54 protein-coding genes, 3 tRNA genes, 2 rRNA genes and 1 riboswitch are annotated in these 50,649 nt (G+C 39.7%); of the genes, 37 read left to right on the plus strand and 22 right to left on the minus strand.

The genetic code is table 11. The annotated features are described in order from the left end of the window. Window positions 1-130: 130 nt before the first annotated feature. A complete protein-coding gene (locus HF078_RS01615; protein WP_169289576.1) occupies window positions 131-1,300 on the minus strand; it encodes a MalY/PatB family protein in 1,170 nt (389 codons plus the stop codon). Between the two features lie 105 nt (window positions 1,301-1,405). Here HF078_RS01615 and HF078_RS01620 point away from each other — a divergent pair, with 105 nt between their 5' ends. Further along, window positions 1,406-1,669: a DUF1871 family protein gene (locus tag HF078_RS01620; RefSeq protein WP_169289577.1), complete on the plus strand. Its 264-nt coding sequence runs from the start codon at window positions 1,406-1,408 to the stop codon at window positions 1,667-1,669. Window positions 1,670-1,748: 79 nt separating this feature from the next. On the opposite strand, the gene HF078_RS01625 is transcribed toward HF078_RS01620, so the two are convergent. Continuing rightward, the gene (locus tag HF078_RS01625) at window positions 1,749-2,588 is read right to left on the minus strand and encodes an alpha/beta fold hydrolase (RefSeq protein ID WP_169289578.1); all 840 of its coding nucleotides are present in this window, start codon (window positions 2,586-2,588) and stop codon (window positions 1,749-1,751) included. Between the two features lie 164 nt (window positions 2,589-2,752). On the opposite strand from HF078_RS01625, the gene HF078_RS01630 reads away from it, so the two are divergent. Together HF078_RS01630 and HF078_RS01635 are read left to right on the plus strand one after the other, a co-directional pair. Continuing rightward, the gene (locus tag HF078_RS01630; protein WP_169289579.1) at window positions 2,753-3,253 is read left to right on the plus strand and encodes an Lrp/AsnC family transcriptional regulator; all 501 of its coding nucleotides are present in this window, start codon (window positions 2,753-2,755) and stop codon (window positions 3,251-3,253) included. Beyond that, entirely contained in the window at window positions 3,250-4,410 is a 1,161-nt protein-coding gene (locus tag HF078_RS01635; protein ID WP_169289580.1) for an aminotransferase, read from the plus strand. Before HF078_RS01630 ends, HF078_RS01635 begins: the two co-directional genes overlap by 4 nt. Before the next feature lie 123 nt (window positions 4,411-4,533). Here HF078_RS01635 and HF078_RS01640 read toward each other — a convergent pair whose 3' ends face one another. Further along, entirely contained in the window at window positions 4,534-4,896 is a 363-nt protein-coding gene (locus HF078_RS01640; protein ID WP_169289581.1) for a helix-turn-helix domain-containing protein, read from the minus strand. A gap of 287 nt (window positions 4,897-5,183) precedes the next feature. Here HF078_RS01640 and yugI point away from each other — a divergent pair, with 287 nt between their 5' ends. Then, window positions 5,184-5,591, plus strand: coding sequence for a S1 domain-containing post-transcriptional regulator GSP13 (gene yugI, locus HF078_RS01645; protein ID WP_060665565.1), 408 nt, complete (start codon window positions 5,184-5,186; stop codon window positions 5,589-5,591). A 618-nt stretch (window positions 5,592-6,209) separates the two neighbouring features. Here the strand turns inward: yugI and HF078_RS01650 are convergent. Beyond that, window positions 6,210-6,443 (minus strand): DUF378 domain-containing protein, encoded by a 234-nt coding sequence (locus HF078_RS01650; RefSeq protein ID WP_064098762.1) that lies wholly within the window; start codon window positions 6,441-6,443, stop codon window positions 6,210-6,212. Window positions 6,444-6,626: 183 nt separating this feature from the next. Between HF078_RS01650 and HF078_RS01655 the strand changes: the two genes are divergently transcribed. Beyond that, window positions 6,627-7,790: an iron-containing alcohol dehydrogenase gene (locus tag HF078_RS01655; protein WP_169289582.1), complete on the plus strand. Its 1,164-nt coding sequence runs from the start codon at window positions 6,627-6,629 to the stop codon at window positions 7,788-7,790. A 44-nt stretch (window positions 7,791-7,834) separates the two neighbouring features. On the opposite strand, the gene mnhG is transcribed toward HF078_RS01655, so the two are convergent. Genes mnhG through HF078_RS01690 form a run of 7 tightly spaced genes read right to left on the minus strand, consistent with a single transcriptional unit; the run spans window position 7,835 to window position 13,626 of the window. Then, a complete protein-coding gene (gene mnhG, locus HF078_RS01660; protein ID WP_169289583.1) occupies window positions 7,835-8,227 on the minus strand; it encodes a monovalent cation/H(+) antiporter subunit G in 393 nt (130 codons plus the stop codon). After that, window positions 8,211-8,507, minus strand: a complete 297-nt coding sequence (locus tag HF078_RS01665) for a Na(+)/H(+) antiporter subunit F1 (protein WP_169289584.1) — start codon at window positions 8,505-8,507, stop codon at window positions 8,211-8,213. Before HF078_RS01665 ends, mnhG begins: the two co-directional genes overlap by 17 nt. Next, window positions 8,508-8,984, minus strand: a complete 477-nt coding sequence (locus HF078_RS01670) for a Na+/H+ antiporter subunit E (protein WP_169289585.1) — start codon at window positions 8,982-8,984, stop codon at window positions 8,508-8,510. It lies immediately after the preceding gene. Window positions 8,985-8,990: 6 nt separating this feature from the next. Then, window positions 8,991-10,472 carry a Na+/H+ antiporter subunit D gene (locus tag HF078_RS01675; protein ID WP_169289586.1) on the minus strand — a complete coding sequence of 494 codons (1,482 nt, stop codon included), beginning with the start codon at window positions 10,470-10,472 and terminating at the stop codon, window positions 8,991-8,993. After that, complete coding sequence (locus tag HF078_RS01680) at window positions 10,465-10,806, minus strand: Na(+)/H(+) antiporter subunit C (protein WP_169289587.1); 342 nt, start codon at window positions 10,804-10,806, stop codon at window positions 10,465-10,467. Before HF078_RS01680 ends, HF078_RS01675 begins: the two co-directional genes overlap by 8 nt. Beyond that, window positions 10,806-11,228 (minus strand): Na(+)/H(+) antiporter subunit B, encoded by a 423-nt coding sequence (locus HF078_RS01685; RefSeq protein WP_169289588.1) that lies wholly within the window; start codon window positions 11,226-11,228, stop codon window positions 10,806-10,808. The genes HF078_RS01680 and HF078_RS01685 overlap by 1 nt, the downstream gene beginning before the upstream one ends. Beyond that, the gene (locus tag HF078_RS01690; protein WP_169289589.1) at window positions 11,215-13,626 is read right to left on the minus strand and encodes a Na+/H+ antiporter subunit A; all 2,412 of its coding nucleotides are present in this window, start codon (window positions 13,624-13,626) and stop codon (window positions 11,215-11,217) included. Before HF078_RS01690 ends, HF078_RS01685 begins: the two co-directional genes overlap by 14 nt. 340 nt (window positions 13,627-13,966) lie before the next feature. On the opposite strand from HF078_RS01690, the gene HF078_RS01695 reads away from it, so the two are divergent. The 3 genes from HF078_RS01695 (at window position 13,967) to HF078_RS01705 (ending at window position 16,455) form a co-directional block, all read left to right on the plus strand. Further along, window positions 13,967-14,215: a hypothetical protein gene (locus tag HF078_RS01695; RefSeq protein WP_148989285.1), complete on the plus strand. Its 249-nt coding sequence runs from the start codon at window positions 13,967-13,969 to the stop codon at window positions 14,213-14,215. Window positions 14,216-14,404: 189 nt separating this feature from the next. After that, the gene (locus HF078_RS01700) at window positions 14,405-15,754 is read left to right on the plus strand and encodes a glucose-6-phosphate isomerase (protein ID WP_060665576.1); all 1,350 of its coding nucleotides are present in this window, start codon (window positions 14,405-14,407) and stop codon (window positions 15,752-15,754) included. 293 nt (window positions 15,755-16,047) lie between these two features. Continuing rightward, the gene (locus tag HF078_RS01705) at window positions 16,048-16,455 is read left to right on the plus strand and encodes a YugN-like family protein (RefSeq protein WP_168864208.1); all 408 of its coding nucleotides are present in this window, start codon (window positions 16,048-16,050) and stop codon (window positions 16,453-16,455) included. Here the strand turns inward: HF078_RS01705 and HF078_RS01710 are convergent. Continuing rightward, window positions 16,452-17,462, minus strand: a complete 1,011-nt coding sequence (locus HF078_RS01710; protein ID WP_169289590.1) for a potassium channel family protein — start codon at window positions 17,460-17,462, stop codon at window positions 16,452-16,454. The genes HF078_RS01705 and HF078_RS01710 overlap by 4 nt on opposite strands. Next, the gene (locus HF078_RS01715) at window positions 17,463-17,711 is read right to left on the minus strand and encodes an atypical membrane-integrating protein (Mistic protein) (protein WP_169289591.1); all 249 of its coding nucleotides are present in this window, start codon (window positions 17,709-17,711) and stop codon (window positions 17,463-17,465) included. It lies immediately after the preceding gene. A gap of 131 nt (window positions 17,712-17,842) precedes the next feature. Here HF078_RS01715 and HF078_RS01720 point away from each other — a divergent pair, with 131 nt between their 5' ends. Together HF078_RS01720 and HF078_RS01725 are read left to right on the plus strand one after the other, a co-directional pair. Continuing rightward, entirely contained in the window at window positions 17,843-18,028 is a 186-nt protein-coding gene (locus tag HF078_RS01720) for an H-type small acid-soluble spore protein (protein ID WP_169289592.1), read from the plus strand. A 402-nt stretch (window positions 18,029-18,430) separates the two neighbouring features. After that, a complete protein-coding gene (locus HF078_RS01725) occupies window positions 18,431-18,616 on the plus strand; it encodes a hypothetical protein (protein WP_148989291.1) in 186 nt (61 codons plus the stop codon). A 56-nt stretch (window positions 18,617-18,672) separates the two neighbouring features. Here the strand turns inward: HF078_RS01725 and HF078_RS01730 are convergent, their stop codons facing one another. Beyond that, entirely contained in the window at window positions 18,673-19,833 is a 1,161-nt protein-coding gene (locus tag HF078_RS01730; RefSeq protein WP_169289593.1) for a dicarboxylate/amino acid:cation symporter, read from the minus strand. Between the two features lie 465 nt (window positions 19,834-20,298). Between HF078_RS01730 and HF078_RS01735 the strand changes: the two genes are divergently transcribed. The 12 genes from HF078_RS01735 to HF078_RS01790 all read left to right on the plus strand — a co-directional run bounded on the left by HF078_RS01735 (window position 20,299) and on the right by HF078_RS01790 (window position 31,329). Next, window positions 20,299-20,496 (plus strand): cold-shock protein, encoded by a 198-nt coding sequence (locus HF078_RS01735; protein ID WP_060665583.1) that lies wholly within the window; start codon window positions 20,299-20,301, stop codon window positions 20,494-20,496. A 524-nt stretch (window positions 20,497-21,020) separates the two neighbouring features. Further along, on the plus strand, window positions 21,021-21,797 hold the full coding sequence (locus HF078_RS01740) for an SDR family oxidoreductase (protein ID WP_169289594.1): 777 nt from the start codon (window positions 21,021-21,023) through the stop codon (window positions 21,795-21,797). Window positions 21,798-21,828: 31 nt separating this feature from the next. Further along, window positions 21,829-22,272: a hypothetical protein gene (locus HF078_RS01745; RefSeq protein ID WP_169289595.1), complete on the plus strand. Its 444-nt coding sequence runs from the start codon at window positions 21,829-21,831 to the stop codon at window positions 22,270-22,272. Then, window positions 22,262-23,299, plus strand: coding sequence for an alpha/beta fold hydrolase (locus HF078_RS01750; RefSeq protein WP_240951655.1), 1,038 nt, complete (start codon window positions 22,262-22,264; stop codon window positions 23,297-23,299). The genes HF078_RS01745 and HF078_RS01750 overlap by 11 nt, the downstream gene beginning before the upstream one ends. Before the next feature lie 595 nt (window positions 23,300-23,894). Further along, window positions 23,895-25,562, plus strand: a complete 1,668-nt coding sequence (locus tag HF078_RS01755; protein ID WP_205831496.1) for a GAF domain-containing sensor histidine kinase — start codon at window positions 23,895-23,897, stop codon at window positions 25,560-25,562. A 28-nt stretch (window positions 25,563-25,590) separates the two neighbouring features. Then, entirely contained in the window at window positions 25,591-26,328 is a 738-nt protein-coding gene (locus tag HF078_RS01760; protein ID WP_169289596.1) for a LytR/AlgR family response regulator transcription factor, read from the plus strand. 393 nt (window positions 26,329-26,721) lie between these two features. After that, window positions 26,722-26,859 (plus strand): sporulation histidine kinase inhibitor Sda, encoded by a 138-nt coding sequence (gene sda / locus HF078_RS01765; protein WP_169289597.1) that lies wholly within the window; start codon window positions 26,722-26,724, stop codon window positions 26,857-26,859. Between the two features lie 98 nt (window positions 26,860-26,957). Further along, the gene (locus HF078_RS01770) at window positions 26,958-27,263 is read left to right on the plus strand and encodes an antibiotic biosynthesis monooxygenase family protein (RefSeq protein ID WP_168864218.1); all 306 of its coding nucleotides are present in this window, start codon (window positions 26,958-26,960) and stop codon (window positions 27,261-27,263) included. Further along, window positions 27,260-27,688: a hypothetical protein gene (locus HF078_RS01775; RefSeq protein ID WP_205831497.1), complete on the plus strand. Its 429-nt coding sequence runs from the start codon at window positions 27,260-27,262 to the stop codon at window positions 27,686-27,688. Before HF078_RS01770 ends, HF078_RS01775 begins: the two co-directional genes overlap by 4 nt. A gap of 127 nt (window positions 27,689-27,815) precedes the next feature. Then, window positions 27,816-28,115, plus strand: a complete 300-nt coding sequence (locus HF078_RS01780) for a DUF3817 domain-containing protein (protein ID WP_169289598.1) — start codon at window positions 27,816-27,818, stop codon at window positions 28,113-28,115. A 697-nt stretch (window positions 28,116-28,812) separates the two neighbouring features. After that, window positions 28,813-29,883 carry a metallophosphoesterase gene (locus HF078_RS01785; protein WP_169289618.1) on the plus strand — a complete coding sequence of 357 codons (1,071 nt, stop codon included), beginning with the start codon at window positions 28,813-28,815 and terminating at the stop codon, window positions 29,881-29,883. Between the two features lie 3 nt (window positions 29,884-29,886). After that, window positions 29,887-31,329, plus strand: a complete 1,443-nt coding sequence (locus HF078_RS01790) for a DEAD/DEAH box helicase (protein ID WP_169289599.1) — start codon at window positions 29,887-29,889, stop codon at window positions 31,327-31,329. Window positions 31,330-31,610: 281 nt separating this feature from the next. On the opposite strand, the gene HF078_RS01795 is transcribed toward HF078_RS01790, so the two are convergent. Further along, window positions 31,611-33,005 (minus strand): YjiH family protein, encoded by a 1,395-nt coding sequence (locus HF078_RS01795; RefSeq protein ID WP_205831498.1) that lies wholly within the window; start codon window positions 33,003-33,005, stop codon window positions 31,611-31,613. A gap of 169 nt (window positions 33,006-33,174) precedes the next feature. Here HF078_RS01795 and HF078_RS01800 point away from each other — a divergent pair, with 169 nt between their 5' ends. Together HF078_RS01800 and HF078_RS01805 are read left to right on the plus strand one after the other, a co-directional pair. Next, window positions 33,175-34,734 carry a multicopper oxidase family protein gene (locus HF078_RS01800; protein ID WP_169289600.1) on the plus strand — a complete coding sequence of 520 codons (1,560 nt, stop codon included), beginning with the start codon at window positions 33,175-33,177 and terminating at the stop codon, window positions 34,732-34,734. A gap of 24 nt (window positions 34,735-34,758) precedes the next feature. Then, window positions 34,759-35,307: a DUF6944 family repetitive protein gene (locus HF078_RS01805; protein ID WP_169289601.1), complete on the plus strand. Its 549-nt coding sequence runs from the start codon at window positions 34,759-34,761 to the stop codon at window positions 35,305-35,307. Between the two features lie 37 nt (window positions 35,308-35,344). On the opposite strand, the gene HF078_RS01810 is transcribed toward HF078_RS01805, so the two are convergent. Then, the gene (locus tag HF078_RS01810; protein WP_169289602.1) at window positions 35,345-36,319 is read right to left on the minus strand and encodes a S8 family peptidase; all 975 of its coding nucleotides are present in this window, start codon (window positions 36,317-36,319) and stop codon (window positions 35,345-35,347) included. A 243-nt stretch (window positions 36,320-36,562) separates the two neighbouring features. Between HF078_RS01810 and HF078_RS21010 the strand changes: the two genes are divergently transcribed. The 8 genes from HF078_RS21010 to HF078_RS01850 all read left to right on the plus strand — a co-directional run bounded on the left by HF078_RS21010 (window position 36,563) and on the right by HF078_RS01850 (window position 43,160). Then, the gene (locus HF078_RS21010; RefSeq protein ID WP_169289603.1) at window positions 36,563-37,420 is read left to right on the plus strand and encodes an exosporium glycoprotein BclB-related protein; all 858 of its coding nucleotides are present in this window, start codon (window positions 36,563-36,565) and stop codon (window positions 37,418-37,420) included. Window positions 37,421-37,576: 156 nt separating this feature from the next. Continuing rightward, window positions 37,577-37,924 carry a lmo0954 family membrane protein gene (locus HF078_RS01820; protein ID WP_169289604.1) on the plus strand — a complete coding sequence of 116 codons (348 nt, stop codon included), beginning with the start codon at window positions 37,577-37,579 and terminating at the stop codon, window positions 37,922-37,924. Between the two features lie 22 nt (window positions 37,925-37,946). Next, complete coding sequence (locus HF078_RS01825) at window positions 37,947-38,600, plus strand: PspA/IM30 family protein (protein ID WP_169289605.1); 654 nt, start codon at window positions 37,947-37,949, stop codon at window positions 38,598-38,600. A gap of 252 nt (window positions 38,601-38,852) precedes the next feature. Continuing rightward, window positions 38,853-39,578, plus strand: coding sequence for a cell wall-active antibiotics response protein LiaF (gene liaF, locus HF078_RS01830; protein ID WP_169289606.1), 726 nt, complete (start codon window positions 38,853-38,855; stop codon window positions 39,576-39,578). Further along, window positions 39,575-40,618 (plus strand): sensor histidine kinase, encoded by a 1,044-nt coding sequence (locus HF078_RS01835; protein WP_169289607.1) that lies wholly within the window; start codon window positions 39,575-39,577, stop codon window positions 40,616-40,618. Before liaF ends, HF078_RS01835 begins: the two co-directional genes overlap by 4 nt. A gap of 5 nt (window positions 40,619-40,623) precedes the next feature. Further along, on the plus strand, window positions 40,624-41,256 hold the full coding sequence (locus HF078_RS01840) for a response regulator transcription factor (protein ID WP_169289608.1): 633 nt from the start codon (window positions 40,624-40,626) through the stop codon (window positions 41,254-41,256). Between the two features lie 686 nt (window positions 41,257-41,942). Further along, window positions 41,943-42,182: a glutaredoxin family protein gene (locus tag HF078_RS01845; protein ID WP_060665603.1), complete on the plus strand. Its 240-nt coding sequence runs from the start codon at window positions 41,943-41,945 to the stop codon at window positions 42,180-42,182. A gap of 27 nt (window positions 42,183-42,209) precedes the next feature. Beyond that, window positions 42,210-43,160: a TRM11 family SAM-dependent methyltransferase gene (locus tag HF078_RS01850; protein WP_169289609.1), complete on the plus strand. Its 951-nt coding sequence runs from the start codon at window positions 42,210-42,212 to the stop codon at window positions 43,158-43,160. 43 nt (window positions 43,161-43,203) lie between these two features. On the opposite strand, the gene HF078_RS01855 is transcribed toward HF078_RS01850, so the two are convergent. The 4 genes from HF078_RS01855 to HF078_RS01870 all read right to left on the minus strand — a co-directional run bounded on the left by HF078_RS01855 (window position 43,204) and on the right by HF078_RS01870 (window position 45,806). Next, complete coding sequence (locus tag HF078_RS01855) at window positions 43,204-43,899, minus strand: N-acetylmuramoyl-L-alanine amidase (protein ID WP_169289610.1); 696 nt, start codon at window positions 43,897-43,899, stop codon at window positions 43,204-43,206. Between the two features lie 23 nt (window positions 43,900-43,922). Next, window positions 43,923-44,861 (minus strand): DMT family transporter, encoded by a 939-nt coding sequence (locus tag HF078_RS01860; RefSeq protein ID WP_169289611.1) that lies wholly within the window; start codon window positions 44,859-44,861, stop codon window positions 43,923-43,925. A 111-nt stretch (window positions 44,862-44,972) separates the two neighbouring features. Beyond that, a tRNA-Ala gene (locus tag HF078_RS01865) sits at window positions 44,973-45,044 on the minus strand. Between the two features lie 60 nt (window positions 45,045-45,104). Beyond that, complete coding sequence (locus HF078_RS01870) at window positions 45,105-45,806, minus strand: MgtC/SapB family protein (protein ID WP_169289612.1); 702 nt, start codon at window positions 45,804-45,806, stop codon at window positions 45,105-45,107. Window positions 45,807-45,932: 126 nt separating this feature from the next. Here HF078_RS01870 and HF078_RS01875 point away from each other — a divergent pair, with 126 nt between their 5' ends. After that, entirely contained in the window at window positions 45,933-46,856 is a 924-nt protein-coding gene (locus tag HF078_RS01875) for a DMT family transporter (RefSeq protein WP_169289613.1), read from the plus strand. Window positions 46,857-46,964: 108 nt separating this feature from the next. On the opposite strand, the gene HF078_RS01880 is transcribed toward HF078_RS01875, so the two are convergent. Next, window positions 46,965-47,147 carry a hypothetical protein gene (locus tag HF078_RS01880; RefSeq protein WP_148989329.1) on the minus strand — a complete coding sequence of 61 codons (183 nt, stop codon included), beginning with the start codon at window positions 47,145-47,147 and terminating at the stop codon, window positions 46,965-46,967. Window positions 47,148-47,246: 99 nt separating this feature from the next. Continuing rightward, window positions 47,247-47,834, minus strand: coding sequence for an energy-coupled thiamine transporter ThiT (gene thiT / locus HF078_RS01885; RefSeq protein WP_169289614.1), 588 nt, complete (start codon window positions 47,832-47,834; stop codon window positions 47,247-47,249). Window positions 47,835-47,897: 63 nt separating this feature from the next. Next, window positions 47,898-47,999: riboswitch (TPP riboswitch) on the minus strand. Window positions 48,000-48,414: 415 nt separating this feature from the next. Here thiT and HF078_RS01890 point away from each other — a divergent pair. The 4 genes from HF078_RS01890 to HF078_RS01905 form a co-directional block, all read left to right on the plus strand. Beyond that, window positions 48,415-49,966: ribosomal RNA gene (locus HF078_RS01890) — 16S ribosomal RNA — on the plus strand. Window positions 49,967-50,026: 60 nt separating this feature from the next. Beyond that, window positions 50,027-50,103 (plus strand) — tRNA-Ile (locus tag HF078_RS01895). A gap of 22 nt (window positions 50,104-50,125) precedes the next feature. Beyond that, a tRNA-Ala gene (locus tag HF078_RS01900) sits at window positions 50,126-50,201 on the plus strand. Window positions 50,202-50,373: 172 nt separating this feature from the next. Beyond that, a 23S ribosomal RNA gene (locus HF078_RS01905) occupies window positions 50,374-50,649 on the plus strand; the annotation flags it as partial.

The following is a 50,649-nucleotide window of genomic DNA, read 5'->3' on the forward strand; positions in this document are numbered from 1 at the left end:
GGCTTCGCTTTCCTAGGGGCACTGCTGGAGCCTCCTCGGCTACGCCTGCGGGGTCTCCACCTAGCGCTATCTCCCTCAGGAGTCTTCGCCTTTTGCTCCAATCATCTGCTAACTATCTATTCATATCCTCTTAATTCAGGGCAGTTTTTAGTCTTAGGAGGCCTTCTTGCAAGGTTGCTCTTGTGCATGCGACATTCATGCGCAGAAAGCCGTTTCCTTCTTTGCCGAACTTGCTTCCGGACTCAAGGGCAAGCTTTCCTTTATGAAGCAGGCGGTGCTTTAGTTCTTCCTCTTCTAAACCTAGCTTCCTGCAATCGATCCAGAGCAGGTAAGTCCCTTCCGGCTTGCTTGCGTTTAAATCAGGAATCTCTTTGTGAATATACTCCACAGCATAATCCATGTTGTCTTCTATATATTGCAATACTTCGTCAAGCCACGGACCCCCATGCCTGTAAGCTGCTACCATTGCAGAGACACCTAGCATGTTCAACAAGAAATGGCCCTGCTTTTTTAAGTAAAAGTCCAATTTTTCACGGAGCGTTTGGTTTGAAGTGATCATTGCGGCAGCCTGTAATCCAGCAATGTTAAAGGTTTTGGTCGGAGCAATACAAGTAACAGTCTGCATAGCAATGTCTTCAGAAATAGATGCAATGGGATAATACGTGTGATTATTAAATGCTAGATCAGCATGTATGTCATCGGAAACGATGATTACATTGTGCTTTACACAAAGATTCCCAAGCTTCTCTAATTCCTCCCGAGACCAAACTGTGCCACCTGGGTTATGAGGATTGCATAATAAGAGAAGCTTTACCTCTCCATCTAGTTGTTCTTCAAAGTGATGAAGGTCCATATGATACCGGCCATCTCTATATTCCATAGGACTAGTAATTAATTTCCGGTCATTATATGTAACCATGTCATAAAAAGGATAATAGACAGGAGAAAAAACTATAACCTTGTCTCCTGCGTTTGAAAAGGTTTGGATGGTCGCGCTCAATGCTGGAACTACACCCGAAATATAGGTGAGCCATTCTTGTTTAAGCTTCCAGTTGTGTTGTTTTTGAAACCAGCTTACAACGGCATCGTTCACAGATGAAGAAATGGAAGTGTAACCGTAAATTCCATGTTGCGCCTTCTCCATAATTGCTTGGGTTACCTCAATTGGCGCCTGAAAGTCCATGTCAGCCACCCACATTGGCAATACATCACTACTTCCGAAAACCCGAACTGTTTCATCCCATTTGACACTGGAAGTATTTTTTCTGTTGATGTGTTTATTGAAATCATAGGTTTTCATAAATGTTCATCGCCTCCAATCAATTCGACTTGAGTCTACTAAACAATTTCCAAAAAACAAGGTATAATATGCAGTAAATGTTGTTGAAAGCAAGGTGGAAATATCATGATAAAAGCAAGTGTGAATGTTCGATTAATGGAAAACTTACTGCAATGGGATCCACTAGGCTATGGTGTTGATGCCTACGATACAGAATGTGTGGATGTTGTTCAAGCAGTGCATGAACTTGATGATACAGAAATATTAGCAAAAAAAATCCAAGATATTTATGAATTTTCTTTTGAGGAATTTATTCCCTTATCCAAATGCAAAGAAAAGGCGATAGAGCTATTGGTCATTAAAAACGAAGAGGATTCTTGTTCTATATAATAAGCCTTTGTTTGTTAATTGTCATGAAAATAAGCTCCTCATAAAAAGGAGAAAAGCCGGTTAGAGCTTTTCTCCTTTTTTATGGAGAGGTTTGCAGAAAGTCCAAAATATTATCATGCACATCTTGCGGCTTTTCCTCAGGGAGTAGGTGACCGGTTTTTTTATAGGTGATTAACCGGGAGTTTGGCAAGTCTTTATGAAGTCTCTTTCCGACCTCAAGAGGAACTACTTTATCCTCTTCCCCCCAAATCAATAGGCTTGGTGTTTCGATCTTTCTTAATATTTCGGCAGCAAGGTCGCCTTCCCGATCGCGGATCATCCTCGTTAATGCTACAAAAATTTGGTCATCATAAAAAGGTTCTGTATATCCTGCAATCATCTCGTCATCAATTAATGAATGATCATACACCACGTTCAATAAGTTTTGGATAGGGCCTTGTCTTGCTAGCCAATATTTTAACCATACATAGAAGTATGGAATGCGTGATGAATAAACAATGGATCTGCGCATTCTTTTTAAATAACCTGAGCTACACAACAGGACCACTTTTTCAACGAGTTCAGGTTTCTGATTACTGATGTTTAAGGATATCTGTCCACCCATTGAATGTCCAATTAACACAGTACGATTAATCCCTAGCTTTTCAAGAAGGGATATCACGACTTTTGCCATGTTTTCATAGGAATACACGAATTCTTTGGATTTTCCGCTTTTTCCAAATGGTGGTAAATCAATAGCGAGAACCGTGTATTCTTTTGTCAGCAATGGGATTAAGCGGCGAAAGCTGAAGGATGACGAAAGAAACCCATGGATAAGGACAAGTGTTGGTTTATTGATAAAGGGGGAGTTAGAGTCATAGTGAAATTCATAAAACACATTGATCCCCCCAATATTGGTTGTGAATTGATTGGTGTTCATCTTTGTCACTCCTGGTTTGAATTGTTATAGGTATTTTATCCTCTCCTTGCTATTTCAAACCTTTGTATTTTCTTGAATATGTTCTGTAAAATAATCGTAATACATTTAGGCGGAATATTTGCTATAATGAGTCAATGTTTATATGAAGGAGATGGGATGAGCGTATGCAATTAACAGAAAAAGAATTGGAATTGCTTCAAATCATTGAAGAAAACGGAAGGATCCATATAGATGTTCTATCCAAAATGGTGGAACTAACAGAAGAAGAAACAGATAGTATGTTAAAAAGGTTGGAAGAAAAACGAGTCATCGTGGAATATGGGGCAGTGATTGATTGGCGCAAGGTTGACAATTTTGAAGGTGTGACGGCGATGATTGACGTGAAAGTGACACCAAAGCGTGAGGTAGGTTTCGATGAAATTGCAAAAAATATATACCGGTTTCCAGAAGTCAAATCAGTTTATTTAATGTCGGGAGCATATGATTTATCAGTCGTAATTGAAGGAAAGTCACTTTCTCAGGTTGCAAATTTTGTTTCTGAAAAACTCTCTACCTTAGACTCGGTTATTTCGACGACTACCCATTTTATCTTAAAAAAATATAAACATGATGGAACGATTTTTGATCAGGGAGAAGATGATCGTCGAATTGTGGTGTCACCATGAGAAACAGAGTTGCAAAACATGTTCAAAACCTTCAGCCTTCTGGGATTCGTCGATTTTTCGATTTAGCTGCGAATATGGAAGGTGTTATCTCCTTAGGAGTGGGTGAACCAGACTTCGTAACATCGTGGGGCGTGAGGGAAGCCTGCATTGCTTCTTTACATAATGGACATACGTCCTATACAGCAAATGCAGGATTGCTGGAATTAAGAAAAGAAATCAGCCGTTATTTAGTCGAACAATTTGAAGTAGAGTACAGAGCTGAAACCGACGTAATTGTCACAGTGGGAGCAAGTCAAGCGTTGGATTTATCGATACGCGCAATTGTTGACCCTGGTGATGAAGTGATTGTGATTGAGCCGTGTTTCGTTTCATACGCCCCCCTCATTGAATTAGTTGGAGGCACTGCGGTTAGAGTAGGAGCAGATGCAGAGAGAGGATTCAGTATCGACTTTCATGAATTAGAACAGGCAATTACTGACAGAACGAAGGCAATACTTCTTTGTTTTCCAAACAATCCCACTGGTACAATGCTTTCAAAAGAAGAACTCATGGAAGTAAGTAAACTTGTTGAAAAACATGATTTGCTTGTTTTATCAGATGAAATTTATGCCGAGCTTAGTTTTGACGAAAAGTTTACCAGTTTCGCTACTCTTCCTGGAATGAAGGAACGCACCATCCTAATATCAGGTTTCTCAAAAGGCTTTGCAATGACCGGTTGGCGATTAGGATTTGTAGCTGGTCCCACCGACATTATTGAAGCCATGCTCAAAATCCATCAGTATGCAATGATGTGTGCTTCTACTATGGCACAATATGGCGCCATCGAAGCGTTAAGAAATGGTCGTCAGGATATTGAAGCAATGAAAAAGAGTTATCGTAGACGGCGCAATTATTTTGTGTCTTCTCTAAATGAGATTGGACTTGATTGTCACAATCCTGGGGGTGCATTTTATGCCTTCCCATCTGTAAAGCTTACTGGACTCAGCTCTCAGGAATTTGCAGAAAGATTATTGTTAGAGGAAAAAGTGGCAGTGGTACCAGGAAATGTTTTTGGAAAAAGCGGAGAAGGATATGTGAGATGCTCATACGCATCGTCTTTGGAACAGCTACAAGAAGCGATTAAAAGGATGGAGCGATTTTTAAAAAAGTATCGCTAGTACAAAAAAGGGACCAAGTCCAACGTGGACTTGGTCCTAACAAAAGGGGGAATACTAGAAAGCCTTGATGGTATAAGTATTCCCATCTAAATTATTTTTAAAACCTGATTTTTAGAAAATTCTTTATTGAGTGCTATATTTTTTTTCGTACAATACTTGCATTACATTTAAGAAGTCTTCATCCGAATAATCTTTGGCTTTTCTGAGAATCAACTTGGCTCTTTTAACCCCTACCTCTTTGATTAGTTCCTCTAGTTCTGGATCTAGACCTGTAGAATTTTTGGAAGTAAAGGATTCTAGTAGTTCAGAAGCAGGTACATCTAAAACCGTAGAAATTTTTAGGATGGTTTGCATGTCCGGTGTTTGTAGGCCAGCTTCATACTTTTCAATGGTTCCGGTCCCCACGCGAATTTTTAGTGCAAGCTCGGCAGCGGTCATTTTTGCATCTTCCCGATAAAAACGAATGTTTTCCCCAATATTTCTCATTCCGATTACCTCCAATGTAAGCAATTTCTTACTTTTATCATACCATGATTAATCTAAAGAAAGTTTGAACATATTTTTACTCTTTCATCATTAGCTTATAAATTTTTTACGGAATTTATGAACATATGGTTATTTTCTTCATTCAAAGGATATTAGTGACCAAATGCACAAATAATACGGAGGACTCCAACTATCAAAAAAAGTATTTTTGATTAAGTATCGAATTTGTGGTATAATCTTTTATTGCGTTCAATGTGTATAAAAATAAATTATTTAGGAGTGTTTTCATGTCTGATAAATTCGAAATTGGAAGTGTATTAACTGGTAAAGTAACGGGTATTCAACCTTACGGAGCGTTCGTTGCGCTTGACGAAGAAACTCAAGGTCTTGTTCATATTTCTGAAATTACGCACGGTTATGTGAAAGATGTAAACGAACATTTGAAAATGGGCGATGAGGTTCAAGTAAAGGTTCTTTCTGTTGACGAAAAGTCTAACAAAATCAGCTTGTCTATCAAAGCTACTCAAGAAGCGCCTGCTGAAGCTCCAGCAGCTGCACAAAGAAAGCCTAAGAAGCGTCAAGCTACTGTAGTGAAAAACCACACTGAAGAGGCTCCTGGTGGTTTCAACACGCTTAAAGACAAATTAGAAGAGTGGATTGAGCAATCCAACCGTAACGATCTAATCAAGAAGTAATTTTGATTAAGTAAGAGAGACATCCTGTGAGGGGTGTCTTTTTTTAATGATGATTATATGTAGAAGTAATACGGTTGTTTTTCGTTCCATGCGCTTCGCTTGCGTGCGGGCGGTCCGCGAGCTCCTAAGGCTTCTCATTCCGGGGTCTCACCATTCCCTTCTTCCACGGTCGGCTACGCGCCTTCCACTACAATCAACAATCAACTGACCGAGATAACTGAATAAGCATTACATATGGTCTACGTAAATTTCAGCTGTGGATTGGAGCAAATGGCGGAGACTCCAGCGGGGGAATAACGGTAGGTTGAGACCCATGAAGCGTTGTGAGGAGGCTCAAGCACCGTCCCGCGGAAAGCGAAGCCATTTGCGGAAAGGAACAGCGGTGAATAACCAAACAACTAAGAATTCTATCTAATTATCTCGCATACCGAATTATCACAATAACCCATAAAAAGTCACAATATCCACGAAAAAAGTTAGAATCAACCTCCGAATAGTTACAATACCCTCGAAATTAGTTAGAATCAACCTCCGAAAAGTTACAATACTCTCCCATGTGCCACAACTTTGCTAAAAAAATGAAAACCGCCACTGTGAGGGAGGCGGTTTTTAAGGTTATTATCGAGTTGTTCTTGGTTCAACTTCTCTTTCATGCTGCTCAGATGGCACGAAAAGAAGTCCTAGGTTGATCAGTCCGGCAATTCCCACTAGACCGTATATGATTCGGGACAAGGCTGCGCTTTGACCGCCAAAGATTGCTGCTACTAGATCAAATTGGAAGAATCCGATCAAACCCCAGTTAATAGCTCCAACAATAGTCAATACTAGTGCAATACGTTGAATAGTACTCATAACATTCCCTCCTTGAGAATATAAGTGCTTTCCCTCATATATTTTGTAACTGAACAGAAATTATTCATTGATAAAATTTTTTTGTTGAAGCATGATAACGGTGGGCAATCACGGTCTTGAAGCTAAATCTTTGCAAGCAATCAAAAAATCATCCATAATCATGGCAAAAGGGAGGTAATAGTAATGGAGAATTTTACTTTTTATAATCCAACAAAGCTACTATTCGGGAAAGGGCAACTTGAAACATTGCCACAAGAAATGGAGGCATACGGCAAGAATGTTCTCCTTGTTTATGGTGGAGGAAGCATTAAAAGAAGCGGGCTTTATGATAATGTGATAAGTACTTTACATAAAGCAGGTGCAACCATAACGGAGCTTGCAGGTGTGGAACCTAACCCTAGATTATCCACAGTCAGAAAAGGTATTGAGCTTTGTAAAGAAAATCAAATTGATTTCCTTCTAGCAGTCGGTGGAGGCAGTGTAATCGATTGTACGAAAGCAATCGCTGCAGGTGCCAAGTATGATGGCGATGTATGGGATATTGTACTAAGAAAACATATTGCTACAGAAGCTCTGCCTTTTGGAACAGTATTGACTCTCGCTGCAACTGGCTCTGAGATGAATGCAGGCTCGGTTATTACAAATTGGGAAACGAATGAGAAATATGGTTGGGGAAGTCCTGTGACATTCCCGAAGTTTTCTATTCTAGACCCAGTTAATACATTTACTGTTCCAAAAGATCACACTGTTTATGGTATTGTTGACATGATGTCACATGTGTTAGAGCAGTATTTTCATCAGACAACCAATACACCACTGCAAGATCGTATGTGTGAAGCGGTTCTAACTACCGTGATGGAAAAGGCTCCCAAGCTTTTAGAAGATCTGGAAAGCTATGAACACCGCGAAACAATACTGTTTAATGGAACTATCGCGCTTAATGGTATGCTGCAGATGGGCTATCGTGGGGATTGGGCGACTCATGGCATTGAGCATGCTGTTTCTGCAATCTATGATATTCCGCATGCAGGTGGATTGGCTATTCTGTTCCCAAATTGGATGGAGCATGTAATGGATGCAAATCTTGGCCGATTTAAGCAGTTGGCTGTAAGAGTGTTTGGCGTGCAGGACAATGGCTCATCTGACAAGGAAATAGCTTTAGAGGGCATCCGCAGACTACGCGAATTCTGGTCAAGCCTTGGAGCTCCAACAAGATTAGCCGATTATGATATTGATGGTAAGAACATTAACAAAATGGCTGAGCATGTTATGTCACGAGGTGCAGTGGGGAACTTTAAATCACTTTCACATGAAGATGTCACTTCTATCTTGAAAGCATCTCTATAAAATAAAACTGGCCGAACCTGATACGGTTCGGCCAGTTTTTTTGTTTATGCTTCAGTATGGACTTTTTGTCTTTTTTCTACTTCTTTCTTCGGTTCATGTCGCGCTTTAGTCTTTAAATCATCCTTGACCGACTTTTCCCATAGCGGGACGTCTGTATAATAGGCCGCTCTTGAAATGAGATGACCTGCAACAGGGGCTGTAATAAAGACAAACACTATTCCTAGTACCAATCGAGCACTAAAGTAATTATCTGCAATCCAGAAATACAATAAGGCAGCAACAAGAATCAACAAGACACCGAGTGTGGCGCTTTTAGAGGCTGCGTGACTGCGGGTATAAACATCTGGTAGTCTGATTAAGCCAATGGTCGTTACTAAGCTTAGAAGAGAACCTAGCAGTACGACAACTCCAATGAATATGCTAATTGTCTCTGTCATACTCGATTATCTCTCCTTTTTGAAGAAATTTAGAAAACGCAACCGTTCCTACAAAAGCAATCACACCTATTAGAAGAATTACTTCTAAAAATGCATCAGTTTTTAACATGATGGACGTGATGGCTGTTATGGCAATCAGATTGATACCAATGGAATCTAATGCCATGACACGGTCCGGAACAGAAGGGCCCTTCACAACCCGATATACGAGGCCTAAAGTTGCGATGGAAATGATAATTAAGCTGATAGATAGCAATAGATCCAATGTGCTTTCAATCATTTAACGGGTCACCTCCATGATAGCTTTTTCAAAGGTGTTTTTTATTTCTGCAATTGCCTGATTTGTATCCGGAATATTCATGGCATGGATATAAAGAATCTTATTGTCATCAGACACATCCATTACCAAAGTACCTGGAGTTAAGGTGATCAACAGGGAAAGTAACGTAATTTCCCAATCGCTTTTAAGCTCTGTCGGCATTGCGAAAATCCCGGGTTCAATTTTTAATTTAGGTCGTAGGATATCCCGTATTACTTGAACGTTTGCAAGAACAAGTTCCTTTAAAAACAGGAAAAATAGTCGTCCGGCTGCCAGCACTCGTTCAAAATAAAACCTGCCAGGAAGAAATTTTCTCATTAAAAATAAGATAACAAGCCCCCAAAAGAATCCAATGATGAAGTCGGGGAAGGTCCATTGATTTTTAAGAAACATCCAACTGAATGCAATAACTACATTGATTAAAATTTGAAAAGCCATGTGAAACTACTCCTTTAAAACTGCTTGGATATAGATGGATGGATCCATCAATGTTTCTGCCGCCTCAAAAACGTATGGATATACAAATTCTGCCCCAAGACCAAGGAAAGCAGAGAGTGCAATTAAAATGACTGAAGGATAGACAAGGCCTCTGGTTGAACCTTTTTCTTCTTTTGAACTTAACACTTCTTCCCTAAAGAAACAGTTCATGAATATCTTCATAACGGAATACAATACCAGCAAACTACTGAAAAGCATGACTCCTACGAAAATATAATGTTCCTGTTCTAGACCGCCTTGAACTAGTAGAATTTTCCCGACGAAACCACTTAGTGGGGGAATGCCGGCAAGTGCAAGACATGCTGTGAAGAACATCCATCCTAACAGGGGATGACGTTTAATCAATCCACCCATTTTCTTAATATTATCTGTTCCTGTGATGGTAAACATTGCTCCCGCTAGTAAGAACAGAGCACCTTTGATCACCATATCGTGAACAAGGTAATAAATGCCACCTGCATAACCTGTTTCTGTAGCGATGGAGATCCCATAAATGATTACACCAACCGCTGTTACAATATTGTAAATCAGTATTTTCTTAACGTCCCAGTATGCTATTGCGCCGATAGCACCTATAAGAATGGTGATAATGGCTAATGCTGCAATAATTTGATGGGTAATTTGAGGCTCATGGTAAAAAATCAACGTGAATATTCGATAAATGGAATATACCCCGACTTTTGTTAACAAAGCACCAAATATTGCAGTTATCGCGTATGGGGGTGCTTGATAGGAGCCTGGTAGCCAAAAGTATAATGGAAAGATGCCGCCTTTTAATCCAAAAACGATTAAGAAAAGGATAGCCACTACTGTCACGATGTCTGTTTGCCCTGACTGTGCAATTTTATCCGAAACATCTGCCATATTCAGTGTGCCGACTAATCCGTATAGATATGCTAGTGCTATAACGAATAAGGCGGAAGAAATAATGTTTACCAATAGATATTTGATAGACTCTCTAAGCTGTATTCGAGTTCCTCCTAATACTATCAATGCATAGGAAGACATGAGCATGACCTCAAAGAATACAAACAAGTTGAACAGGTCGCCCGTAAGAAAAGCCCCCATGACACCTGTAATTAAAAACTGGGTAAAGGAATAAAAGAAAAAGTTCTCTCTGCCCTTGCCGATATTACGAAAGGAAAAGAGGACGCAAGTGAAACTTACAATCACTCCAGTTAGTACGAGAAGAGCGGCAAACATGTCCGCAACGAGCACAATACCAAATGGTGGTTTCCAACTTCCTATTTCTAATGTTTGAATGCCATCGCGATATACAGTATGGACAAGAACCATCGCTGCAATCGTTGTAAATGTTAACGAAATGACACTGATCACTTTTTGAAGCTTAACGTTTTTAGGTATGAGCAATAATAGTGTTGCTGTTATTAAAGGGATCAGTATCGGTAATATAACTAAGTTATTCATTATTTTCATTTCCCCTTAATTGATCCATATCATCGGTTTTTAGTTCCTGATAAGCTCTATAAGCAAGAACTAATAAGAAGGAAGTGACACCAAATGCAATAACGATTGCCGTTAGAATTAATGCTTGTGGCAACGGATCTGTATAAGCATCTGCTTCTTGGCCAAGTAAAGGTGCAGCTCCTCTTTTTAATCCCCCCATGGTCAATAACAACAAATGGGCTCCGTGGGATAATAGTGCTGTTCCAATAATAATTCTTAAAATACTTCGGGATAACATTAGGTAAGTAGCGGTTGCAATTAAAACACCCGCTACAATAGTCATAATAATCTCCATTATTCACTCTCCCCTATCGTTTGAATAATGGTCATTGCAACACCTACTACTACTAAATAAACACCCAAATCAAACGGTAGAGTAGAAGTTAACGCAGTTTTCCCTAGCAATGGTAGCTCTACATATCCAAAGGTATGCGTTAAAAAAGGTACATCAAAGAAAAGAGCAATGACCCCTGTGATGATGGATATCATCAAACCCGCTGCTGCAACAGAAAGATAGTTGAATGGGAGCGCATTTTGTACTGTTTTTTTATCAAAAGCAAGTAAAAGCAGCACTAGAGCAGCTGATGTCATCAATCCTCCTATAAATCCTCCGCCTGGAGTGTAATGTCCGGCAAAAAATAGATAGACAGAGAAGATTACGATGATAAACGTTAAAAGGGTAGTAGTGGTTTGTAAAATCAAATCATTTACTTTCACCCTTTACTCCTCCCTTCTTATCTGTAAGTCTTAGCTTGATCATGGCGTAAATACCAAAAGCAGCTATAGTAAGTACAGCAATTTCAAATAAAGTATCAAAGCCACGGAAATCAACGAGTATTACGTTTACCATGTTCTTTCCACCAGCCTCTTTATAGGAAGCAGCCTCAAAATAACTAGAAATGGATTCAAAAAGCTTCGAGCTATTAACGGAAAGACCGATAAAGATGACCACAAGACCAACACCTAAAGAAATAATGAAATTTGTCACTTTAAAGCGAAGTTTGTCCATTTTCTTTGATAGCTCGGGAAGGTGATAGAAACATAATAAGAACAGTGCTACCGAAACTGTTTCGACTATTAACTGCGTTAATGCCAAATCCGGTGCTCTAAACAAAACGAAAAACAGGGAAATGGAATATCCCACTGCACCGAGCGCAATGATAGCCGCTAGTCTGGATTTTACAAATAGTATGGTAACAGCTGAAATGACCATCACAAGAGCTAAAATCACTTCGTAAATACCAGCAGGTGCTACGTTCGTTAGATTCACATTAAATGCATCGGTGGAAAATAGAAGAACTCCTAATAACACAATCATGAAAGCGAAAATCATTACAAGGTAGTCACGGATAAAACCGGTCATGTGCGACTTAGTAAATGCAGAAGCACCCCTATCTAATGCTACTAACCCACCGTCATACAATTTGTTAAGTGTAAGTCTTTGGGGAAACCACTCGTAGATTTTCCCCCACTTCGCAACGGTAAGGTAGAGAAGAACCCCTACCAAAATGACTCCAATCGTCATAAACAGTTCTGTATTAAAGCCATGCCAATGATATATTTTCACTTCCACCGATAAAACATTTGATGGAAGAATAGAATATAGTGCAGGTTCGATAACCCCTTTTAACAACATTGGGAAGAAACCGAAGATAACAACTAAAGAAGCCAAGATGATCGGCGGAATAAGCATGCCAATCGGTGCTTCATGCGGTTTTTTGTCCAGCTTTTCAGGCTGGTATTTTCCTGTAAAAGTTTTGAAAACTAAGATCATGCTATAGATAAATGTGAATACACTTGCAATCCAAGCAAGTACCGGAAAAATCATACCGAGCGTTTCCATATTCCAAGCACTGATCTCCGATGCCTGCAACATGCCCGTAAAGAACATCTCTTTACTCAAGAACCCGTTGAAAGGAGGTAAACCAGCCATAGAGAATGCTCCAATTATAGCCAGAGTAAAAGTAATTGGCATCAGGTTCATCAGACCGCCGAGCTTTCTAATATCTCTAGTGCCCGTTTCGTGATCGACAATTCCCACAACCATGAAAAGGCTTCCTTTAAAGGTTGCATGGTTAATCAAGTGGAACACCGCTGCAAGGGTGGCAATTGTATAAGCATTTTCCCCAATGTAGTCATAATATGCTGCTGCACTTCCTACTCCAAGTAAGGACATAATCAATCCTAATTGACTGACAGTGGAGAAAGCTAATATTGCTTTCAAGTCAGTTTGCTTGACTGCTGAGAATGAACCCCAGAATAATGTGGCTATACCGAATCCAGATACAAGCCAAAACCATTCTGGTGCACCAGCAAAGACAGGACTCATACGTGCTACAAGATAAATCCCTGCCTTAACCATGGTAGCAGAATGAAGATATGCACTCACAGGTGTTGGTGCTTCCATTGCGTCCGGTAACCAAATATGGAATGGAAATTGTGCTGATTTCGTGAAGGCACCAAGCAAGAACAAAAGAAGTGCCGGTACAAATAGTTCATGACTAGTGATAAGGTCTACATTCGCGATGTTTTCTCGAATGCTGAACGTACCAGTCATTAAGTATAAGAGGATGATTCCAGCGAGCATAGCTAGTCCACCAAACACTGTGATCAACATCGATTTCTGTGCCCCATAGCGAGACTTCTCGCGATGGTACCAGTAACTGATTAACAGGAAGGAAGATATACTAGTCAACTCCCAGAAGGAATACATAACAAGTAGGTTGTCAGAGAGTACAACACCTAGCATCGCACCCATAAACATGAGTAAATAAACATAAAACGTATTTAGCGCTTCTTTCTCTTTGGAAAGATAATAAATTGAATATAAAACGACCATGGCGCCAATACCTGTGATTAACAGAGCAAAAAGCAAGCCTAGCCCATCTAAATAAACAACAAAATCTATCCCAATGGAAGGAATCCATTTCATGGTGCTTGTGTACGTTTCCCCGTTCATGGTGGTGCTTAAGAATTGGAGAAAGTAAATGAACAAAACGAGTGGCAAGACAAGTACAAACCACCCTGTATGTATGCTTTTAAAGTACTTATGCGCAAAAGGCACAAGAATCGCCAACAAAAAAGGCGATAGAATCACTAAATGAATCAGTGACAAGACACAAACCTCCTCTGTTTCTTCTATAAATAATAGTATTCCCTTCTAAACATAAGAAAACAACGCCAAATACCATTTTTTTCTAAGGTATTGTCACCTTAACGGTTTGGTACCTGCCTTGTTGCATGTAAAAAGGAATTATTATTTGTAAAGAAAAATTACTAAATCAAATTATATACTAAATCATAACCGCTTGCATCCTTACTGTTTGTTAGTATGGACCGATTTTGTCCTGCATATTAAATATGATAGAAACTAGTCAAAACGCGCCTAAAAAAATTTTTTTCCAATGCATAAAATGTCGATATTTTAGCCATCCTAGTCGTAGGTGGTGGTAGATATGGTGAAAAGAAAAGCAGCTGTTGCATTATCCATATTTTCTACTTTATTTGCTGGTGCATGGTGGTTGAGTGTTGAGCAAAAAAGAGATTATGTGGACCATTATTACAATGGAAATTCTTCCATAGTGCTCATTGGGTCTAATCAACAGGAAAGCTCGAATGTCATCCAACCATTTAAACCACGGGAATATATCCGAATTGTCGTGGCAAAAAAGGAAAAAGAAGAAGTAGAAGTCGAACCGACTTGATGGTAGAGACAAAGTGAAAATGGGAGACGGTTATACACTATGTATAGCCGTTTTCTTGTGAGAGTAAGCAAACGGAAATAATATTTTTGGTTGTATCCGCTTACAGGGAAGGGGAATCCTTGAATTATCGGACAGTATTATGTAAAGTGAAAATTGGCATGCAAATATGTTTTTTGGAGGTTATTATATATGACACATATTCGCTTTGATTATAAAAAGGCGTTATCTTTTTTTGGCGAACATGAAATTACATACTTACGTGATGCGGTAAAGGTTGCCCATCATTCATTACATGAAAAAACAGGAGCGGGAAATGACTACCTTGGTTGGATTGACCTGCCGACAGATTATGACAAAGAAGAATTTGCACGAATTGTAAAAAGTGCAGAGAAAATTAAAAACGATTCAGATATTTTGTTAGTAGTAGGTATCGGTGGATCATACCTTGGTGCACGAGCAGCACTTGAAATGCTAAATCATTCTTTCTATAACGCATTAACAAAGGAGCAACGTAAAACTCCACAGGTTGTGTTTGTTGGGAATAACATTAGTTCTACATATATGCGAGATCTAATGGACCTGCTAGAAGGAAAAGATTTCTCTATTAATGTGATTTCCAAATCTGGTACGACTACTGAACCAGCATTAGCATTCCGTATCTTCCGTAAAATCTTAGAAGAAAAATACGGAAAGGAAGAAGCTCGAAAACGTATCTATGCTACAACAGACAAAGCCCGTGGAGCTTTGAAAACACTGGCTACTGAAGAAGGATATGAGTCCTTTATCATTCCAGATGATGTAGGTGGACGCTATTCTGTCCTTACAGCAGTAGGATTATTGCCTATTGCGGTATCAGGAGCAGATATAGAAGCAATGATGAAAGGTGCTGCAGATGCAAGCCGTGACTTCTCTACATCGGAGTTGGAAGAAAACCCAGCATATCAATATGCAGCTGTTCGTAATGTCCTTTACAACAAAGGAAAAACGATTGAAATGCTGATCAACTATGAACCAGGACTTCAATATTTCTCCGAATGGTGGAAGCAATTGTTCGGTGAAAGTGAAGGGAAAGACCAAAAGGGTATCTTCCCAGCGTCTGCCAACTTCTCTACAGACCTTCATTCCATGGGACAATATGTTCAAGAAGGGCGTCGAGATCTTTTCGAAACAATTATTAAAGTGGACAACCCACGCCATGAGTTGACAGTAGAAGAAGAAGCAGCTGATTTGGATGGACTCAACTACCTTGCAGGAGAAACAGTTGATTTTGTAAACACAAAAGCATACGAAGGAACGCTTCTTGCGCACACAGATGGTGGAGTACCGAACCTAGTCGTTAACATTCCAGCAATGGACGCATATACTTTTGGATACCTTGTCTATTTCTTTGAAAAAGCATGCGCTATGAGCGGATACCTTCTTGGAGTAAATCCATTTGACCAACCGGGAGTGGAAGCATACAAAGTAAACATGTTCGCCCTTCTAGGCAAACCTGGTTTCGAAGAAGTAAAAGCAGAACTAGAAAAACGATTAAAATAAGCTATAAAGATTAAATGTTGGATTATGGACACCACCGCTGTTGCTTGGAGCAAAAGGCGAAGACTCCTGAGGGAGATAGCGGTAGCTTGAGACCCCGCAACGAAGTGAGGAGGCTCAAGCACCGCCCCTAGGAAAGCGAAGCCATTTGCGGAAGGCAACAGCGGCGTCTAACCCAACTTTTTTAAAAAAAGGGATAGTTCCTACGACCATCAGGTTGTAAGGACTATCCCTTTTTCCATATGCATGAAAACCCCTCCATGGGGAAACCTACCCATATAAAAGGAGGGATTGCTATGATTCCTATTCCTTCAAAAATCGAAGGTGCGGAGTTTCAGTTGTATAAACTAGAACAGGAACTAAAAGCCATTGGATATTCCATCGGGGGAAACTGGGACTACGACCACGGCTATTTTGACTATAAAATAGACGATGAGGTCGGCTATCAATTTTTGAGAGTCCCATTTCAGTCTGTCGACGGGCAGTTGGATTCACAAGGGACCACAGTGGAGCTCGGAAGACCGTTCCTGCTCTCCCATAAATACCAGATTGGAATAGATGACAACGTTCATGTTTGGAACAGAACGGCATCGTTTGACCAGTTTTCAGAACCGGAAGATCCCGATGCCACTTTCCCAAAAGAATTCATTGAACTTGGTCATACACTTGTTCATGAATTAGAAGCAGTGCTTGGCAGAAATTAGTCTTTAATGACAAGCAGACAGTCATCTGCTTGAATTAACGTGTAAAGAGGAGGATTGACCAGGGTGTCTCCTCTTCTTTTTATTCCTATAAGGAGAATTTTCTTCTGAAGCATCTGATTGCTAAGTTTTTCAAATGTTGTTCCAACCATTTCTTTCTCCACTTCTAAATACTTTAGTTTGCTTCCCTTCAGTTGATTCAACATATTTAACAAAGTATTGGACATACCATTAGACATCATACTGTTCGTCATCACATAACTTGTAAACATATTTGTTTGTATTACTTCGTCAGCTCCGGCACGTTGAGCATTCTTCACTTGAGTAGAAGTCAATATCTCCACGATTGTGTACACTTCCGGATTTAACCCTTTGACAGCCAATAATGTTAAGACTGAGCTCATATCCGCTTGAACTTCATCCTTACTTTGATCGGCAGAGATGACAACAAAACCAGCACTTTTCACATTGGCAGAAAGTAATGTTTGATCATTACAGGGATTTCCTTTAATAAAATGTACGTTTTGGTCATGAAGAGGGTTTTTCTCTAGCGTTGAATCAATAAGTACAATTGATAAAGGTTTATTGCTCATGGCATTAATTTGCCTTAACGTTTCTCTTACCCGCTCATTCCAACCAATAACGATAATATGTTCAGATCCTCGATAATCCACTTTGCCCTCCAAGTAATCATTTTGTGTTGCGATGGCACTTGCAGCCAGTGATACAAAATATGTAGTGACAAAACCTGTACCAAATAATATGAGAATAATAGCTAATGATCTCCCAGTGACAGTAACCGGAACATAATCTCCGTAACCTAAAGTAGCAGTAGTGACAATCGCCCACCATACTCCATCGAAAATGGAAGGAAATTCATCTGGTTCTATGAAATGAATAAGAAAACCGAAAGTAATATTGATGACAATTATGATGACTAGTATTCTTGCTATTAAAGGCCAATGTACAAACCTAAAAATGAGGGAAGTCTGTTCCTTGATTCTATCCATCTATTGCTCATCCCCTGAAGATATAAAAGAGAGCACTTCTTTAACAATGGAGTTGATTTTTTGGTTCAATGCCTCTTCCCCGTACTTTTGTTTACCTGCTTCTATCAATTGTATAACCTCATCATTAAAAGAAATAATAGGTTTGTCTTCTTCAGACTCATTATAGAATTCGATAAACCTGTCTAGACTTTCATTCATCTGATCGATGGCTTCGCTCAATTGTTCTTTTTCTTCCTTCCTTAATTTCATCTCCTTCACCTCTTATTTCATTGTTGACAAAATACCTTCAAACTTAAACTTAAAAGGGATAAAATGGCTTATTTTTGGAAAAATAAGTGGGAATGACATGATGAATGAATAATGTATAGGGAGTGACGAGAATGGATGAAGCACGTGCAAGACAAATACTATCCTCTTCCGCAACAATAGAGGTGACCTTTGAAGGGACAAAGGTATGGATTGATTCAGTAAGTGAGGATGGAAAAACTGCAACAGTTCATCTTCGTGGGCCGGGAGAAGAGCGTACACAAGTTGCTATTTCTGACTTAGTGGAATTAGGAGAATAACTAGATTGGGACTCAAATTTGAGTCTCTTTTTTTAATTAAATGAGAACATATAATACGGTTGATTTACATCCCATTCGCTTCGTTTGCCTAAGGGCGGTCCAGTAGCCTCACCGACTCCGTTGAGGCTACTGAAATAGTCATTGATTTTAGATGTTGTTAAGACACCGCTGTTGATTTCCGCAAATGGCGAAGACTCCAGCGGGGGAGTAACGGTAGGTTGAGACCCCACAACGAAGTGTGGAGGCTCAAGCGCCGTCCCGCGGAAAACGAAGCCATTTGCGGAAAGGAACAGCGGCTGATAAACCAGTACTACTTGTTTTTATTTATGAATGTGCTTGCTTTTGTTTGTTGTATTTAGAAGAAGGGTATTTATCTACTATCAATATGTGAGGTGATAGGAAATGACTTCTTTTAATGAAACAGCGATTATTTCTTATGTAAAATCGAGGATTGAGGAGTATTGCAAGGAAATGGAGACAACTACTCCAGGAGAAATTCAACATGACATAATCCTTGGAAAAATAGAAGCGTATAACGAATTCTTAGAGCAATTTGGCTACGATAGAGTCGCTTGTGCGCTAAAATAATACACAAAAAAGGTGGCACCCAATAGAGAAAACTTGGGTACCACCTTTTTATGAGTTTACTTAGACGCTGTAAGTCTATCAACGGCATTTGCAATGGCTCCGTCACCAGTTACATTACATGCTGTACCAAAACTATCTTGGGCGAGGTAAAGAGCAATCATCAAGGATACCATTGTAGCATCAAACCCAAGCATTGACTGTAATAGCCCGACAGCGGCCATTACAGCTCCACCAGGTACGCCAGGAGCAGCAATCATGGTTACACCAAGCATCATGATGAAAGGGAAGACAAAGAATAGAGAGTAATCCATTCCATTAATAAACATAATCGCCATCGCGCACGAAACAATTGTGATGGTACTACCTGACAAGTGTATATTTGCAAGCAATGGAACAGTAAAATCTGCTGTCTTTTCTTTTACCCCCATCTTCTTGGTTCGCTCGAGGGTAACTGGAATTGTTGATGCAGATGACTGTGTTCCAAGTGCGGTAAAATAAGCAGCCATCATGGATTTAAGCATTGAAAAAGGATTCTTTCGTGTCATGGCACCACTTACGGAGTATTGAAGAATTAACATCGTTATATGCAACAAGATAATTATTACAAAAACTTTTGCAAACACATTGATAATCGTTTGAACTTGTCCACCGTAGGTCATGTTTGCAAAAATACCTAGAATATGGATCGGTAAAAGCGGAATGATCACTTTAGAAATGACAAGTTCAATAACACTTCTGAACTCTATCATGACAGTCTTTAACGCTTCTCCTTTGATTGCTGACATACCTAAACCTAGTGTAAATGCAATTATTAGTGCAGTCATCACTTCAAATGGTGCTGGTATTTCCAGTTCTAAGAAAGGTTTTAATAATGCTTCCTCTGGATTTTCCATTGTTCCTGTCAGGCTTGCGTTCTTTAATATTGTAGGATATAACGTACTGGCAGCAAAATAGGCCAAGACGCCTGCTGCTATAGTAGATAGATAAGCAATGGAAGCAGTTAAACCAAGAAACTTACCTGCTCCTTTTCCAATTTCTCCAATGCCTGGAGCAATAAATGCAATAATAATTAATGGAATTGCAAACCCTAAAAAGTTTCCGAATATTTCGTTAAAAGTAACAAATATCTTAACGAACCATTCTGGTGCATAATTACCAATAGTCACACCTAGTATAATGGCAAGAATAATTCTAGGTAAAAGTCCTAATTTCCTCATGATGTCCAGTGTCCTCCCTGTAAATACATTTGTCTATTGTTTGTGAATATTGTATTATCTTACAAAAACAAATACAAAAAGAAAAGTACTAAATGATATATTTTTTAAAAAGTATTTTCCAGTGAACGCTTACTTCAAATATGTAAGGGTGATAGAGAGAAAAATTTTCAGGAAAATAGGTTTATAAAAAGTTGAATAATGGGTACACTACTACAGAAAATCACCATCGATGCAGCAAATCTTGTATGTCTTCACCCGTAACAAAGTACACTTTTCTAATGGAAGTTACTAGCAAAACCAAATAAAACTTGATTTTTTGATACATAACCTCTATGATTAAGTTAATTGTTTTTGTTCGGTAAGGCTGATAGAAGGAATTTACTTCAATGTTTTTCGTCTTGAAAGATTATGCAGAGCAAGAATGGTAATACAATTGTGGACTGTTCCACTGTAGGAGGAAACATAATGTTAGAAGGTAAAGTAAAATGGTTCAACGCTGAAAAAGGTTTCGGATTCATCGAAGTTGAAGGACAAGACGATGTATTCGTACACTTCTCTGCTATCCAAGGCGAAGGTTTCAAATCTTTAGAAGAAGGTCAAACAGTAACTTTCGAAATCGAGCAAGGCGCTCGTGGACCTCAAGCAACTAACGTTCAAAAGTAATTTTGACATAAGTTGAGAAAAAGGCTCTCCATCTGGAGAGTCTTTTTTTTATGCCTTTTTTTAACGATAAGATAGGCAAAACTGGTTGATTTTGGCGTCTGAGCGCCTTCCACTACAATCAACAAGGTGACTTCATTTACCTAAGGGTTTCTGAAGAGTTTTGCCGTGTTAACTGAAAAAGCACTAACGTTTCGGTCTCGTAATTAATAGCTGGTGATTGGAGCAAAAGGCGAAGACTCCAGCAGGGGAGAAACGGTAGTTGGAGACCCCACAGCGAAGCGAGGAGGATCAAACACCGTCCCGCGCAAAGCGAAGCCATTTGCGGAAATCAATAGCGGAGCAAAACCAAGCAACTAAAAAGGAACTGGGGGCCAGTTTTTTTACTTTTAATAGATAGTGTATTTTCCGCCTCCACCATTTCATCATTTTATACACATCTTGAATGGTTCTCTACTATACTATATGGAATCTATTAATCGTTACTAGATTGAAAAAGGAAACTAGCATACAGAGGGGGACACATTATGGATGTAAATGATTTGTTCAATCTAAAGAACAAGACGGCAATTGTGACTGGTGGAGGAAAAGGGCTTGGGGAACAAATAGCAAATGCCCTTGCAGAGGCGGGGGCAAACGTTGTTGTATGTTCACGTGATCTGGCATCCTGCCAAAAAGTAAGCGAGGACTTGAAACAAAAAGGTGTGAAATCACTAGCATATGCGTGTGATGTAACAAAAGAGGAAGAAATTCAACATGTTATTGAGGAAACGGAAAGACACTTTGGAACGTTGGACATCCTTGTAAACAACAGTGGAACATCTTGGATGGCGCCAACCTTAGACTTGCCAGCTGACAAGTGGGATAAAGTGATGAATGTTAATTTAAAGGGATTATTTTTATTTAGTCAAAAAGCGGCAAGAGTCATGCAAAAGCAAGGTAACGGAAAAATAATCAATATTGCATCTGTATCCGGAATGGGTGGGACAGATCCAAAACTAATGGACACCATTGCTTACAACACAAGCAAAGGAGGAGTCATAACATTTACAAAAGACCTTGCTGTAAAACTTGCTCCGTATAACATACAAGTCAATGCCATCGCACCAGGCATGTTCCCTACTAAAATTACCGAAAAAATAATAGAACACTCCGCTCCAATGTTAAAAGAACAGATACCTGCAAAACGTTTTGGTGGCGAAAATGATTTAAAGGGGGCAGCTGTTTTCTTATCCTCTCGTGCTTCGGATTACTGTGTGGGACACATTTTGGTGGTAGATGGAGGGATGACCTCCTTAATATGAGGTTGAATTGAAATGAAAGGGTGAATCAACCATGTTGCATTCAAGCGATAAAAAAGATGAAAGGAACAAAAAGATAAAAGTTAAAGCAATAGTAATGGAAAACAAATGGAATGAAGCTATAAAGGCAGGGCTGAACAAAGAGTCAGTATTTCGCATTGTTGGACTAGAAAGCGAGTTAGAAGCAGAAAAATTACGTAAGATGAGGGAACAAGTAGAAGTGCTTTCGTTGAAATATAATTTTCCTAGTAAAAATGATGTTGCCAATATTGCTAGGCTGCTTATCCAAATAGAAGAAAAAATTGATCGCCTCGAGGCACAGTTACAGGAAGAGACAACCCCCTCGGGACAAAATCAAGAAAAGAATATAGTGAAAGTAATCTTGGAAGATATGGCCGAACGTCAAGCGATAGTATCTTCCTTACTTGGATATGATGAAAAGATTGTCCGTTCTACAGTCAGTGATCATGATGAATGATTTTCAGTTGGATGCGTGGAAAAAGGAAATGACTCATTATAATGAAACTCCATTCAAGGATGGAGTAACGGACAGACAAGCGATTTGGAGAAAGAACAAAGCCACTCTCTGGTATTACAAAACACCGGTTAAAAAATTTAATGTGCCCATTTTTATTATTTATTCTCTGATTAATCAGCCCTTTATCTTAGATATTATACCCGGAGGAAGCACCATTGAAGCGCTTGTTAATAAAGGGTTTGATGTGTATATGATTGATTTTGGCAAACCTGGATTTGAGGATAGGGACATGACCATAGATGACTACATTACAAACTATATTCAAGCTGGAGTAAGAGGTGCAATTAAGCATTCCTCCGCAAAAGAGGTAACCATAATGGGGTATTGCCTTGGTGGCACACTTGCAGCTATGTATGCATCTATAGCAAAGGAACCAATAAAAAATCTTGTACTGTTTGTGACTCCAGTTGATTTCAACAACCCAGGTTATTTTGATAAATGGGTAAAAGCATTGAGGGAAGAAAATATGGACAGCACTCGTTATATCGATGAGCTCGGAATTATTCCATCCTCTCATGTTGAGGCAGGTATACGTTTGGTGACATCACCTATTTATTTTACTCCTTATTTATCTCTTTTACTGAATAGGGATGATGAAGCCTATGTTAAGAAATGGCATCGTTTTAATACATGGACGAAAGGACATATCCCTTTAACAAGTGGTGCTGCAAAGCAAATCATCAAGGATTTTACAAAGGGAAATAAATTTATTAATAACAAGAGTAAAATAAATGGCCATCAAGCCAAGCTATCAAATATCCAAGCAAATTTACTTGTAGTAGGAACAGAAGGAGATCGGCTTGTACCGCTTGATCACATTTTTCCAATAATGGATGAGGTGGCTAGTGTAGATAAAACAGCACACATATTAAAAGGGGGGCATACAGGGACTTCTGTTAGAAATGGTAGACTCCCAGAATATCTGGATAGTTGGTTGCATGAGAGGTCAGATCCGCTAAATTTATAAAATGGGAGGGATAGACTAATGAATGTGTTACATGAGAATAAAAAATGGGACATGAATCCCTATATAGAATACATGGGAATTGGAGCAACTGTATTTATGCAATATCTTCTAGGCCTAAAAGAAAATTAGTAGGGAAGCCTTTTGCTTCTCTCTTTTTTAATCAATTAAAGGTGCAAGCTCGGTAAATATTGTTAAGTTTTCATAAGAAGAAAATTATATTAATAAAAGGTATCTTATTTTTATGTAATTATCAAAAAGTAGAAAAAAGCTTATGAAATAAGGATATATTGGCTTGAAATGAGCGGAAAAGCCACATGAAAAGTGCTATTTTGAGTGGTTGATCAATAGTGTTTAGATGTAAAATAGCTAAGCATACATAATGAATATAAGAAACATTTAGGTTCAAATAATTGATTATAAAAGATATAATGCATATAGTACAAGTTTTAATATGCTATTTCTTTATAGAAAATACAGGCATGTGTGGTTATGACTATCACCTACCTTTGAACTTTCTTATTCGGGGTAAGTCATGTTGATAACATGTTTCTTTTATGATTTGTTGTACATCCTTTAATAAGAAAAGATAAGGAGGTTGGAGATAATCGGGGTTAATAGTTTAATACAACGTGAACATAAGTCTGTTCATGTAACTAAGGGGTTTATCCTTTTTGATTCTGACCTCAAAGTCAGTACTATGGATGATGGGGCGATGAATTTACTTGGACTTGAACATTCGAATCATTTGGTAACTGGGAAGCTACTCTCTAATCTACTGAATAAAGATGCATATAATATACTACTTAAATATACATACAGTGTAATACAAGAAGGCATTTTCGTGCAACACGAAATAAAACTTTCTGAAAATCCGGTTCAGTGGTTTAAGGTAATTATCTATCCTATAGGTGCAAATCACTTTTCTATGCTCTTTTTAGAAATTACAAGGCAGAGAGAGTTGGAAGCAGCGCTTAGCAAACAGACTGATAATCTTAACGTTTTAAATGAATCAGCTGCCATGCTGACCTCAATCAAGGATCCGAAAGAACTGCTAGACTCCCTATTTCAAAAACTATCACAAGTGTTGGACCTTGATATCTATATTAATTTTAGCTGGAACAAGGAACAGAATTGTCTTGTATTAACAAATCATCATGGAATATGCAAAGAAGAAGTGGGAACTTTCAGGTTTCTTGAAAAAGGAACTTCTGTGAGTGGTTCGGTTGCTAAAAATAAGAAAAGAATGGTTTTTGAGCGTGTGGATCAGTGCGAGGATAAGCTGTTGGACTTCATCCGTCCGCTAGGAATTAAAGCATACGTGTGTGAACCCTTACTATCATTTGGAGAACTTGTTGGTACCATTTCCTTTGGTTCTAAGAAACGTTCCTCTTTTACATCAGAAGAACTTGATTTAATTCATTCTATTTGTCATCAGGTAACTATCGTTTTAGATCGTATGACAAAAGTGGACGAGTTGACTCAAAACACAGAAACATTGGAAGTGGCAAATCTTCACCTTAAAGAAAATGAGAGAAAGTTACGGCTTATTATTGAAAGAAATGAAGTAGAGAGAGAAAGTAAAACCAAAGCGAATTTCCTGGCAATGATCAGTCATGAGTTGAGGACGCCATTGAACTCTATTATTGGATACAGTCAAGTTTTAGAGAATGATCAAAAAGATCCCCTAACAGACAAGCAAAAATCTAGACTTGCCAAAATATTAAGTTCTAGCAGGCATCTACTGCAACTAATCAACAACATATTAGAGCTAATTAGAATTGATACAAAACCAGAAATAATTAAAACAAATGTAAAATCAGTTCATATAAAAGAGGCTGTTAGGGAAAGTTTGTACTCCGTAAGCAACAATGCAAAGGATAAAGGGATTTCTCTTCACATTGAAAAAGATGTAGAAGATATTGCCATTGAAATTGATCCCATACGTTTTCAACAAGTCATGGTCAATTTATTAAATAATGCCATTAAATACAACAAAAAGCATGGTGCTGTCACCCTTTATTGGAGAGTGGACGGCAGATATTTAGCTATCTTTGTTAAAGATACGGGGATTGGTATCCCTCAAAGACACCAAGAGAATATCTTTGAACCATTTTACAGAGTGAACCATGCTATACCAGGGATTGAGGGGACAGGCATTGGTTTAACTCTCGTAAAGCAGAATGTTCTAGAAATGAAAGGGACCGTTGGCGTTTCAAGTATAGAGGGAACAGGGAGTACCTTCTGGGTAAAGGTACCGATATAATACATCGAAAGAAAGGGGTTTTCTTCGATTGAAACCAATAAATGTAGTCATTGTTGATGACAATCAAGATTCTCTTGAAATACTGGATTTTTTTATTCGAGATTTAAAGGAATTTCACATTGTAGATACATGTCAAAATGGGGAAAGGTTGATTGATAGTGTCATGAAAAACAAGGTAGATCTTGTTATTGCGGACATAAACATGCCCAAAAAAAGCGGCTTGGATGCAATAAAAGAATGCCTTGAGTTCTCTCCTGATTTAAAGTTTATTTTTGTAACAGGTTATAATGAATTTGCCGTAGAGGCATTTGCTATATCTGCAGTTGACTATATTGTAAAGCCGATTGAGAAAATCAGATTATACAAAGCTTTAGAGCGTGCAAAAGCCCAATTGCTTACTGAAATGACGGATACTAATCAGAAAAACCATAACAAAAGATTATCTGTTCGTTCCAATAGTTCTTTCTACTATATACCTTTCGAGGATATCATTTTCATTGAAAAGTCAGGGAAGAAATGCATCATATATACAATCAACCAATCCATTGAAACCTATGAAAATATAAGTGACATCTATAAACAATTGGACCAAAATTTTTATCGGACACATCGATCCTATATTGTGAACCTAAGGATGCTTTCTCATATCACACCTAAAAATGAAACGTATTTTGCCTACTTTAGTAATCATGAGAAGTATGCACACATATCCAAGTTGAAAATAAATGAAGTTCAAGAGCTGTTGGCTCAAATCACGAAGCCTTAACGTTTTAGAATATCGTGGTTTGAGTTTCTTTTTGAAATGCTTCATTCTTCATAAAAATTCCAATAAGGGTTCTTAAATGTAGAATCTTTGCGGTTGAAATGGCTAAGTAGTGCACCGAAAAGCATTAATGAAATGCTCAAAAGTATAAGAGGAATTGGACAAAAGGGAATCTGTTTCGTTAGAATGCTAGATAAAGATATCTTATACATGAATTTAAATGAAGAATCCTTTTACTTCACATATATTAATGGGAATTTTAAAAAGATGATGAAGAGCTATCTTATTTAAAATTAACACAAACATACCTTGCTAGGGTTAATCGAATCGTTTTGAAAATTAAATAAGTGGCATACATCAAATACTTAGAATGACCGTTATATGGGAGGGATTTAGTTGGATTTGTTAAGTGATGAATCCTTGATTGAAGTTTATGAAGCAGCGATAACGAATGACTTGAACGAAGAGTTCTTGAAGCTGATTCTTGATGAAATGAAGCGGAGAAAAATAGATATACCAGTATCCAACATATAATGATGAACCGATAGAAACAATAGCAGAACAGAAAGAGATGTGATGATCGTAGTCAGCATCTTTTTTCTTTATAAATACATCAAAAGGAGACACCTAGTATGTACATTGTTCACTCCACTTTTATAGTTCCACCTGAAAAAGCAGATGAAGTTATTTCGATATATCATAACAGATCTAGAATAGTAGAACAGGCGAAAGGGTTTCAGCGCTTCCTTCTTCTACAAAATGAAAACAAAGCAGGGGAGCTTACAGTTTTTATGGAATGGGATTCAAAAGAAGAATTCATCTCTTGGGTTACCAGTGAAGATTATAAAAGAATACATGAACTCGAAAAGAAATACCCGGACCAAGAGCTCGCCTCTATAATCCCTACCATTACGAAATTTAAGGTGGTGGCAACATGAACATTCTCACACAGTCTTCAACCGTCCAAAAAATTAAAGCAGATATAGGTAACTTGGACGTAGAGCCGATTGTAGAAAAAGTGGTAGTAACCATGTACAATGATTTTCCTTTCCTTGAAGAAAAGTTTGGGGAAAAAGGAAAAGAAAGAACCATAGAAGACAACTTTTATCACTTTTTGTATCTCAACACAGCATACAAGCTAAATGATACTCAAACTTTTGTGGACTATGCGATGTGGCTTAATAGTGTACTCGTAAGTAGAGGTTTAAAAACAGATATGATTATCTATAACTTTGAAAAAATACAAGAAAATCTGACAGGAATGCTAGATAAGGAAATAGAAGAAGGCTTTTTATCCTATCTGGATGAAGGCATTCAGGCGCTTAAGGAATATAAGCAAGAAAGCGAAAGTGAATTAGGCTGAAGTAGGCAGTGTGGATGGGCACTGTCTTTAGTAAATTCACAGGATTGTCATGAGTATGTGGAAGAGGCACGTAAGAAGTGTTTTATAATAGAAGAAATCATGTTTGATAAAGGAAGGCTGATAGTTAATGACAAACACTACTATGGGAAAATTCCGAATGATGGGGTTAATAGAAGGCGGATCATTACTTGTCCTTCTTTTTATAGCAATGCCTTTGAAGTATGGATTTGACATCCCGCAAGCAGTAAGTGTCGTTGGAGCTTTACATGGCTTTTTGTTCATCACTTATGTCCTTTTTATTGCATACATCACGTTAAAGATAAGATGGTCCCTAAAGTGGGCGGCAGGTGCTGTAGCTGTTGCTTTCATTCCATTTGGGAATATTGTATTTGACAATTATTTAAAGAAATCTTCTTTTGTGAACTGACTCCTCTCAATGGGGGTCAGTTTTTTATGTTAGGAGCTAATCACCGTGTAGGTTAGTGATATATGGTTAATAATAGCCCGAAGCTAAAGCGGAAGAGATAGAACTGTCTAATTGAAGAGTTCTATTAGCCCGAAGCGAAAGGTAAAGAGGTGGAACTGTCTAATAGAAGGGCTCTAAACGCCCGAAACGAAAGGAAAAGAGATGGAACTGTCTAATAGAAGCACTCTAAACGCCCGAAACGAAAGGAAAAGAGATGGAACTGTCTAATAGAAGCACTCTAAACGCCCGAAGCGAAAGGAAAAGAGATGGAACTGTCTAATAGAAGCACTCTAAACGCCCGAAGCGAAAGGAAAAGAGATGGAACTGTCTAATAGAAGGGCTCTAAACGCCCGAAACGAAAGGAAAAGAGATGGAACTGTCAAATAGAAGCACTCTAAACGCCCGAAGCGAAAGGGAAAACCATGTAACTGTCAAATAGAAGCACTCTAAACGCCCGAAGCGAAAGGGAAAACCATGTAACTGTCTAATAGAAAAGCTAGAAACATTTCCATATTCTAAATACTTGTCATTTCCCTTCTTCCATCATTCTTCGCTATAATGAGTTGTATAGATTTATCGTACTAAAGGAGTAGATGTTTTCGTGAACGTTGGTCGGATATTATCGTTCGTCGCATTTTTCTCATTATATAATATTTTGATGTTTTATCTTGGTTGGAACGGCTTAATCTGGTTAAAAGCGATATGCTCGTTCCAACAAGAAACTGTATATTGGTTAGCCATCACCATTTTTTCTTATGCCTATATTCTTGGCAGGTTGGTAAAACCGCTCTCCTGGTTATCGATTGTTGGTTCAATATGGTTTGGATATATTCAGTACGGACTTCTATTATTTCCAGTAGCTAACCTTGTTGTTTGGGTACTTGACTTAACGGGAGTTCCAGGGCAGACTTCCATTGTTATGGTTGGGACCGTAACAGCTATCATGATTGCTTTTATTCTCATCTTTGGACTCTATAATGCTTACAGCCCAGTAATCAGAAAGTATGAGGTGACCATACCGAAAAAAACTGAAATGAAAAAAATTCATTTAGCGGTTGCCTCTGACATGCATTTCGGTAAGTTATCAGGAGTCGCCCATGCCAAAAGGCTTGTAAAGATGATAGATCGCATCAAGCCGGATATCATTCTGCTTCCTGGTGATATTATTGATGACGAGCCTGAACATTTTCAAAAAAAGAATATGGGGGCTATCATGAAACAACTCGATGCTCCACTCGGTATTTATGGGGTTCTAGGTAACCATGAATACTATGGAAGAGAGATCCCTCAGTTTCTAAAAGAGATGGAAAAAGTGGATATCCGTATTTTGATGGACGAGGTTATTCTAGTTGGAGACAGTTTTTATTTGCTGGGCAGAAAAGATAAAACAGACTTAAGAAGAAAGTCGTTCCAACAGCTGGTAAACGATAAAGATATAGATGTTTCCTTGCCTTTGATCGCAATGGATCATCAGCCTGCAGAGCTGAAAGAAGCGCAAGAAAGTGGGGTAGATCTCATCGTATCGGGTCATACCCATAGAGGCCAAATGACGCCAAACCACCTTATTACCAAAAGGCTGTTTGAATTGGATTGGGGTTACTTGAATAAAGACCAGTTACATGCATTTGTTTCCTCTGGCTTCGGCTTCTGGGGGCCGCCATTTAGAATTGGCAGCAGGTCGGAAGTATTGGAAATTGTCGTAAAATTTGAAGATAGAGAAGGGTATTAACGAATGAATAGAACTTTTCAGCAATTTAATCTAGGAGAAGACATAGTCAAGGCTTTAAGTAGTCTTAACTACATAAAACCGACAAATGTCCAAGAAGAAGTGATCCCGAAAGCTCTAGTGAAGATGGATATTATTGTACAATCACAAACAGGAAGCGGGAAAACAGCTGCTTTTGCCGTCCCTCTTTGTGAGCTGGTCCACTGGGAAGAAAATAAGCCACAGGCCTTGGTATTGACTCCAACAAGGGAACTAGCCGCCCAGGTGAAGGACGATATTACAAACATAGGGCGATTTAAGCGAGTTAAGGCAACCGCTATCTACGGAAAACAATCTTTTCAAAGGCAAAAAATAGAATTGAAGCAAAAATCTCATATAGTGGTTGGTACACCTGGACGGGTGCTGGACCATCTTGAAAAAGGTACGCTTGAAGTGAATAGACTCAAGTATCTTGTGATTGATGAAGCGGACGAAATGTTAAACATGGGCTTTATGGATCAAGTAGAAGCAATCATCCAAAAGCTACCTCAAAATAGGGTAACGATGTTGTTTTCAGCTACCTTGCCGGAAGATATTAAACAACTAGCGAATCAATATATGACAGAACCTGCATTGATTGAAATAAAAAGAAGTGGTTTGACGACAAATCGAATAGAGCATGTCTGGTATGAGGTGGAGGAAGGGGAGAAATTTCTTTTACTGAAAGACATAACAGTAGTGGAAAACCCTGATAGCTGTATCGTTTTCTGCGCTACCCAAGAAGAAGTGGAGAGGGTTCACCGTAAACTTCATCGTAGCGGGTATCCTTGCGGAAAGTTGCATGGCGGCATGGTACAGGAAGACCGATTTTCTGTAATGAATGCTTTTAAACGAGGAGAATTCCGATATCTGATCGCAACGGATGTGGCATCAAGAGGTATTGATATTGAAGATATAAGCTTAGTCATTAATTATGATATACCTTCCGACAAGGAACGATATGTACATCGTATCGGACGAACAGCAAGAGCTGGAAAATCTGGTAAAGCCATTACGCTTATTTCAAATGACGAAAATCATCAATTAGACGAAATAGAGAATTATATTGGCATTAAGATTATAAAAGGTGAAGTTCTAAATAGAGATGCAGTAGTCCTAGCTGAAAGTTCTTTTTTAGATAAGATAAAGAATAAACCAACAAAGAAAGAAGAAAAAAGCGCCAAATTAGAGAGGAATATTATGAAACTCTATTTTAATGGCGGTAAGAAAAAGAAAATTAGAGCGGTGGATTTCGTAGGGACCATTTGCCAAATAGATGGCATAACAGCAGAAGATATAGGGATTATTTCTATTCAGGAGAATCAGACGTATGTTGATATCTTAAATGGAAAGGGACCTTTAGTTTTAAAAGAAATGAAAAACCGCACCGTCAAAGGAAAACAGTTGAAAGTGCATGAGGCACGAAACTAATAAAGCTCGCCAATTCCATTTGTGGATTTGGCGAGCTTTTATTTTTATTATTGGCTCTGTTAAAGCATACTGTTAATTTTTGCAGCAATGGGCGAAGACTCCTCGAAAATGCTGCGCATTTTCTTCGAGCGATGTTTCGCTGTCGAAGCCTTCCTTGTCCTGAGGGAAATAGCGTTTAGGGGAGACCCCGCAGGCGCTTTTCCGAGGAGGCTCCCCAAACGCCCCTAGGAAAGCGAAGCCTAGTGCGGAAATCAACAGCGGTGTTTAACAGAGCGTTATTATTAGAAAAAGAACAAATGAGCCATTAGTGCTGCAACAGGCAATGTAATGATGGTTCTTTGTAAGAAGATGATCAACAGTTCCCATATGGATAGAGGAATTTTTGATTTTATTAAAAGAATGCCAATCTCCGACATGTAAATCAACTGAGTCAATGACATAACGGCAATAACAAATCTCGTAAGCTCAGACTCTATCCCACTACCAATAACTGCTGGAAGAAACATATCCGCAAACCCTACAATCATGGCTGGTGCAGCAGCCTGGGCTTCTGGAATTTGCAACAGTTGAAGAAACGGTATGAATGGATAAGATAGAATGTTGAAGACTTCCGTAAATTCTGCCACCATCAAGGCAATTGTTCCTAACGCCATTACTAGTGGAATAAGTGCCATCCAAATATCCACTACATTATAAATCCCTTTTTTTACAATTTGCTTTATACTCTTCACTTGCCCCGCTTTATCAACTGCCTGCTGTAGTCCCCATTGAAAGCTCGACACTCCTTTTGGAACATTTTCATCAATTTTTTGGCCCACAGGCTCGTAATAGGTATCTTTTTTACGGGAAAGAGGGGGAATTCTCGGGCATATAACTGCTGCAATGATTCCTGTAACGACTACTGTAAAGTAGAAAGGTACAAACATATGATCAATTCCAATAAACTTGGCAATAACAAGACTAAAAGCAATGGAAGCAATGGAAAAGTTGGTCGCTACGACAGCTGCTTCCCTTTTCGTATAATAGCCAGATTCGTATTGTTGTGTGGTTAACAACACCCCGACGGTCCCGCTTCCCATCCAAGAAGCCATTGCATCAATAGACGAACGACCGGGTAGCTTGAAGAGGGGATGCATTACTTTTCTAACCAACGTACCGATGAAGTCCATTAAACCGAACTCTAACAGAAGTGGCATGAAGAGACTTGCAAATAGAAACCATACAGTTAGAACAGGGATAAGGTCATATAAGACAATGCCACCGGTAAATTCTGATGTAATCATTTCAGGTCCATATTTCGTTAACGTCATAACAGCGAATGCAGCACCTAACACACGCAGTGCTAGCCATATACTTCCTACGTTCAATAGGGAGTCTAGAAAGCTATCCTTTTTTAAGAATGGTAGGGGAATAAACCTCACTACCAAACTGCTAAAAGCTGAAACAACTAATACGACTGCCATGAAGGTAGGAATAACTCCACCAAAAGTAGTCAAAATCAAGTCAGCCATGATTCCAAGACCAATGGTTACATTTCCGTTGAATGAAACCGGAATTAAGAAAAGAAGAATACCAATAAAGGAAGGAATAGCGAATTTCAAGATTTGTAAAGTTGAATAGGTTGGAACTGCTGTTTGTTTGGAGTAGGTAGTTGGTTTGGCAGATTGAGTACTCATACGTTTTGTCTCCTTTTTTTGATTATTAGAATAATAGAATAGGATATCAATAAAAATAACACTTTACGTATAATTATACAACTATATCTTTTCAAATAGGTTCTCTTTTTGGATATTCATCGATTTCGTCGAATATGTTAAATCGAGGGTAAGTGAAAGGAGGGACTGCATGGTGTCTAGAAACCAGAAGCAAACAGCTCATAACTTGACCAAATATAAGGACGCGCTCCCTGTTCCGCCAGTTTTAAAGCACTTATATAAAGGGAAAGGCTATACGTATTACGAGGTGTGCATGAAGGAATGCAAGGTGTCGGTGCATAGTGAATTGCCCGAGACTACTATGTGGGGATACGAAGGGATATTCCCAGGACCGACCATTCAAGTGGAGAGTGGGGAAAGGGTGTATATCAAGTGGAAAAATCGATTGCCACCTGTGCATCTTTTGCCAATAGATTTTACTGTCCATGGTGCTCACCGGGACGTCCCTGAGGTAAGAACAGTGGTTCATGTACACGGGGCGGTAGTAGAACCGGAGAGTGATGGGTATCCTGATGCCTGGTTTACTAATGATTATCAAAAAGTAGGGGAAAAGTTTGTAAAACAAGTCTATCGATATGACAACTATATGAATGCTTGTACCCTTTGGTACCATGACCATGCAATTGGAATTACCAGACTAAACATATATGCAGGCCTTGCCGGCTTCTTTTTAGTTAGAAGTAAGCAAGAACAATCATTGAATTTACCAGTAGGAGAATATGATATTCCATTAATGATACAGGACAGGACATTTAATCAAGATGGATCGCTATTTTATCCCAAACAGCCAGAAGAACCAGTGCCTGACCTTGTAACGTCCATTGTGCCTGAGTTCTTCGGGGAAACGATATTGGTTAATGGGAAAGTATGGCCCTATTTGGAGGTGGAACCAAGAAAATATCGATTTCGAATGTTGAACGGCTCAAACAGTAGATTCTATAGATTAATGCTTGATAGAGATCAACTTATGTTTCAGATAGGTACAGATAGGGGGCTATTACCTCAACCTATTGGAATAAAGGAGATTATCCTAGCGCCTGCTGAAAGGGCAGATATTATCATCGATTTCTCGAATTTGGAAGGGAGGAGAATTTCATTAATTAATGGTGCACCTGCTCCTTTTCCAAGTGGAGAGGCTAAAAATGAAGTAAGGGATGTCATGCAGTTCAGGGTAATTTCAGAAACTAAGTATATTGATACTAGCAGCATTCCTGCAGAATTGGAACAACTTCCTGTTTTGTCTGAAAAGAATGTTGTAAGAAAAAGGTTTTTAACGCTTAATCACTTGATGGATAAGTATGGAAGAGAGCTCATGTTACTAGATAATAAAGGTTGGGATGCACCGATTTCTGAAAACCCTAGACTTGGGACAACTGAAATCTGGTATCTGATTAACCTTACACCGGATACCCATCCTATCCATATTCATTTAATAGATTTTCAGATACTTGACCGGCGTGAGTTTAATGTAGAGAAATACAATAATGAAAATGTATTGGAATACCTAGGGCCTAGTATTTTACCAGAGCCACAGGAAAGGGGGAGAAAGGACACTGTAAGGGCAAATCCCAATGAGGTTACAAGATTAATCATACAATTTGGTCCATATTCAGGACTTTATGTATGGCACTGTCATATGTTAGAACATGAAGATTATGAAATGATGCGGCCGTATATAGTGATAAGGTAACCGAGAAGATAGGCGGAATATTTGATGGGAGAAAATACGAAACAATTTATTGGTGTCTGGACTCAGGCAATAGGCACGGTAATTGCAGCAATTGGCAGTACCCCGTCTGTACCCATCGATGAGCAAGGGAGAACGGGGTTAAGTTTGGTCGGGAATGTCCTTCAAGCAGGAGGAAATGGTCTTGAAGCGGACTCGCAAGAAGAACTGACTTACGGGAAAATAGGAAATATTATACAAGCAACGGGTAATATAACGGTCAGCTCAGGCTTGACCATTGATTTTGCCGGAGAGACAGAGGAAAGGCTTGTCATTAGTGGAGACTTAATGCAAGCATTGGGGGCGATAACTGCATTAGGCAGTGCCAGTCAACCATACATGGTACTGGGTAATTTCCTTCAAGCGATTGGGAACTCTATACAAGCGGTTGGAGGTAGTCGAGAGTTAAGAGTGGAAACAACAAATTCTAAGCACAATGAGCAAAGTAATGAAACTGTCATTGCACTAGGAAGCTGGCTGCAAGCACTTGGTACCATCATTCTTGCACTTGGTTTGACCTATGAACAGATAGAATAATCCCCCGATAATTTCCATATCGGGGGATGTATTTTTATTAAACGCCGATGCTTTCGGCTATATTTGACTGCCTTAAATAATCTGCCAGAAGTTGAGGAGTTGTTAAATAGACAAGCCCATTACCTTCTAAGCTTTTTGGATAGCCAAGAGGAATGGTCCTTTTGACTAGTTGTGCATAAAGTTCCGCCTCGGTGAGTGTTCGGCTGAATTCATTTTCCGAAAGCTTTTTAATTAAAGCGAGAGCTCCCGCGACATGTGGGGCTGACATGGAAGTACCACTGAATACGGCATATCTTCCTCCTGGTATGGTTGAAATTATTTTCTCTCCAGGTGCTACAAGATCAATTTCGTTATTCGAGTTAGTAAAATAAGAGGATTTACGTTGAAGATTAATAGAACCGACAGATATCACTTCCTGGTAAGCAGCTGGATAGGAAAATTCTTGTGTATATTGATTCCCATCTCCTTCATTACCGGCTGCGCACACGACAAGTATGTTATGGTCGATTGCTGCTTTAATAGAATCGTGAAGTTCTGGTACATCAATTGGACCACCAAGTGACATAGATATAACATCTACATTCTGGGTAACGGCGTAGTTTATTGCGTTAATAATCCATTCATATTCCCCAGAGCCATTTTTACCGCCAAGAGCTTTAAGGATTAGTAGTTTTGCTTCAGGAGCTACTCCAACCACACCAGAACCAGGGTTTATCGCAGCAATGGTCCCTGCAACATGCGTGCCATGACCATTATAATCTTTGAAGTTCTCTGGATCTCCATTATCGTCCTCTGTGAAGTTTTTCCCTCCTATAATCCTTCCTTCAAGGTCAGGGTGCTGTGCATCACATCCGGTATCAATAACGGCAACGACGATACCTTCTCCTTTATAACCATTTTGCCAAATAGCTGGTGCTTGAATTAATTCAACGCCTTCTGGGATTTGTTGGGTCTCAAATAACTGGTTTTCCAACTTGTAAGGAATTAAATGAACTAATTTTTCTTTTTGCATACAAAAACGCCTCCTAATCATTATTTTCAAACAAATGTGAAAAAGAAAGAAGGTGTTGCGTGTTGCAGTATTACTTTCTGAAGATTCTATCAATAAAACTACTATTAAGCAAGTGATTAACAGCCTAAAAATTAACTAATACAAAAATACATATTTAGGAATTTTTGGACCAAGATACCAACCGGTCTTTGAGTGAGTAGAATGATACAGTTATTTGAAAAAAAGGAAAAAGGAGGAATTTAATTGGGATTGTATTCAGAAAGAAGCTGTTCAAAATACAATGTGCCAGGAACTATAAATGTTACTTGTACGAGTACTAGTACAAGTACAAACGGTAGTGGAACAGGTGGAGGTGTAGGGGAGGGGGCTGTTGTTGGGCCTCGAGGACCTCAAGGAGAGCCAGGACCATCAGGGCCACAAGGTGTATCTGGACCAGCAGGACCATCAGGGCCACAAGGGGTAGCAGGACCGGCGGGACCTGAAGGGCCAGCTGGTATTCAAGGCCCCACTGGTCCAGCCGGACCAGAGGGACCAGTTGGAGCAGTCGGACCAGAAGGAGCAGTCGGACCAGCTGGACCAGCCGGAGTCGATGGTCAAAGCGCCATCCTTCCATACTCTTCTGGTACTCCGGTTGCGTTAACTACCGCTTTGGATGATCTATTAAGTACAGGTGCCACCATTGGATTTGGAAGCTCATTCGGAGGCATTGACATAACAGATAATACCATTGATGTTTCAGGAGGAGGAGGAGTCCTCAACTTCGCATTTCCAATTCCAAGAGACACAACTATAACAGGTATTAGTGCCTACTTTACTGCCACTGCTGAGGTAACACTGGCAACTCCTGTTTCAGTAATAGCTTCCGTATTTAGTGCACCACCAAGAGAAACTGAGTTTACAGAAACATCAGTTACAGTTACCTTGCAACCTGAATTGGAAGGAATAATAACAGGTGGAGAAGTGTTAACAGGGACTGCTACGGGATTTACGGAAACATTCCCTGCAGGAACAAGGCTTTTATTAGTTTTCTATACGGAATCAGAAACAGCCTTGGCATCGGTGATTACAGGGTTTGCGAGTGCAAGTTTAGCAATAAATTAATTTTTTGGGGGCATAGTGCAACTTTACTATGCCTTTTCTTACATAGTGAGTCCTATTTCCGCTAAGCCCCAAGTCTTAACTTAAAATATGGCTGAAGCTCATTATACGGAACCTTTAACAAAGGTAAGATAAAGACATAGAAGGGAGGAACAACGAATGAAAAAATTTGGATTGTTTATAGCAGGTGTCATTGCATTCTTTGTTTTACTTGCAAACATTGGTCCACTTTTAGGTTTGGCCGTTAGTTTGGTAGTCACTTATTATGCGGTAAAAGAATTCATAAAAACGGATTCTAATGGCACGAAAATTCTGTGGGGTATCATTGCTTTTATTGCCATCGCGTTTTCAATTGCAAATGTACCCGCCGTATTAGCAGTAGTTGCAGCATATATCTTATATGTTGTTTATAAGAACTGGAACAAAGAGAAAGAAAGCAACACCATCATTGAAGCTGGCGACCCGTTCACTAATTTCGAGAAACAGTGGAATTCATTGAACAAATAAAATTAAGGAGAGGAATGGTACCATGACTAACTTATTTTCAAGAATTAAACAGACGATTTCTGCAGATTTCCATGAGGCTTTGGATAAAAAGGAGCAGAAAAATCCAATCGCTATGTTGAATCAGTATTTACGTGATTGTGAAAAAGAAGTAGAAAAAGTTCGCAAGCTAGTAGAACGCCAGAATTTGCTCAAAGAAGAATTTGTAAGGGAATATCATGAGGCAAGAAGTCTAGCGGAAAAGCGAAATTCCCAAGCGGGCATTGCCGAAAATGCTGGTGAAACCGAACTGGAGGAATTTGCAAAGCGTGAGCATCAACAATATGAGGAGCGCGCCAACAATTTGAAGTATTCTTTAGAAAAGGTTTCGGCTGATCTGACATCTCTAGAGCAAAAATATGAAGAAATGAAGCACCGACTTAAGGATATGTATATCAAGCGGATGGAATTAATGGGAAGGGAGAATGTTGCCCGTGCTACACATCGAATGAATCAGGTGGTGGTTTCTAGCAAATCAGAGTGCTCCTACACAAAATTTAATAAAATGGAAACCTACTTAGATCGTTTGGAGCACCAAGTAAATTCCGACTATCATCGTAATACTATTGATGCGCGTATTGCCCAGCTAGAAAAAGAAATTCCTCAAACAGAAGAGAAAACTCATTCTCTTTCACAATGAAAACTGCTATCCTAAAAAGGCGTACATTTTGCGCCTTTTTAGGGTGTTTAAAAGTTTGCTGTTAAAGCATACTGTTGATTGATTGGAGCAATAGGCGAAGACTCCTAAGGGAGATAGCGGTTAGGGGAGACCCCGCAGGCGTTTTTTGGAGGATGCTCCCCAAACGCCCCTAGCAAAGCGAAGCCTAGTGCGTAAATCAACAGCGGTGTTTAACAGAGCCAAAAATTTAAATGAAAAGGAGGGATAAGGCGCATGTTGAACAAAATGAAATCTGATTATCTTAGTTTTATAATCGTAGTGGCTAGCTTCATTTTTTTGTTAGAAATTCTCTTTTTCAATACGGGCCTTATTTTTTCTTTTTTGTTTTCAGGATTCCTAATGTATATAGGGAAAAAGAAATGGCATTGGTTAATAGGAAAGGCCCTATTTGTCATTGGGGGGTTGTCCATTACTTTTTCCGTATTCAATATGATGACCTTTAACTTTCTAATTTTGGCAACAGTGTTGTATTTCTTGTACAGATTCCTCCAAGCCAAAAAACAGCCTGTAGAAATGCAGCCGTCTATCATGCCCAAACAGGAAGAGCAGGTTGTTAGAAACGAGCAAAAGTGGTTCACTAACAAGCTTTTTGGAAGACAAAAGACACCTGAACAATCTTATACATGGGACGATGTAAACATCCAATGTGGAATCAGTGATACTCATATAGATTTGAGCTTTACGGTACTACCTAAAGGAGAAGCAATCATTTTTATTCGAAATGTAATAGGAAACATTCAGATAATGGTTCCCTACGAATTGGAACTTAGTATCGTCCACTCTGGCATGGTAGGTTCCATTAATATCCTAGAGCAAGAAGAGAAAAGCATCCTTAACCAGACGGTTCATTACCAAACCGCTAATTATAGAGAAGCCATCCATAAAGTGAAAATTGTCACCTCGATCTTCGTCGGCAGCATAGAGGTGAAGAGAGTATGAGTACATTGCAAAGGCAAGTTTTGTGGGCAACTTGTATATCTTTAATAAGCTTCCTAGTAATAGGCTCAATAACCTATTTCTTTTTTCCGGTAATCAGTCTGAAAGCTCTTTGGGAGCTAAAGGTAATAGATCTTCCGTTCATCTTGTTTTTGTTTATTGTCAGTCTTGGTTTGGGAATCCTCTTCGGCTTGTTTTCCGGGTTGTATTGGAAGAAGCAAATAAACACTGTTTATGAGGAGTTAAAAGCAGTGGAACAAGGGAGAACCCTGTGGGAAGTACCAGGAAGCAATGTTCAGGAGTTAGCTTTAATGGAAGAAGTCATATGGAAATTGCACAATCAGATACAGGAACAAGCAAAAATCTCCCAAAAGATTGCAAACGAAAAGGCGGAAGACCTAGAGATTAGGATACAGGAAATCGTTTCACAAGAACGAAACAGGCTGGCAAGAGAGCTTCATGATTCAGTCAGTCAGCAGCTCTTTGCAGCCTCGATGCTAATGTCTGCATTAACGGAAACCAGGGGAGAATCTGGTACTGATAACAATGAAACAAAGCAACTAAAATTAGTGGAAGAGATGATTCATCAGTCTCAACTGGAGATGCGGGCATTGCTCCTTCATTTACGCCCAGTGGCATTGAAAGGAAAAACGTTGCAAGAAGGTGCAGAAGAGTTATTAGTAGAACTTATTCAAAAAGTTCCGATGAGCATTACGTGGAAAATTGAACGTTTTTCTATAGATAAAGGTGTGGAGGATCATCTATTTAGAATCCTCCAAGAGACATTATCCAACACATTACGGCACTCCAAAGCAAATGAGGTCGAGGTATTACTTATTCAAAGAGAGAACTTCATCATACTAAGAGTGGTCGATGACGGAATTGGCTTTGATGTCGAGCAGGCTAGGGCAGGTTCTTATGGCTTGCAAAACATGCATGATCGAGCGGTTGAACTAGGCGGTACTTTAAAGATAGTAAGTGTGGAAAATGAAGGAACAAGACTGGAAGTGAAAGTTCCCAAATTGGACGTAGAGGAGGCTTGACCAAAATGATAAGAGTATTATTTGTAGATGATCATGAAATGGTAAGGATTGGTGTTACGGCATATCTTTCCGCACAACCTGATATAGAAGTTGTGGCAGAAGCAGATGATGGATCTGTTGCAGTAGGGCTCGCTATGGAACATAAACCTGATATTATATTAATGGATCTTGTTATGAAAGAAATGGATGGAATAGAAGCGACCAGAAGAATTATTGAACAATGGCCGGAAGCGAAAATTATCATCGTTACGAGCTTTCTGGACGATGAAAAAGTATATCCAGCCCTTGAAGCGGGAGCTACCAGCTATATGCTTAAAACCTCCAAAGCAAGTGAAATTGCCAATGCAGTTCGGTCTACATATAAAGGGCAATCCATCTTGGAGCCGGAAGTGGCGGGAAAAATGATGAAGAAGATGCGCAGAAAGACCGAGATTCTTCCCCACGAGGAATTGACCAACAGAGAAATGGAAATCCTTCTACTCATGACACAAGGAAAAACTAATCAAGAAATAGCGGATGAGCTGTTTATTGCACTTAAAACTGTGAAGGTACATGTAAGCAATATCCTCGCAAAACTTCAGGTGCAGGACCGAACACAGGCAGTCATCTATGCATTTAAGCACTCATTAGTAAACTAATGGGTGTTTTTTTAGACAAGAAAGAATAAGATGCAGTTGATTTCCCTTCCGGCGCTTCGCGAGCCTCCTCCGCTTGCCCTGAAGCCACTGAAAATGTCTCTGATTTAAGCGGTTGTTTATACACCGCTGTGGATTTCCACAAATGGCTTCGCTTTCCTAGGGGCGCTGCTGGAGCCTCCTCGGCTACGCCTGCGGGGTCTCCACCTAGCGCTATCTCCCTCAGGAGTCTTCACCTTTTGCTCCAATCCACAGCTAGATATTCACTAGCACATAATATTTCAGCTTTTCAGTGGCTTAGCTTGTGCCTGCGGGGTCGCACCTGGCTGGCGTCTGGGCGCCTTCCACTCCAATCAATAAGGTGGCTTTATTTACTTTAAGGTTCTGAGTGATAATCTAACATAATTAACTGTAATAACACTAACAATTCGTTCTCACTATCTCCTAGCTGTGGATTGGAGCAATTGGCGAAGACTCCAGCGGGGGAGTAACGGTTGGATGAGACCCCGCAACGAAGTGAGGAGGCTCAAACACCGTCCCGCGGAAAGCGAAGCCAGTTGCGGAAAGGAACAGCGGCTAATTCCGCTAACTATTGTTTAATGCAATAAAAGGACCGGGAAGTTTTTGCCGGGTGTTTTTTATGTTATTATTTATGATAGAGACAAAATTCATCTTAGGGGGCTTCTTACATGAACAAACAACTTATCGTCTACTCAGCACCAGGCTGCAGGGATTGTGAATTGGTAAAGGAATTTCTAAAAGAAAATCAAGTATCTTTTGAAGTCAGAGATTTACTGGCAAACAGAGAATACCAAGAGGAAGTAGAGAAATTTGGATTTATGGGAATTCCGGTTACGGCTGTAGGTGACCAGGCGGTAAAAGGATTTAACCCAGGGGAACTAAATAGGCTGATAGATCTTGTAAAGTGAAGGTCGGCTAACAGAGGAGTAAAATGATTGGCAGAGCAAAAGAAACCGGCATTTATATATACGTACGCATATAGCAAGGAAGAGCGCTCCCTTTGCCATTTGGAGATGCGTTCTTTTTTTGGCACGGCAACAGACGATAACATTATTAAAAGTACTACAAGGATTGAACCGAGCAGAAGCCCTTTTATCCGCGAAAGAATAGAAGCGATATATGAAGGAGCTTCATTGCAGGAAATCGTGGATCAAGTGAAGGGAATAGCGATGGGTGATCAAACTTTCAAAGTTATTTTCTCCAAAATAAATGATAGGAAAGCTCCACATACGATTGAATATCAAGAGCGTCGTGATATCGAACGTGCTATCGGCTGGGTTATAGAAGGAGAAGCTGATGTCCATCAACCTGATCATATCTTTGGTGTGGCAACTGTTGGTGAACGCTGGTATTTCGGTCATTATTTGAAAAGAGAAGCGGTATGGCTTCAGCATACGAAAAAGCCAAGGGAATATTCAACTGCTTTAAGCACTCGTGTGGCTAGGGCTGTTGCCAATATTGCCGTCCCAGATCCTGAGGGGATAAAATCTATCGATCCTTGCTGTGGGATAGGAACGGTACTTGTTGAGGCATTATCCATGGGGATAAATATGGATGGAAGAGACATAAATCCGTTAGTGGTAAACGGTTCAAGGGAAAATATTGAATATTTCGGTCTCTCAGGAAATGTTACGCTAGGACCTATATCGGATGTAACGGATAACTATGATGTGGCGGTTATTGATATGCCATACAATCTTTATACTCACGCTACCCCGGAAGATCAATTATCCATCTTGAAGCATGCACGCCGTTTCGCAAAAAAAGTCGTCGTCATTACCATCGAGACGATGGATGACATGGTGGAGAAAGCTGGGTTTAGCATTGTTGATCGTTGTGAGACCCAAAAGGGTTATTTTACAAGAGAGATTTTAGTATGTGAATAAAAGTGGAAAAGAGACCATTAGGCTGGTCTCTTTTTTCGTGTATTTAAAAACCTATCCTGGACCAATTAAACAATTCACCTGGGTCGCTTTTTCGCACAGGAGCGTATTCGTGATGGCCGATGATATGTTCCCGGTCGTTTTGAATTAATGGATTGCGCTTCAAAATATCTTCTAATAATATCTTCAATGAAGCATACTGAGCATCCGTGTACCCAATATCGGAAGGGGAAATGGAGTCATAAACATCCGCTGGCATTATCGAAAGCATCTCTTCCTTCGTTCCTATCGCCAGCAATTCTATTCCAATCGAATAGTCGTTCAAACCACTTTCATACTCTTGGTAGTTTAAGAGATGTCCTTTGCCGGCATGAAAGGCTGCGCGTTCTTCCGGTACCATAAAGTAGATCTCTCCATCCCTATCTATCATATAATGAGCAGAAACCTCATACTCTTCAAAAAGTGCATAGACTTCTTCCATATTATAAGGGTCTTCAGGTGAACGAAGAGCGTTATTTGTAAAATGTAGCATGACGTGTGTAATAGGGGCACCTCTGACTCTTGAATTTTTCTTTGGGAGGAGCCATTCCTCCATCTCCAGGTTAGAGGGTTCTGGCGGAACACTTATTGCTGGCGCTGTAATTGGGTTAATTTTATCCAATTGTTTTTCCGTAAGAGCAGTCGGCTTGGCGCAACCAATTAATAGAAATATAGTAATACATAGATAGGTGATTTTCAGCATGATATTTCCTCTTTTATTAGACTTTACTTATAATAATTCTTTTTGAAAAGTGGAAATCCTTCTAATAATTTTGGCAGCCATTGTCCATTAACAATTACTACCCCCACGATGATGATAATTCCACCCAAAACACCATGTACAAGAATCTTTTCATGTAAAATAACAACTGCTGCTATTAAAGTAGAAAGCGGCTCTAAATATAGAAACATAGAAACTTTTGTTGCCGCCATTACTTCATGTGCTTTTCCCCAGTACCAATATGCAATACCTGATACAAAAATCCCAAGAAAAATAAGATGAGCCCACTCATTAAGAGATAATAACTTTAAAGACTCCCATCCCTTATTTCGCACAAGAAAAGGAGTAGTAAGAATGAATCCCACTAAACTCATATAAAAGGTCACAACCAGTGCTGGATATGGAATTCGAAGACCTTTTAGTAGAATGGAGTAGATCGCCCAATTCAAAGTACTTAATATCATTAATAGAAAGCCTAAATTAATAGTTATTGAAAGGAGCTGCCCGTTTCTTGCAGAAGTGATAAGCAATACACCCAATACAGAGAGAATCATCCCAATAGCCTTTGAAAGTGACATTTTTTCATGCAAAAACATCATAGACAGGAGTACTGTAAAAATTGGCGAAAAGGATATAAGCCACCCTGCAGAAGAAGCATCTATGGTCAATAGGGCGGTTGCCTGCAATACCTGATGGACAAAAACTCCTAAAATACCTAAAACAATTAGATGGGGTACGTATTTAATGGAAATATGGAATCTTTCTCGTGTTAATAGTAATAAAAGGAACAAAAACAAAGCTCCTATGCCAAATCGCATCACTAATAATGTAAAAGGATCGAGCTTATATAGGACAGCTTTAGTAGATACAAATGATATACCCCAAAAACTGATGGCCATGGTGGCATAAAGAGAGGCAGTAAAGGTTTTTCTAAAGGGAATCATTATCTATCAACCTTCTTTCAATGGACTGTCTCTAACCATCATATGCTTGTCCTGTTAAAAGATATTCTACATAGAAAAAGGCACCACTATTTAATAGTGGTGCCTTAAGTATGGAGCGGATGGGATTCGAACCCACGACCCCTTCGCTGCCAGCGAAGTATTCTCCCACTGAACTACCGCCCCGGTGAGAATGAATTTATTTTATCAAAAATTCTTTCTTTTGCAAATGTTTTTTTTAAAGATTTAGTCCAAGTTTTCAACTTCCGCTTGAATGACACCAGTAAGTGATTTTAGCTCATAATATACATCTGTTGTATATACGCTTTTCTTCGTGGTGATGATACAATTAAGCACGATATCATCTTTTTCCTCTTTTACTTTAACTCGCTTAATGGCAAGGTTTTTGTGGTGTATCTCCTTCATGACCATGGTCAGGTCAATTTCTTTCTCAATAAAGATCTTTACTTTTATTTCTTTTTCCTTCAATTTCTTTGGTCCAATCTTATCGAAGAGGGAGGGGATTATCTTCACACCCAAAATGATGAAAATGACACCGAATGCCCCTTCTATAAAAAATCCTGCTCCAATAGTAATTCCAAGTGCTGCGGATGCTAATACCAATGCAGCTGTTGTCAGCCCTGAAATAGCTTCGTTGCTTCTTCTTAGGATTACCCCTGCTCCAAGAAATCCAATACCGCTAATAACATAGGAAGGAATTCGCCCCGGATCCATAGGTCTTGAGTATTCTTTAGAATAAAGAAAGGCAGATTCATAGGAAACGATGGTCAATAAGCACGCCATTACTGAGACGATGACGCATGTTTTTAGTCCAAGAGGTTTACCCTTCAATTCCCGTTCTAACCCTATAATTATCCCAGCTATTGAAGCAAAAATAAGTTTAATAATAAAATCGTATTCATTGATATATTCCATGATCATTTCCATAATGGCCCTCCTTAAAAAAGTAAAAATATGATATTCTATAATAAAAATATTTGTTAAAAAATTATAGCAATATTCTGTAAAGTTAGAAAGGTTATTTTAAAATACTAACAGCGTGGGTGAAGGCAAATGAATAAGTGGTTTAATCCATACGTGGCTCTCGCGGTGGGAGTAGTTACTGTATCTACATCCGCCATATTTGTCAAATTAGCGGATGCCCCTGCTGGAGTGGTCGCCTTCTACCGGTTACTATTCTCCGTGATAATACTACTACCCATATTTTTATATAAATATGTTGGAGAATTAAAGGATATTTCTAAGAGGGATTGGCTCTTCTCGATGTTGGCAGGTGTGTTCCTAGCGTTTCATTTTATTCTATGGTTTGAATCCTTAAACTATACCAGTGTAGCAAGTTCAACAGTGCTCGTAACCCTCCAACCTTTGTTTGCATTCATAGGAACTTATTTGTTTTTCCAAGAAAAACTTAGTATTAAAGCTATTGTAAGTGGATTGATGGCAATAGTAGGGAGTGTAATTATCAGCTGGGGTGATTTCCGGATTAGTGGAGTGGCTTTATTTGGGGATATACTCGCTTTGGTGGCTTGTGCGCTTGTAACGGCTTACTTATTGTTTGGACAGGACGTCAGAAAAAGACTATCATTGATTACCTATACCTTTATCGTTTATGGTTTCAGCTGTGTTACCTTGTTTTTGTATGTACTAGTTTCGGGAGAGCCTCTCACAGGGTACTCCACTACAGATTGGTTTTGGTTCATCCTGCTTGCAATTATTCCAACATTGTTGGGCCACTCCTTCTTCAACTGGGCTGTTAAATACATCAGCACCAATGTTATCTCAATGAGTATTCTATTTGAACCGATCGGTGCAGCAGTACTTGCTTATTTTGTCTTACATGAGATGGTAACTTGGACACAATTTACAGGAGGGCTCCTTGTGATGCTTAGTGTTGGGTATTTCTTAAAAGATAACCGTAAGAGCAAACAAGTAGAATGGTTGGTAACGGAGAAAGATGAGAATCAGAAGTGGATATAAGAATGGGGTATACGGGGACGATGGCCTGTCTCTGAAAATTACCTATAAATAATAATGGAAGACGAAAAGCCGACACTTTGTCGGCTTTTATCTATATATATGTACCATTCATTGGAGTCTTGTGGCCATCATTGCGAAAAAAATACCAAGGGAAAGGCTGACAATAAATCCTTCGCCGCGTACCTTTCCTTCCTTATCACTTATACGCAACCCTTCAAAGTATGCAAAAAGTAAAAGGCCTATTGAAGTGAGTAAGGCTACTAAAAATGCTGCGTATTTTACAAGATCCATAACTTATCCCCCTGTTTCATTTATTAATAGATTGTATGAGTGGTTATAGTAGAAAATTCTATTAATTTTTACATAAAAAAGCTGACCGATGTGGCCAGCTTAAGAGATAGAATTATTGGTGGTAAATATACGAGGCACTGTTTTAATCAATAGTACTGTTACAATTGTTGCAATCACAAAACTTGGTAACATATAGGACCCGTTATAAAGTAAGGAATATAGCCATACCGGTTGCCCTTCTGGAGCTAAATAGTCGAAGTAAATGACTCCGGCAGAGTAATGAGCCAAGAATCGTAAAAGGCATCCTAAAAATGCGGCTATGCTTACATACATTACAATTTTTTTCATGTCATCATTCTTAGCAGATGTCGCGACCTTGCCCGCAAATACTCCAGCAAAACCAAGAGAGGTAAATGCTACTATATAATCTAGAAAAATTTGTACAGGATCAATCCCCCAAAAGGTACCTGTTACTATCTGAAGTAGACCGAGTATAAAACCAGATAATATTCCACCTTTTATCCCCCAGCGAAAGGCCATGATAAATACCGGGACCATTGAAATTGATATTGAGCCCCCTTGAGCCCAAATTTTTAGTGACAAAACCCCGGCCAATAAATCAAGTAAATACCCTAATGCTCCAAATATTGCAACTTCAACGAGAAATAATGTGTTATTCTTCTTCATGAAAATCCCCCTTAAAATAAAAAAAGCAATAAAGGAGGCTCCTTTATTGCTTAAATGAAATAAGTAATAAATCTGCCACATCCCTACCATAGTACTAACTAACAGGTTCAAAGGGTCAGAACATCATGTTCACTCTCAGCCATAAAGGCTCCCCTCGTGGAAAATAATTAAATTGTCTTCCTTCATCATACATAACCCACAAGAAAACGACAAGTTTTTTCCTTAGTTAACAATTATAGTAGAGATACGTTGTGTATAATCCATTAGTAGAGTTAGTAGAATGTTAATCAAAAATATTTAGAAAAAGTATTGCAATATAGTTGTAGAGGTGGTATATTTAATTTCGTCGCTGCGAGGGCAGAGACAAGATGTGAAAATGCTACTTCAAAAAAATAAAAAACAGCTTGACTTTAAAACGACAAGTTGTTATGATTAGGAAGTCGCTTTTGAGCGAATCTTGTAAGAAAATGATCTTTGAAAACTAAACAAAACAACAGCGTCATAACGTCGGTTCTACGGAATACGACAAAATGATTTAAGTAACACAAGCTAGCAAATTTTGAGCAAAAGCTCAGACTCTTTATTGGAGAGTTTGATCCTGGCTCAGGACGAACGCTGGCGGCGTGCCTAATACATGCAAGTCGAGCGGACCTTTTAAAAGCTTGCTTTTAAAAGGTCAGCGGCGGACGGGTGAGTAACACGTGGGCAACCTGCCTGTAAGACTGGGATAACTTCGGGAAACCGGAGCTAATACCGGATAATATAAGGAACCTCCTGGTTCTTTATTGAAAGATGGTTTCGGCTATCACTTACAGATGGGCCCGCGGCGCATTAGCTAGTTGGTGAGGTAACGGCTCACCAAGGCGACGATGCGTAGCCGACCTGAGAGGGTGATCGGCCACACTGGGACTGAGACACGGCCCAGACTCCTACGGGAGGCAGCAGTAGGGAATCTTCCACAATGGACGAAAGTCTGATGGAGCAACGCCGCGTGAGCGATGAAGGCCTTCGGGTCGTAAAGCTCTGTTGTTAGGGAAGAACAAGTGCGAGAGTAACTGCTCGCACCTTGACGGTACCTAACCAGAAAGCCACGGCTAACTACGTGCCAGCAGCCGCGGTAATACGTAGGTGGCAAGCGTTGTCCGGAATTATTGGGCGTAAAGCGCGCGCAGGTGGTCCTTTAAGTCTGATGTGAAAGCCCACGGCTCAACCGTGGAGGGTCATTGGAAACTGGGGGACTTGAGTGCAGAAGAGGAAAGTGGAATTCCAAGTGTAGCGGTGAAATGCGTAGAGATTTGGAGGAACACCAGTGGCGAAGGCGACTTTCTGGTCTGTAACTGACACTGAGGCGCGAAAGCGTGGGGAGCAAACAGGATTAGATACCCTGGTAGTCCACGCCGTAAACGATGAGTGCTAAGTGTTAGAGGGTTTCCGCCCTTTAGTGCTGCAGCTAACGCATTAAGCACTCCGCCTGGGGAGTACGGTCGCAAGACTGAAACTCAAAGGAATTGACGGGGGCCCGCACAAGCGGTGGAGCATGTGGTTTAATTCGAAGCAACGCGAAGAACCTTACCAGGTCTTGACATCCTCTGACACTCCTAGAGATAGGACGTTCCCCTTCGGGGGACAGAGTGACAGGTGGTGCATGGTTGTCGTCAGCTCGTGTCGTGAGATGTTGGGTTAAGTCCCGCAACGAGCGCAACCCTTGATCTTAGTTGCCAGCATTCAGTTGGGCACTCTAAGGTGACTGCCGGTGACAAACCGGAGGAAGGTGGGGATGACGTCAAATCATCATGCCCCTTATGACCTGGGCTACACACGTGCTACAATGGACGGTACAAAGGGCAGCAAAACCGCGAGGTCGAGCCAATCCCATAAAACCGTTCTCAGTTCGGATTGCAGGCTGCAACTCGCCTGCATGAAGCCGGAATCGCTAGTAATCGCGGATCAGCATGCCGCGGTGAATACGTTCCCGGGCCTTGTACACACCGCCCGTCACACCACGAGAGTTTGTAACACCCGAAGTCGGTGGGGTAACCTTTTGGAGCCAGCCGCCTAAGGTGGGACAGATGATTGGGGTGAAGTCGTAACAAGGTAGCCGTATCGGAAGGTGCGGCTGGATCACCTCCTTTCTAAGGAATGTACGCTTGTTGTTTTGTTTAGTTTTGAGAGATCTCTCTCATAGATAGTCGGGGCCTATAGCTCAGCTGGTTAGAGCGCACGCCTGATAAGCGTGAGGTCGGTGGTTCGAGTCCACTTAGGCCCACCATTTTTTAATTAAAGAACTTTAAGGGGCCTTAGCTCAGCTGGGAGAGCGCCTGCTTTGCACGCAGGAGGTCAGCGGTTCGATCCCGCTAGGCTCCACCATAGACAATTCTTGCGAATTGTCACATAAGATAAATCATTCGATTTATCGCAGTTGTTCCTTGAAAACTAGATAATGTAACTAATATCAAGATATTCACAAAATATCGTTCATCTTAGTAATTTTCTTTTAAGATATCATCGCTGATATCGACACATGACCATATTGGTCAACGGTTAAGTTATTAAGGGCGCACGGTGGATGCCTTGGCACTAGGAGCCGATGAAGGACGGGACTAACACCGATATGCTTCGGGGAGCTGTAAGTAAGCTTTGATCCGGAGATTTCCGAATGGGGAAACCCACTGTTCGTAATGGAGCAGTATCCTTATCTGAATACATAGGGTATGGAAGGCAGACCCGGGGAACTGAAACATCTTAGTACCCGGAGGAAGAGAAAGCAAACGCGATTTCCTGAGTAGCGGCGAGCGAAACGGAATTAGCCCAAACC

Source organism: Bacillus sp. RO2 (assembly GCF_012911845.1).
In the GTDB taxonomy this organism is placed as follows: domain Bacteria; phylum Bacillota; class Bacilli; order Bacillales; family Bacillaceae_I; genus Sutcliffiella_A.

Bases quoted from the DNA above. Each gene is read 5' to 3' on its own strand.
- HF078_RS01615 (WP_169289576.1), bottom strand. From the start codon at position 1,300: ATGAAAACCTATGATTTCAATAAACACATCAACAGAAAAAATACTTCC.
- HF078_RS01620 (WP_169289577.1), top strand. From the start codon at position 1,406: ATGATAAAAGCAAGTGTGAATGTTCGATTAATGGAAAACTTACTGCAA.
- HF078_RS01625 (WP_169289578.1), bottom strand. From the start codon at position 2,588: ATGAACACCAATCAATTCACAACCAATATTGGGGGGATCAATGTGTTT.
- HF078_RS01630 (WP_169289579.1), top strand. From the start codon at position 2,753: ATGCAATTAACAGAAAAAGAATTGGAATTGCTTCAAATCATTGAAGAA.
- HF078_RS01635 (WP_169289580.1), top strand. From the start codon at position 3,250: ATGAGAAACAGAGTTGCAAAACATGTTCAAAACCTTCAGCCTTCTGGG.
- HF078_RS01640 (WP_169289581.1), bottom strand. From the start codon at position 4,896: ATGAGAAATATTGGGGAAAACATTCGTTTTTATCGGGAAGATGCAAAA.
- yugI (WP_060665565.1), top strand. From the start codon at position 5,184: ATGTCTGATAAATTCGAAATTGGAAGTGTATTAACTGGTAAAGTAACG.
- HF078_RS01650 (WP_064098762.1), bottom strand. From the start codon at position 6,443: ATGAGTACTATTCAACGTATTGCACTAGTATTGACTATTGTTGGAGCT.
- HF078_RS01655 (WP_169289582.1), top strand. From the start codon at position 6,627: ATGGAGAATTTTACTTTTTATAATCCAACAAAGCTACTATTCGGGAAA.
- mnhG (WP_169289583.1), bottom strand. From the start codon at position 8,227: ATGACAGAGACAATTAGCATATTCATTGGAGTTGTCGTACTGCTAGGT.
- HF078_RS01665 (WP_169289584.1), bottom strand. From the start codon at position 8,507: ATGATTGAAAGCACATTGGATCTATTGCTATCTATCAGCTTAATTATC.
- HF078_RS01670 (WP_169289585.1), bottom strand. From the start codon at position 8,984: ATGGCTTTTCAAATTTTAATCAATGTAGTTATTGCATTCAGTTGGATG.
- HF078_RS01675 (WP_169289586.1), bottom strand. From the start codon at position 10,472: ATGAATAACTTAGTTATATTACCGATACTGATCCCTTTAATAACAGCA.
- HF078_RS01680 (WP_169289587.1), bottom strand. From the start codon at position 10,806: ATGGAGATTATTATGACTATTGTAGCGGGTGTTTTAATTGCAACCGCT.
- HF078_RS01695 (WP_148989285.1), top strand. From the start codon at position 13,967: ATGGTGAAAAGAAAAGCAGCTGTTGCATTATCCATATTTTCTACTTTA.
- HF078_RS01700 (WP_060665576.1), top strand. From the start codon at position 14,405: ATGACACATATTCGCTTTGATTATAAAAAGGCGTTATCTTTTTTTGGC.
- HF078_RS01705 (WP_168864208.1), top strand. From the start codon at position 16,048: ATGATTCCTATTCCTTCAAAAATCGAAGGTGCGGAGTTTCAGTTGTAT.
- HF078_RS01710 (WP_169289590.1), bottom strand. From the start codon at position 17,462: ATGGATAGAATCAAGGAACAGACTTCCCTCATTTTTAGGTTTGTACAT.
- HF078_RS01715 (WP_169289591.1), bottom strand. From the start codon at position 17,711: ATGAAATTAAGGAAGGAAGAAAAAGAACAATTGAGCGAAGCCATCGAT.
- HF078_RS01720 (WP_169289592.1), top strand. From the start codon at position 17,843: ATGGATGAAGCACGTGCAAGACAAATACTATCCTCTTCCGCAACAATA.
- HF078_RS01725 (WP_148989291.1), top strand. From the start codon at position 18,431: ATGACTTCTTTTAATGAAACAGCGATTATTTCTTATGTAAAATCGAGG.
- HF078_RS01730 (WP_169289593.1), bottom strand. From the start codon at position 19,833: ATGAGGAAATTAGGACTTTTACCTAGAATTATTCTTGCCATTATACTA.
- HF078_RS01735 (WP_060665583.1), top strand. From the start codon at position 20,299: ATGTTAGAAGGTAAAGTAAAATGGTTCAACGCTGAAAAAGGTTTCGGA.
- HF078_RS01740 (WP_169289594.1), top strand. From the start codon at position 21,021: ATGGATGTAAATGATTTGTTCAATCTAAAGAACAAGACGGCAATTGTG.
- HF078_RS01745 (WP_169289595.1), top strand. From the start codon at position 21,829: ATGTTGCATTCAAGCGATAAAAAAGATGAAAGGAACAAAAAGATAAAA.
- HF078_RS01750 (WP_240951655.1), top strand. From the start codon at position 22,262: ATGATGAATGATTTTCAGTTGGATGCGTGGAAAAAGGAAATGACTCAT.
- HF078_RS01770 (WP_168864218.1), top strand. From the start codon at position 26,958: ATGTACATTGTTCACTCCACTTTTATAGTTCCACCTGAAAAAGCAGAT.
- HF078_RS01775 (WP_205831497.1), top strand. From the start codon at position 27,260: ATGAACATTCTCACACAGTCTTCAACCGTCCAAAAAATTAAAGCAGAT.
- HF078_RS01780 (WP_169289598.1), top strand. From the start codon at position 27,816: ATGACAAACACTACTATGGGAAAATTCCGAATGATGGGGTTAATAGAA.
- HF078_RS01785 (WP_169289618.1), top strand. From the start codon at position 28,813: ATGTTTTATCTTGGTTGGAACGGCTTAATCTGGTTAAAAGCGATATGC.
- HF078_RS01790 (WP_169289599.1), top strand. From the start codon at position 29,887: ATGAATAGAACTTTTCAGCAATTTAATCTAGGAGAAGACATAGTCAAG.
- HF078_RS01795 (WP_205831498.1), bottom strand. From the start codon at position 33,005: ATGAGTACTCAATCTGCCAAACCAACTACCTACTCCAAACAAACAGCA.
- HF078_RS01800 (WP_169289600.1), top strand. From the start codon at position 33,175: ATGGTGTCTAGAAACCAGAAGCAAACAGCTCATAACTTGACCAAATAT.
- HF078_RS01805 (WP_169289601.1), top strand. From the start codon at position 34,759: ATGGGAGAAAATACGAAACAATTTATTGGTGTCTGGACTCAGGCAATA.
- HF078_RS01810 (WP_169289602.1), bottom strand. From the start codon at position 36,319: ATGCAAAAAGAAAAATTAGTTCATTTAATTCCTTACAAGTTGGAAAAC.
- HF078_RS01820 (WP_169289604.1), top strand. From the start codon at position 37,577: ATGAAAAAATTTGGATTGTTTATAGCAGGTGTCATTGCATTCTTTGTT.
- HF078_RS01825 (WP_169289605.1), top strand. From the start codon at position 37,947: ATGACTAACTTATTTTCAAGAATTAAACAGACGATTTCTGCAGATTTC.
- liaF (WP_169289606.1), top strand. From the start codon at position 38,853: ATGTTGAACAAAATGAAATCTGATTATCTTAGTTTTATAATCGTAGTG.
- HF078_RS01835 (WP_169289607.1), top strand. From the start codon at position 39,575: ATGAGTACATTGCAAAGGCAAGTTTTGTGGGCAACTTGTATATCTTTA.
- HF078_RS01840 (WP_169289608.1), top strand. From the start codon at position 40,624: ATGATAAGAGTATTATTTGTAGATGATCATGAAATGGTAAGGATTGGT.
- HF078_RS01845 (WP_060665603.1), top strand. From the start codon at position 41,943: ATGAACAAACAACTTATCGTCTACTCAGCACCAGGCTGCAGGGATTGT.
- HF078_RS01855 (WP_169289610.1), bottom strand. From the start codon at position 43,899: ATGCTGAAAATCACCTATCTATGTATTACTATATTTCTATTAATTGGT.
- HF078_RS01860 (WP_169289611.1), bottom strand. From the start codon at position 44,861: ATGATTCCCTTTAGAAAAACCTTTACTGCCTCTCTTTATGCCACCATG.
- HF078_RS01870 (WP_169289612.1), bottom strand. From the start codon at position 45,806: ATGGAAATGATCATGGAATATATCAATGAATACGATTTTATTATTAAA.
- HF078_RS01875 (WP_169289613.1), top strand. From the start codon at position 45,933: ATGAATAAGTGGTTTAATCCATACGTGGCTCTCGCGGTGGGAGTAGTT.
- HF078_RS01880 (WP_148989329.1), bottom strand. From the start codon at position 47,147: ATGGATCTTGTAAAATACGCAGCATTTTTAGTAGCCTTACTCACTTCA.
- thiT (WP_169289614.1), bottom strand. From the start codon at position 47,834: ATGAAGAAGAATAACACATTATTTCTCGTTGAAGTTGCAATATTTGGA.